Source organism: Methanospirillum hungatei, from assembly GCF_019263745.1.
Taxonomy (GTDB): domain Archaea; phylum Halobacteriota; class Methanomicrobia; order Methanomicrobiales; family Methanospirillaceae; genus Methanospirillum; species Methanospirillum purgamenti.
Genome location: NZ_CP077107.1, coordinates 979,313 through 1,036,983, shown reverse-complemented (window position 1 = coordinate 1,036,983; position 57,671 = coordinate 979,313). Strand labels below are relative to the sequence as shown.

At 41.4% G+C, this 57,671-nt stretch carries 54 protein-coding genes (2 of these 54 running past the window's edge); 23 read left to right on the top strand and 31 right to left on the bottom strand.

Annotated features, from left to right (window positions below):
• Window positions 1-13, top strand: partial view of an ABC transporter permease gene (locus KSK55_RS04845; protein ID WP_218608407.1) — the end only. It extends 635 nt beyond the left edge of the window; only the last 13 of its 648 coding nucleotides appear in the window; its start codon lies off the left edge, out of view; the stop codon is at window positions 11-13.
• Window positions 10-606 carry an ABC transporter permease gene (locus tag KSK55_RS04840; protein ID WP_218608406.1) on the top strand — a complete coding sequence of 199 codons (597 nt, stop codon included), beginning with the start codon at window positions 10-12 and terminating at the stop codon, window positions 604-606. Before KSK55_RS04845 ends, KSK55_RS04840 begins: the two co-directional genes overlap by 4 nt.
• An 85-nt stretch (window positions 607-691) precedes the next feature.
• Here KSK55_RS04840 and KSK55_RS04835 read toward each other — a convergent pair whose 3' ends face one another.
• Complete coding sequence (locus tag KSK55_RS04835; RefSeq protein WP_218608405.1) at window positions 692-2,797, bottom strand: methyl-accepting chemotaxis protein; 2,106 nt, start codon at window positions 2,795-2,797, stop codon at window positions 692-694.
• A 137-nt stretch (window positions 2,798-2,934) separates the two neighbouring features.
• Here KSK55_RS04835 and KSK55_RS04830 point away from each other — a divergent pair, with 137 nt between their 5' ends.
• From KSK55_RS04830 to KSK55_RS04815, 4 genes are all read left to right on the top strand, one after another.
• Complete coding sequence (locus KSK55_RS04830; protein ID WP_218608404.1) at window positions 2,935-5,652, top strand: cation-translocating P-type ATPase; 2,718 nt, start codon at window positions 2,935-2,937, stop codon at window positions 5,650-5,652.
• A 131-nt stretch (window positions 5,653-5,783) separates the two neighbouring features.
• Complete coding sequence (locus KSK55_RS04825) at window positions 5,784-6,023, top strand: hypothetical protein (protein ID WP_218608403.1); 240 nt, start codon at window positions 5,784-5,786, stop codon at window positions 6,021-6,023.
• The gene (locus tag KSK55_RS04820) at window positions 6,023-6,430 is read left to right on the top strand and encodes a type II toxin-antitoxin system VapC family toxin (RefSeq protein WP_218608402.1); all 408 of its coding nucleotides are present in this window, start codon (window positions 6,023-6,025) and stop codon (window positions 6,428-6,430) included. Before KSK55_RS04825 ends, KSK55_RS04820 begins: the two co-directional genes overlap by 1 nt.
• A gap of 57 nt (window positions 6,431-6,487) precedes the next feature.
• Window positions 6,488-7,399, top strand: coding sequence for a DMT family transporter (locus KSK55_RS04815; RefSeq protein ID WP_218608401.1), 912 nt, complete (start codon window positions 6,488-6,490; stop codon window positions 7,397-7,399).
• Here the strand turns inward: KSK55_RS04815 and KSK55_RS04810 are convergent.
• Window positions 7,385-8,041 carry a helix-turn-helix domain-containing protein gene (locus KSK55_RS04810; protein ID WP_218608400.1) on the bottom strand — a complete coding sequence of 219 codons (657 nt, stop codon included), beginning with the start codon at window positions 8,039-8,041 and terminating at the stop codon, window positions 7,385-7,387. The genes KSK55_RS04815 and KSK55_RS04810 overlap by 15 nt on opposite strands.
• 161 nt (window positions 8,042-8,202) lie before the next feature.
• Here KSK55_RS04810 and KSK55_RS04805 point away from each other — a divergent pair, with 161 nt between their 5' ends.
• From KSK55_RS04805 to KSK55_RS04795, 3 genes are read left to right on the top strand one after another with little or no spacing between them, the layout of a single operon-like run.
• Window positions 8,203-9,432 (top strand): COG1361 S-layer family protein, encoded by a 1,230-nt coding sequence (locus KSK55_RS04805; protein WP_218608399.1) that lies wholly within the window; start codon window positions 8,203-8,205, stop codon window positions 9,430-9,432.
• Window positions 9,433-10,638, top strand: a complete 1,206-nt coding sequence (locus KSK55_RS04800) for an ABC transporter permease (RefSeq protein WP_218608398.1) — start codon at window positions 9,433-9,435, stop codon at window positions 10,636-10,638.
• Between the two features lies 1 nt (window position 10,639).
• Window positions 10,640-11,317 (top strand): ABC transporter ATP-binding protein, encoded by a 678-nt coding sequence (locus KSK55_RS04795; RefSeq protein ID WP_250545164.1) that lies wholly within the window; start codon window positions 10,640-10,642, stop codon window positions 11,315-11,317.
• Window positions 11,318-11,416: 99 nt separating this feature from the next.
• Here KSK55_RS04795 and KSK55_RS04790 read toward each other — a convergent pair whose 3' ends face one another.
• On the bottom strand, window positions 11,417-11,698 hold the full coding sequence (locus KSK55_RS04790; RefSeq protein ID WP_256664180.1) for a DUF2098 domain-containing protein: 282 nt from the start codon (window positions 11,696-11,698) through the stop codon (window positions 11,417-11,419).
• Between the two features lie 167 nt (window positions 11,699-11,865).
• On the opposite strand from KSK55_RS04790, the gene KSK55_RS04785 reads away from it, so the two are divergent.
• Window positions 11,866-12,351, top strand: coding sequence for an SRPBCC domain-containing protein (locus KSK55_RS04785; RefSeq protein WP_218608396.1), 486 nt, complete (start codon window positions 11,866-11,868; stop codon window positions 12,349-12,351).
• Between the two features lie 61 nt (window positions 12,352-12,412).
• Here KSK55_RS04785 and KSK55_RS04780 read toward each other — a convergent pair whose 3' ends face one another.
• From KSK55_RS04780 to KSK55_RS04765, 4 genes are read right to left on the bottom strand one after another with little or no spacing between them, the layout of a single operon-like run.
• Window positions 12,413-14,143, bottom strand: coding sequence for an ABC transporter ATP-binding protein (locus KSK55_RS04780; RefSeq protein WP_218608395.1), 1,731 nt, complete (start codon window positions 14,141-14,143; stop codon window positions 12,413-12,415).
• Window positions 14,140-15,975: an ABC transporter ATP-binding protein/permease gene (locus tag KSK55_RS04775; RefSeq protein ID WP_218608394.1), complete on the bottom strand. Its 1,836-nt coding sequence runs from the start codon at window positions 15,973-15,975 to the stop codon at window positions 14,140-14,142. The genes KSK55_RS04780 and KSK55_RS04775 overlap by 4 nt, the downstream gene beginning before the upstream one ends.
• Window positions 15,976-16,800 (bottom strand): ABC transporter ATP-binding protein, encoded by an 825-nt coding sequence (locus tag KSK55_RS04770; protein ID WP_218608393.1) that lies wholly within the window; start codon window positions 16,798-16,800, stop codon window positions 15,976-15,978.
• Window positions 16,794-17,882 carry a FecCD family ABC transporter permease gene (locus KSK55_RS04765; RefSeq protein WP_218608392.1) on the bottom strand — a complete coding sequence of 363 codons (1,089 nt, stop codon included), beginning with the start codon at window positions 17,880-17,882 and terminating at the stop codon, window positions 16,794-16,796. Before KSK55_RS04765 ends, KSK55_RS04770 begins: the two co-directional genes overlap by 7 nt.
• 152 nt (window positions 17,883-18,034) lie before the next feature.
• On the opposite strand from KSK55_RS04765, the gene KSK55_RS04760 reads away from it, so the two are divergent.
• The 3 genes from KSK55_RS04760 (at window position 18,035) to KSK55_RS04750 (ending at window position 21,806) form a co-directional block, all read left to right on the top strand.
• Window positions 18,035-19,318, top strand: a complete 1,284-nt coding sequence (locus KSK55_RS04760) for an ABC transporter substrate-binding protein (RefSeq protein WP_218608391.1) — start codon at window positions 18,035-18,037, stop codon at window positions 19,316-19,318.
• 37 nt (window positions 19,319-19,355) lie between these two features.
• Complete coding sequence (locus tag KSK55_RS04755) at window positions 19,356-20,549, top strand: MFS transporter (protein ID WP_218608390.1); 1,194 nt, start codon at window positions 19,356-19,358, stop codon at window positions 20,547-20,549.
• Window positions 20,550-20,675: 126 nt separating this feature from the next.
• The gene (locus KSK55_RS04750; RefSeq protein ID WP_218608389.1) at window positions 20,676-21,806 is read left to right on the top strand and encodes a PKD domain-containing protein; all 1,131 of its coding nucleotides are present in this window, start codon (window positions 20,676-20,678) and stop codon (window positions 21,804-21,806) included.
• A 203-nt stretch (window positions 21,807-22,009) separates the two neighbouring features.
• On the opposite strand, the gene KSK55_RS04745 is transcribed toward KSK55_RS04750, so the two are convergent.
• Window positions 22,010-22,765, bottom strand: coding sequence for a class I SAM-dependent methyltransferase (locus KSK55_RS04745; RefSeq protein WP_218608388.1), 756 nt, complete (start codon window positions 22,763-22,765; stop codon window positions 22,010-22,012).
• A gap of 148 nt (window positions 22,766-22,913) precedes the next feature.
• Here KSK55_RS04745 and KSK55_RS04740 point away from each other — a divergent pair, with 148 nt between their 5' ends.
• From KSK55_RS04740 to KSK55_RS04725, 4 genes are read left to right on the top strand one after another with little or no spacing between them, the layout of a single operon-like run.
• Window positions 22,914-24,743 (top strand): ABC transporter ATP-binding protein/permease, encoded by a 1,830-nt coding sequence (locus tag KSK55_RS04740; protein ID WP_218608387.1) that lies wholly within the window; start codon window positions 22,914-22,916, stop codon window positions 24,741-24,743.
• Complete coding sequence (locus KSK55_RS04735) at window positions 24,740-26,479, top strand: ABC transporter ATP-binding protein (protein ID WP_256664179.1); 1,740 nt, start codon at window positions 24,740-24,742, stop codon at window positions 26,477-26,479. Before KSK55_RS04740 ends, KSK55_RS04735 begins: the two co-directional genes overlap by 4 nt.
• A gap of 40 nt (window positions 26,480-26,519) precedes the next feature.
• Window positions 26,520-26,840 carry a nucleotidyltransferase domain-containing protein gene (locus tag KSK55_RS04730; RefSeq protein ID WP_218608386.1) on the top strand — a complete coding sequence of 107 codons (321 nt, stop codon included), beginning with the start codon at window positions 26,520-26,522 and terminating at the stop codon, window positions 26,838-26,840.
• Window positions 26,818-27,210 carry a HEPN domain-containing protein gene (locus KSK55_RS04725; protein WP_218608385.1) on the top strand — a complete coding sequence of 131 codons (393 nt, stop codon included), beginning with the start codon at window positions 26,818-26,820 and terminating at the stop codon, window positions 27,208-27,210. Before KSK55_RS04730 ends, KSK55_RS04725 begins: the two co-directional genes overlap by 23 nt.
• A gap of 231 nt (window positions 27,211-27,441) precedes the next feature.
• Here the strand turns inward: KSK55_RS04725 and KSK55_RS04720 are convergent, their stop codons facing one another.
• From KSK55_RS04720 to KSK55_RS04690, 7 genes are all read right to left on the bottom strand, one after another.
• A complete protein-coding gene (locus KSK55_RS04720) occupies window positions 27,442-28,248 on the bottom strand; it encodes a class I SAM-dependent methyltransferase (RefSeq protein ID WP_218608384.1) in 807 nt (268 codons plus the stop codon).
• Between the two features lie 9 nt (window positions 28,249-28,257).
• Window positions 28,258-29,085 (bottom strand): class I SAM-dependent methyltransferase, encoded by an 828-nt coding sequence (locus KSK55_RS04715; protein ID WP_256664178.1) that lies wholly within the window; start codon window positions 29,083-29,085, stop codon window positions 28,258-28,260.
• Window positions 29,082-29,888, bottom strand: coding sequence for a class I SAM-dependent methyltransferase (locus KSK55_RS04710; RefSeq protein WP_218608383.1), 807 nt, complete (start codon window positions 29,886-29,888; stop codon window positions 29,082-29,084). The genes KSK55_RS04715 and KSK55_RS04710 overlap by 4 nt, the downstream gene beginning before the upstream one ends.
• Window positions 29,885-30,688, bottom strand: coding sequence for an ABC transporter ATP-binding protein (locus KSK55_RS04705; protein ID WP_218608382.1), 804 nt, complete (start codon window positions 30,686-30,688; stop codon window positions 29,885-29,887). Before KSK55_RS04705 ends, KSK55_RS04710 begins: the two co-directional genes overlap by 4 nt.
• A complete protein-coding gene (locus KSK55_RS04700; protein ID WP_218608381.1) occupies window positions 30,685-31,743 on the bottom strand; it encodes a FecCD family ABC transporter permease in 1,059 nt (352 codons plus the stop codon). The genes KSK55_RS04705 and KSK55_RS04700 overlap by 4 nt, the downstream gene beginning before the upstream one ends.
• Window positions 31,736-32,866 carry an ABC transporter substrate-binding protein gene (locus KSK55_RS04695; protein ID WP_218608380.1) on the bottom strand — a complete coding sequence of 377 codons (1,131 nt, stop codon included), beginning with the start codon at window positions 32,864-32,866 and terminating at the stop codon, window positions 31,736-31,738. The genes KSK55_RS04700 and KSK55_RS04695 overlap by 8 nt, the downstream gene beginning before the upstream one ends.
• Before the next feature lie 92 nt (window positions 32,867-32,958).
• Entirely contained in the window at window positions 32,959-34,086 is a 1,128-nt protein-coding gene (locus KSK55_RS04690) for an ABC transporter substrate-binding protein (RefSeq protein WP_218608379.1), read from the bottom strand.
• A 71-nt stretch (window positions 34,087-34,157) separates the two neighbouring features.
• Between KSK55_RS04690 and KSK55_RS04685 the strand changes: the two genes are divergently transcribed.
• Window positions 34,158-34,928: a class I SAM-dependent methyltransferase gene (locus KSK55_RS04685; protein WP_218608378.1), complete on the top strand. Its 771-nt coding sequence runs from the start codon at window positions 34,158-34,160 to the stop codon at window positions 34,926-34,928.
• A 47-nt stretch (window positions 34,929-34,975) separates the two neighbouring features.
• Here KSK55_RS04685 and KSK55_RS04680 read toward each other — a convergent pair whose 3' ends face one another.
• Window positions 34,976-36,220, bottom strand: coding sequence for an ABC transporter substrate-binding protein (locus tag KSK55_RS04680; protein ID WP_218608377.1), 1,245 nt, complete (start codon window positions 36,218-36,220; stop codon window positions 34,976-34,978).
• A 107-nt stretch (window positions 36,221-36,327) separates the two neighbouring features.
• On the opposite strand from KSK55_RS04680, the gene KSK55_RS04675 reads away from it, so the two are divergent.
• The 4 genes from KSK55_RS04675 (at window position 36,328) to nikR (ending at window position 40,747) form a co-directional block, all read left to right on the top strand.
• Window positions 36,328-37,428: a FecCD family ABC transporter permease gene (locus tag KSK55_RS04675; RefSeq protein WP_218608376.1), complete on the top strand. Its 1,101-nt coding sequence runs from the start codon at window positions 36,328-36,330 to the stop codon at window positions 37,426-37,428.
• A 244-nt stretch (window positions 37,429-37,672) separates the two neighbouring features.
• Complete coding sequence (locus tag KSK55_RS04670) at window positions 37,673-38,878, top strand: ABC transporter substrate-binding protein (RefSeq protein ID WP_218608375.1); 1,206 nt, start codon at window positions 37,673-37,675, stop codon at window positions 38,876-38,878.
• Window positions 38,879-38,938: 60 nt separating this feature from the next.
• Complete coding sequence (locus KSK55_RS04665) at window positions 38,939-39,700, top strand: class I SAM-dependent methyltransferase (RefSeq protein WP_218608374.1); 762 nt, start codon at window positions 38,939-38,941, stop codon at window positions 39,698-39,700.
• A 591-nt stretch (window positions 39,701-40,291) separates the two neighbouring features.
• Window positions 40,292-40,747 carry a nickel-responsive transcriptional regulator NikR gene (nikR, locus tag KSK55_RS04660; protein ID WP_214419025.1) on the top strand — a complete coding sequence of 152 codons (456 nt, stop codon included), beginning with the start codon at window positions 40,292-40,294 and terminating at the stop codon, window positions 40,745-40,747.
• A 46-nt stretch (window positions 40,748-40,793) separates the two neighbouring features.
• Here the strand turns inward: nikR and KSK55_RS04655 are convergent, their stop codons facing one another.
• From KSK55_RS04655 to KSK55_RS04635, 5 genes are read right to left on the bottom strand one after another with little or no spacing between them, the layout of a single operon-like run.
• Complete coding sequence (locus KSK55_RS04655; RefSeq protein WP_218608874.1) at window positions 40,794-41,672, bottom strand: ABC transporter permease; 879 nt, start codon at window positions 41,670-41,672, stop codon at window positions 40,794-40,796.
• A complete protein-coding gene (locus KSK55_RS04650) occupies window positions 41,662-42,606 on the bottom strand; it encodes an ABC transporter permease (protein ID WP_218608373.1) in 945 nt (314 codons plus the stop codon). The genes KSK55_RS04655 and KSK55_RS04650 overlap by 11 nt, the downstream gene beginning before the upstream one ends.
• Before the next feature lie 28 nt (window positions 42,607-42,634).
• Window positions 42,635-44,164 (bottom strand): ABC transporter substrate-binding protein, encoded by a 1,530-nt coding sequence (locus KSK55_RS04645; RefSeq protein ID WP_218608372.1) that lies wholly within the window; start codon window positions 44,162-44,164, stop codon window positions 42,635-42,637.
• A gap of 57 nt (window positions 44,165-44,221) precedes the next feature.
• The gene (locus KSK55_RS04640; RefSeq protein ID WP_218608371.1) at window positions 44,222-45,142 is read right to left on the bottom strand and encodes an ATP-binding cassette domain-containing protein; all 921 of its coding nucleotides are present in this window, start codon (window positions 45,140-45,142) and stop codon (window positions 44,222-44,224) included.
• Window positions 45,099-46,052, bottom strand: coding sequence for an ABC transporter ATP-binding protein (locus tag KSK55_RS04635; protein WP_218608370.1), 954 nt, complete (start codon window positions 46,050-46,052; stop codon window positions 45,099-45,101). The genes KSK55_RS04640 and KSK55_RS04635 overlap by 44 nt, the downstream gene beginning before the upstream one ends.
• A gap of 453 nt (window positions 46,053-46,505) precedes the next feature.
• Between KSK55_RS04635 and KSK55_RS04630 the strand changes: the two genes are divergently transcribed.
• On the top strand, window positions 46,506-47,708 hold the full coding sequence (locus tag KSK55_RS04630; protein WP_218608369.1) for an MFS transporter: 1,203 nt from the start codon (window positions 46,506-46,508) through the stop codon (window positions 47,706-47,708).
• A gap of 111 nt (window positions 47,709-47,819) precedes the next feature.
• Here the strand turns inward: KSK55_RS04630 and KSK55_RS04625 are convergent, their stop codons facing one another.
• The 10 genes from KSK55_RS04625 to KSK55_RS04580 all read right to left on the bottom strand — a co-directional run.
• Window positions 47,820-48,638 (bottom strand): ABC transporter ATP-binding protein, encoded by an 819-nt coding sequence (locus KSK55_RS04625; protein WP_218608368.1) that lies wholly within the window; start codon window positions 48,636-48,638, stop codon window positions 47,820-47,822.
• Window positions 48,638-49,756, bottom strand: a complete 1,119-nt coding sequence (locus tag KSK55_RS04620) for a FecCD family ABC transporter permease (protein WP_214419018.1) — start codon at window positions 49,754-49,756, stop codon at window positions 48,638-48,640. The genes KSK55_RS04625 and KSK55_RS04620 overlap by 1 nt, the downstream gene beginning before the upstream one ends.
• On the bottom strand, window positions 49,753-50,568 hold the full coding sequence (locus KSK55_RS04615; RefSeq protein ID WP_218608367.1) for a class I SAM-dependent methyltransferase: 816 nt from the start codon (window positions 50,566-50,568) through the stop codon (window positions 49,753-49,755). Before KSK55_RS04615 ends, KSK55_RS04620 begins: the two co-directional genes overlap by 4 nt.
• Window positions 50,565-51,665: an ABC transporter substrate-binding protein gene (locus tag KSK55_RS04610; protein ID WP_218608366.1), complete on the bottom strand. Its 1,101-nt coding sequence runs from the start codon at window positions 51,663-51,665 to the stop codon at window positions 50,565-50,567. The genes KSK55_RS04615 and KSK55_RS04610 overlap by 4 nt, the downstream gene beginning before the upstream one ends.
• Window positions 51,666-51,942: 277 nt before the next feature.
• Window positions 51,943-53,151, bottom strand: coding sequence for a C1 family peptidase (locus KSK55_RS04605; RefSeq protein WP_218608365.1), 1,209 nt, complete (start codon window positions 53,149-53,151; stop codon window positions 51,943-51,945).
• A gap of 98 nt (window positions 53,152-53,249) precedes the next feature.
• On the bottom strand, window positions 53,250-54,005 hold the full coding sequence (locus KSK55_RS04600) for an ABC transporter permease (RefSeq protein WP_218608364.1): 756 nt from the start codon (window positions 54,003-54,005) through the stop codon (window positions 53,250-53,252).
• Window positions 54,002-54,991 carry an ATP-binding cassette domain-containing protein gene (locus KSK55_RS04595; RefSeq protein ID WP_218608363.1) on the bottom strand — a complete coding sequence of 330 codons (990 nt, stop codon included), beginning with the start codon at window positions 54,989-54,991 and terminating at the stop codon, window positions 54,002-54,004. Before KSK55_RS04595 ends, KSK55_RS04600 begins: the two co-directional genes overlap by 4 nt.
• Before the next feature lie 254 nt (window positions 54,992-55,245).
• Window positions 55,246-55,467 carry a hypothetical protein gene (locus tag KSK55_RS04590; RefSeq protein WP_218608362.1) on the bottom strand — a complete coding sequence of 74 codons (222 nt, stop codon included), beginning with the start codon at window positions 55,465-55,467 and terminating at the stop codon, window positions 55,246-55,248.
• Window positions 55,464-56,219, bottom strand: a complete 756-nt coding sequence (locus KSK55_RS04585; RefSeq protein WP_218608361.1) for an aminoglycoside phosphotransferase family protein — start codon at window positions 56,217-56,219, stop codon at window positions 55,464-55,466. The genes KSK55_RS04590 and KSK55_RS04585 overlap by 4 nt, the downstream gene beginning before the upstream one ends.
• Window positions 56,220-56,488: 269 nt before the next feature.
• Window positions 56,489-57,671, bottom strand: the 3' portion of a protein-coding gene (locus KSK55_RS04580) for an ATP-binding protein (RefSeq protein WP_218608360.1). The gene runs 242 nt beyond the window's last position; the window shows 1,183 of its 1,425 coding nt (coding positions 243-1,425); its start codon lies beyond the right edge, outside the window — the gene reads right to left on this strand; it ends in the stop codon at window positions 56,489-56,491.

Here is a 57,671-nt window from a genome sequence, read left to right as displayed (position 1 = left end):
AGACCAGTCATGATACCGCTGGAGCTTGCAATCTGGCAGCATCTTGTCCTGGTATACTCCGGATTTTTTATTTCTGCCGGAATTGGAATAATCGGAGGTGTTCTCACCGTCAGATGGCATATCCTGAAAACTCTTCTCCTTTCAGGCTCCAGCCTGCTCCAATCCATACCAGCCTTCACCATCGTTGCTCTTGTCGTACCATTTCTTGGAATAGGGTTTGTCCCGGCAGTTGTCGTGGTAATAGTAACCACACTTCTTCCAGTTCTTCGAAATACCAGTATTGGTCTCTCTACTATCAGTCCGGTCTATATTGATGCATCAGAGGGTATGGGTTTTACATTTTTCCAGACGATGAGATATACCCGGTTTCCTCTTGCGATTCGACCAATATTTGCAGGATTGCGTCTTTCGTCAATTGTTGCAAATTCTGTAGCCATTGTGACGGTGTTCATCGGAAGCGGAGGGCTTGGAGCTGTTGTTCTTGAAGGACTGGTCAGATATCATACTACAAGCATTCTTATCGGAATTATCCCTGCCATGATTATTGCACTCGGGGCAGACATTCTTCTAAGCAAGGCTGAAGAACGTCTTGCACCAAAGATCTGATTATCCCTTTTCATAATCTAAAAAAAGATAATCATGAAAAATATCCAAAAAGGGATAAAATATGGTGTGGATTTGAAAAAAAGAGTTAGGTGCTAAATCTGCCCATGGATTGTGATATCCGATCTACAGAAGCGGTTGCATCAGTAATCACCCGGGTGATCTGGTCAAGAGCTGCAGATGCTTCTTCTGTTGCAGCGGATGAATCAACTGCTTCCTTTGCCGCCTGTTCGATGAGACTGCCCAGTTCATGAACACTTGCACTAATCTCCTCAACAGAGGCAGCCTGTTCCTGACTTGCTCCGGCAACTTCACCAACCCGGATAGAAACATTGGCAATTGCTTCTGCAATCTTGTTAAAGACTGAAAGCGTCTCTCTGACTGCAGTATTCCCTTCTTCAACATCATTCAGGGAATTCTTCATGGATTCTGTAACTGCCTTGGATTTTTTCTGCAGGTCTGTGATTAAATTGGCAATCTTTTCAGCAGATTGTTGTGATTCAAGAGCCAGGGCTTTTACTTCGTCAGCAACCACTGCAAAGCCAAGTCCGGCATCTCCTGCACGGGCAGCTTCAATGGCAGCGTTTAAGGCAAGGAGGTTTGTCTGGTCGGCAATAGAACTTATAACATTCACAATGGTTCCGATATCCTCCATCTGTTTGCCTATCTCTCCTATTACCTGATCGGTCTCATTAAAGGAGGTTGAAATCTTCTGCATCCCCTTATCGGTTCTCTGAACCAGTGAAGAACCCTGTTTGGAAAGATCGTCTGTCTCCTGGGTAAGGTTTGCGACTTCATTTGCCTGCCCTGCAACAGCTGCAACCGTAACGGAAAGGTCATTCATCGCCTGTAATACCTGACCGACTCCTGCTCCGCTCTTTTCTGACAGATCACTGACCACCCCGGCATTGTGTGCAAGGTTCTGGGCTCCGGCAGTCACTTCTTCAACACTGGCACTGGTCTCCTCCATACCAGCGAGAAGAGAGTCAACTTCCTTTTTCACCTGTCCAACTGCAAGACCTGTTTCTACTCCTATTTTATTGAGCGAATCCCGGAATGGTATGAAATCTCCCTTCACTACAACCTTCGGACTAAATCGTGCAGAAAAGTCTCCAAGAGCATACGCTCCGGCAAGATTCATAGCCTCATTCACAGGACCGATGATATTTTCAAGAGTTGCATTGATTCCTGCGATGATTTCCCTGTACCCGCCCTTGAACTTTTCAGCATTTCCACGAATATTGAGATCTCCCTCCGCTGCTGCATCGGCAAGGACTTTTGTCTCTTCAATGAGGTCATTGAGGGTATCAACCGTTTCTTTGAGGGCCGGTCCAATCTCATCTCTATCATCCATAATGGGTACAGATGCTACTTTTTCTCCTGCAGCAATCTTTTTCATGATGCCGATGACCTCATGCTGCAGGTTATTTGCAAATGTATCCATTGTTCCGGCAAGGATTCCGATTTCATCTTTCCGGTGCATAGAAAGTCGTGTACCAAGGTGACCATGAGTCATCTCATCTAACATCTCCACGGTTTTACCAAGAGGCCCAGTGATGCTTTTCGTAAGAGCATATGCAAACCCGATTCCTATAATGGCACCAATGAGAGTGACAATGATCATGGTGGTCTTGGCAGCATTCGCGTTATTATCGTTGTCAGTTTTTATCTGCTCAGCTACCTTCATGTTCGTTTCCATGAGGGTTGAGAGAGCAGTTATGCATTGTGTCCGGTAATTTGCCAGAGGTGTTCCGGCAGCAAGATGGGCAATTCCTTCTTCAACTTTGTTTTGTTTAATGAGATCAATGAGTATTTCAGATTCTGATTTATATCCTACAAATGCGGTTTTAAATGATTCTAAAACCTTTCTCTCTTCAGGATCCAGGTTTAATTTATCAATGCTCTCAATTTTTTCATCTATTCCCATTAAAACGGCTTCAGCAGATGCAAGACTTACATCTCTCTCTGTAGGGACCAGCATTGCTTTATACACATCCCCTCTAAATTGTGTAAATGCTTCAACCACAGTTCCCATTTGTTGAATGGGTATCAACCTGTCATTATACATCCCCTCACTTTTCACCGCCAGATCACTAATGAATACAAACCCGGTTCCGGCGATTATGAGCATAATTATGATAGTAAGGAGAAACCCACCAATCAATTTTTTACCTATTTTTACATTTTCCAGCATAATCCTCACCTGATGTTGTTCACTTGAGCACACTTGTTTATATAACATATGGTGGCCTAAATGAGCGATTATTGGGCGATAAAAAAATTGGACGATATAAGGAAGTGCTTTAATAATTGAGAGATAGATGGTGAGTTATGGTCCCGGATTCATCATCCCATTGCAGGAAGGGAATCTCCTGGCAGTCCCTTTCTGAACCGGTGGTACGAGAAAAACTTGCTACCGGCCCAAATGGCCTGAGTTCCAAGGAAGCTGTAACACGAATTCAGGAGTTTGGAAAGAATGAACTGCCTGAAGCAAAGAAGGTCTCTGTATTTACAATATTTTTGAGTCAATTCAAGAGCCCGCTTATCTATGTCTTAATAGCTGCTGCTCTCTTATCCTGGTTTTTGGATCACCTGACCGATACTGCATTTATTACGGTTGTAATTCTTATTAATGCAATTATCGGGACGATACAGGAATGGAAAGCAGAACAGAGTGCAAAAGCTCTCCAGCAGCTCTTCCGGATTACTGCAGTAGTTACTCGTGACGGCCAGGAAGTTAGGATTCCAGCCGAAGAACTCGTCCCCGGAGATTATGTCTTTCTTGAGGCCGGGACAAGGGTACCAGCCGACCTTCGAATAACACAGGTTGCAGATTGTTCAATTGATGAATCTGTCCTGACCGGAGAATCGGTCCCGGTGACCAAACAGGTTACTGTGCTCCCTGAAGAAATTCCAATCAGTGATCAGGAGAACATGGCCTTTGCCGGAACGACGGTTGTCCGTGGTATCTGCCGGGGGTATATTGTTAATACCGGGATTTGTACCGAAGTAGGGAAAATTGCTGTAGCTGTTGCGGATACCACGCTGTCAAAACCACCCCTGATCATCAGAATGGAAAAATTCTCCCAGCATATTGCAGTTGCTGTTCTGATTGCAACAGCGATTCTGGGTGTAATAGCCGTTTACCAGGGTATGGGAATTATTGATGTTTTCTTCTTTGCTGTTGCTCTTGCAGTGTCAGCAATTCCCGAAGGTTTGCCGGTTGCTTTGACTGTTGTACTCTCCATCGCCGCTCATCGGATGGCAGGACGGAATGTGATTGTCAGAAAAATGACCGCTGTTGAAAGTCTGGGTTCCTGTACTCTTATTGCCAGTGATAAAACCGGAACCCTGACCATGAATGAGCAGACGGCTCATATCGTCCTGCTTCCAGAACGTGAATCCTACGAGGTTACCGGCACCGGATATACCGGAGAGGGAACAATCCAGACCACCTCCGGAGAAATATTACCTGAATCAGCACGTTCTCAGGTACAACGGCTTTGTCACATTGCAACACTCTGTAGCGAAGCCCATCTTGACAAAAATCAGAACGGATGGCATCACTCCGGTGATCCCATTGATGTGGCATTTCTCGCACTTGCTAGAAAATCAGGCCTGGATACTACTCTCATTCAAAAATCTGTTGAAAGACCGTTATTTATTCCCTTTGAAGCTGAGCGACGGTACTCGGCAGCCGGATTTATTGACTCTGAAGGGGAACGGTTTGGTATAAAGGGTGCAGCAGAAGCAGTTTTACCCTATTGTACCCGAATGCGGACACCAACAGGAGATGTGGATGTTGATCAGGTACGTTTCCTTGCAAAAGCAGAGGAACTGGCAGAAAACGGGTATCGTGTTCTTGCAGTAGCTGAAGCGGTATCTCCGGGAATTCCTAATGATCCAATAAAATCAGGCCTTCCTTCACTGGTTCTCCTCGGGTATATCGGATTTATTGATCCGGTAAGACCTGATGCACGGTCATCTGTTGAATCATGTCAAAAAGCCGGGGTTACTGTTGTAATGGTTACTGGAGATCATCCGGCTACCGCTCTTGCCATTGCAAAAACCCTTGGTATCGCCCATACCCAGGATCAGGTTCTTACTGGAATGGAGATAGATGCTCTCGGGTCTGTTGAAATTCCTAAGTTCTTCGATCTTGTCCAGAAAGCACGGGTTTTTGCCCGGGTCACACCGGTCCAGAAACTTTCCATTGTTGATGCTCTTATCAGGATGGGTCATTTTGTTGCGGTAACCGGAGACGGGGTGAATGATGCTCCTGCCCTTCGACGAGCTCATATCGGGGTTGCGATGGGTTCAGGGACAGATATTGCCAAGGATAACGCCTCGATGATCATTACCGATGACCGGTTCTCTTCCATTGTTGCTGGTATCGAAGAAGGGAGATATGCCTATGATAATATCAGAAAAGTAACCTATCTGCTTGTCTCAACCGGAGCAGCAGAGGTGATACTCTTTACCTGCTCACTCATCGCTCATCTGCCTCTGCCACTTCTTGCTGTTCAGTTGCTCTGGTTAAACCTGGTAACCAATGGAATTCAGCATGTAGGTCTAGCCTTTGAACCAGGGGAGAAGGGAGCCATGAACCGTCCGCCCCGTCCTCCATCTCAGGGGATATTTAACCGTCTGATGATCAGTCAGATCCTGGTATCATCGGTAATCATGGGAATAATTGGATTTATTGCCTGGTATTACATGATCTCAACTGGTGTAGAAGAGAATACTGCCCGAAATCTTGCAGTTCTTCTCTTTGTCCTGCTTGAAAATGTACATGTGTTTAATTGCCGGTCTGAATTTGTCTCTGCATTCCGGATGCCCTTATCGAGAAATCTCTTCCTGGTTGGTTCGGTAATTGCAGCACAGGCGATTCACCAGATTGCTATGCATATCCCCGTCTTACAGGATGTACTGGGACTCGAGCCGGTTACACTGACACAGTGGGGAGTTCTCTTTGCTGCAGCATGTATAATTGTCGTAATAATGGAGATCTTTAAGGTTGTTTGGCCCAAAGTAGCGAAAACTGAATAATATCATATTTTCTTTCTTTCAAAAATTTCGGTTTTATGTATCAGTAATTATTCTTTTTTGCCAGTATGAAAAAGAATCTAATAATCTCCTCACCAATTACATACATAGCGAAAAATCAATAAGGACGTGTTATGTCAACAATTATTGAAGTAACAGAAGATATTTCTCTTCCTTTAAAAGAATTAAAGGAAATTCTGGATATTAAACCTCATGATTCATTTAAACTAGAAATTATAAATGATTCTACCATTCAACTCAAACGGGTATCACAAGAGGATTCACTCATTGATCTCATCGATCACCCTGCTATACTAGGCCGGCCTGTTACATCGCAAGAACTCAGAAAAATCGATGATGAGATTTGGGGATAATGAATTACTTCATTGATTCGAATATTCTGATTTTCGCAAATCTTGGTGATACACCAGAATACCCTATAGTCAGGGATTTAATTCATGATTACATCCAGAAAAATCATCAGTTTTTTATTGATTCTATCATTGTATCTGAAGTTCATTATAAATTACGAAAATTACTCGGTTCTGATGAATCTGTGTTAAGAATGAATAAGATCCTTAATTCATCATATATCACTTACGTACCAATCGATTATTCAACAATAATTCGCGCAATAGATCTTTCAAATCGGTTGAATGTAATGACAAATGACGCGATTATTGGACAACATGCATTAGATACCAAATCTGATGGCATTCTAACAGATAACTTTAAAGATTTTAAAAAAATTCCTGAATTGAAGGTAATTTCGATTCGTTAAAAAATTATTTCTCTTAAATTCACATGCTTTCAAAATTACCTCTTTCTTTTGTCCTCTATGAATATTATTCGTAACCCGGGGCCGGTGTATGGTCAGTTATTGGTTGTTATCGGAGCCGCACTTATTAGTTTATCCCCGGTTTTTGTCGTTCTTTCAGGAGTAAGTGCGAGTGCATCTGCATTTTACCGGATGGCATTATCTCTTCCGCCCCTTCTTCTGCTTCTCATGTATACCAGGGGAAGGATATGGCTTGGACTCCGAAACTGTGGAATTGCTCTGCTTGCCAGTATATTCTACAGCCTTGATCTGAGCTTCTGGCACCAGAGTATTCTTCTCATCGGTCCTGGCCTTGCAACGATCCTGGGAAATTTTCAGGTATTTGTTCTGGCAGCGTTTAGTGTGCTGGTTCTTCACACCAGAGTCACACTCCGGCTGATTCTTGCGATCCCTGTCTCTATCATAGGTCTGTACCTTATCTGCGGGGTGCAATGGAGTACTGCTGCTGATGGATTTCAATTAGGAGTCCTGCTTGCCCTTACCACTGCATTCTGGTATGGTGGCTATGTATTATTACTCCGGCTATTACAGACCTCATTTGACTTGGAAGGAAAAATTGCAAATCTTTGCATGATTTCAATTCTTACAACCATCATTACCGGACTTGTGGTCATCGGATCAGGAGATAGTTTTGATGTCCCCGGAGTTGATTCATGGTTGTATCTCATCGGTTATGCCGTAATTTGTCAGGTTATTGCATGGGTGCTCATATCGGCAGGGCTTCCGTACACCGTCCCGATTAAAGTCGGATTGATATTACTTCTCCAACCTGCCGGAGCGTTCATCTGGGATATTCTCATCTTCAGGCTCCCATTTACCAGTGTTACTCTTCTCGGGGTGGTGCTTACCCTTGGAGCAATATATCTTGGTTCAACAAGCACCAGTCCGGATGAAAAATCAGTATCCGGCTAATACTGAATTCATAACCTGATTTTCTGCTTTTCTGAGGTGTTCACCGACAGTAGCTTTTGAAAGCCCGGATAGTTCAGAGAGATCGTCCAATGTAATTTTCCGGGGATTGTGATAATATCCTGCTTTTTTCGCGAGGACCAGTATTTCCTGTTGTTTCTTTGTTAATGACTGGATCAGGTCATATGGACCAAATGTCGCTTTTTCATATGCGATATCCTCTATCGGCCCAAGGATTAACTTTATTAGACGAAGCATGTATTTGAGTTCTTTTTCTTCACCAATGATACTGTACGTAATTTTATCCTTATACAGGATAGTAGGTGTTGACCAGATAACATCTCTCGCAAATAATTTACTGATATGCATAATGGAAGGAGGTGCAGTTCCTTTGAATAATAGTATAGATTCATCACCGGTTTCCTGAAATATTGCAATAATCTCTCCCCCTTTTGGAAATTCGATATCTTTTACTGAAAATCCAGGATTACATGTGATTTTTGCAATACCCAGTTTTGTCCCTTCTTTAAAATCCAATCGGATCATCCGAAGCAGCTCTATCGACTTTACTGCCTCAAAAAACCGTGCAGTATAAAATGTCCGGAATAAATCTGAAATCTGGCATGTTATGGTCATTTTTCTCATGGCATAACCCACACTCTATATATTCTCAATGCTGTTTACTCAATATAATACCCATACATGTATGGCACAAACAGGTTTTGATTATAAAGCATACTTACATGTATCCTGTCACCAATAGTTCACATGCTGCGGGATAGAACTACACATATAGAAGGACAATTATGAAAAAACATGTCTACACTCTTATCTTCATCTTGTGCATCCTGATATCCGGCGGATCAGTACAGGCAGCATATTCTCACATTGCAGTGACCGATTACCAGATAACACCATCAGTTCTTATGCCTGAAGAAAAAGGAATTGTGACCGTTACTCTGTCAAATACAAAAACCTCTGGAGATACCATCCCTGCATCGCTTGAGACTGGTACGAATGACGAGATCTCTGAATCAACAGGAGTTTTTCCTTCACCGGTCATTGACAGCGTATTCCTGAATGGGAAAAAGGATATAGATGTTTTCGCCGGGAACGGGCAGTTTGAAGGGCAGATTGGACCAGGTCAGTCTGTTCAGATCTCTTTTGTTATCAAGGCTCCGCCTGCAAATGGAATTTACTTTGCTGAACTTCTTATCAGGCTTCGCAACCAGGAGAGTATCAAATACCCGATTGCGGTAAATGTGAATACTCCGATCTCTGCCGTACGACAGCCAGCCCTCATACTCTCGCAGTCGTCATCTGGCCCGATACGCCCGGGAGAATCATTTCCTGTCAGGATATCTTTGACAAACCGCGGTGTCAGTCAGGCAAAAGACATCACCGTTCGGGTAAAAGAGACTGGAACATCCATAGCTCCACTCCAGACAAATGCATTTCATATTGAAAAACTGAAACAGGGTGAGGAGTCATCTGGAGAAATCACCTTTAACACTGATACAAATGTCAATCCTGGAATTCACAAGATCCCGATTGAGATACTCTATACAACTCCTGACAAAGGCGAAATAGGCACATCAGAGACCCTCTCTCTTGATATCAGAGGTGAAGCCGATGTATCACTCATGTCTATCGAGACAGATCCTTCCCGCATTATGAAAAATACTCCTTTTGATCTGGTAATCCGGCTTGATAATTCAGGAACTGGTGATGCAGAAGCAGTCAGGGCTTGGATCACGCTTCCATTTTTGGGAAATAAAGAGGCATTTATTGGAAGAATCGAACCTCATAACGATGCACCGGCAGTATTTATCCTGGATTCAGGGGAATCAGGTGAATATCCATATACGCTGCATGTCTCTTACAAAGATGACTGGGGTGAACATGAACGAACGGAAAATCTCACGCTCACTGTTCAAAGTCCTCCGGATAATACATCTTCAATAATCTTAGGAATCCTGCTCCTGATAGGTGGATTTCTCGGATACCGGATGTGGACACGGAGAGGGGACGTGTGAATGCTTACCGACGTAAAAATCTCATTTTTTCTCGCAACCCGGATACTGAAACGGTCAAGTAAGGCTGGAACACTCCTCACCATCTTCATCATTGCCCTGGTCTTCACCAATATGATATTCCTCTCCTCTGTGATTGGAGGATCAATCGAACTGATGAACCAGCAGACTGTGGATTACTATATCTCCAATATCATCATCAAACCAAAGGATGATAACCGGTTTATCGATAACAGTTTAGGGCTTGTATCAAAGGTGAACCGTATTCCCGGAGTATACCATGCTTCTGCCAGGTATGAAATGGGAGCCTCGCTCGTTCATAAATCAAATGAGATTGCTCTTCCTGTTAGTGTTTTTAATCCAGATGATGAACGGATGGTGACGAAAATCCATGAGATGATGAAAGAGGGTCAGTTCCTGACAAGAGAAGACCGGGGGCAGATCTTAATCGGGAATTATGTTGCCGGAAATAAGGATGAGAGTAAGGATTTTTTTGAGTCTTTAGGAGGGGTAAAGACCGGAGATTCTATCAAAGTCAATTATGTGAACGGGGTAAGCAGAGATTACCGGATAAAGGGAATATTTCAGACAAAATCCTATCAGACAGATTACATGGTCTTTGTCTCTTGGAATGAGATTGAAGATGTCCTTGGATATCCTCTTGACAAATCGGTTGAGATCCTGGTCAAAACTGAACCTGGAACACGTGAAGATCGTGTGAAAAAAACCATGATGTCATTCGGAATCAAAGAGGATGTTAAGACATGGAAAGAACAGGCTGGAGGTCTTTTTGATGAGTCTATTGAGAGTTTTCAGATAATCAATAATATTACTCTGTTAGTCAGTCTTATTATTGCAATTGTTGTTTTGTTCATCGTGATAATGATTAAAACCCTGCATAACCGGAGAGAGATTGGGGTTTTAAAGGCAATCGGAATTGATGAGGATATTATTATTCAAAGTTATGTGCTTCAAACACTCATTATTGGTATTATCGGAATAGTAATTGGATTTTGTATCATACAGACCCTGATTCTTTATTTTTCAGTATACCCGATAGAATTTCCTGATGGAAATGTTTCTCTTTATGTAGAGTCAGGAATTATGATTGAAAGTGCCATATTACTCCTGATTGCATCTGTAATTGCAGGTTATTTCCCTGCGATGAGGATTGCGAAGGAAGACATCCTGACGGCTATGAGGGGCTGAAATGATGAATGTTATCTCAGTTCGGGATTTATTCCGGGTTTATCGCCTTGGCACGGTCGATGTTCATGCACTGAATGGTCTTTCAATTGACATCGAGAAAGGGGAATTTGTCGGGATCATGGGGCCATCTGGGAGTGGAAAATCAACGCTTCTGTATCAGATCAGTCTGCTTGATAGACCATCATCCGGGTTTATCTCGGTCCAGGGAACAGATGTTGGAAGATTATCTGACCGGCAGCGGACAAAGTTCAGACTGAAACATTTTGGATATGTGTTTCAGGATTATGCTCTTGTGCCCGAGCTGACAACTGAAGAGAATGTTTCACTCCTCCCAATGGCACTTGGAAAATCTGATGAAGAATGCCATGAAATGAGTGTTGATATCCTGGATGTTGTGGGTCTGAAAGAAAGATTGTCTCATTTACCACGGGAGTTATCTGGTGGGGAGCAGCAGCGGGTTGCTATTGCCAGGGCCATGGTAAATCAACCGGATATAATCTTTGCTGATGAACCATGTGCAAATCTGGATAGTGTCAACTCCAAACGAATTCTTGATCTTTTCAAACAACTAAACCAGGAAAACGGACAGACCATTGTGATGATATCACATGAAGATGAAGATATTGAGTATTTTGACCGGGTGATTCAGATATTTGACGGGAAGAATGTTGAGAACTAGGGGTATTCATTCCTGCCATGTATGTTGTTTCCATATGCGGATATATGGATAAATTCTCAATAATATTGAATAATTCCTGCGAAAAATAAAAATGGAGGGTTATCCCCCTCCATGACATGCTCCGTCCTGTTGAAATGCCGCATCATTGAATGCTGATTCACCGAGATCTTCCCGTTCATACACTATCTTTTTGATCTCTTTATCCTTGCTGTCAATGGTGGCTTGCTCTTCGAAAGATGCTGGAATTAACTGGTCAATTCGGTACAACAGGTGGGTGCTGTCAAGTTCTACAAAGGTCTGCCCATGCTGCTCCTGGAACCTGACGACTGTTCCAAAGGTTCCGGTTTTGGGGTATTTCGCATAGGATCCGATATCGATCACAGGTACCACCAAACCCTTATTTTGTGTACAAATACTTAATGCTAATTCTTACACATTCCATATCTACCAAACGATGATTGATTTTTGGACATGAATTGGAGATTCGTTATCTGGGAAATATTTGTGAATGATAATCATCTTTTACCCGGAAAACATATGACGTTATCATGGAGAGAGAGCATGGTTCAACTCATTATACAAAGTCTGGAAGATCTGGTGAATTGTTCAGCCAGATAACAATTCATGCCTCTCCTGAAGATATCTGGGCCGTTCTGACTGATTTTGACAAATATCCTCAATGGAATCCGTTTATCAAAAAAATCCAGGGAGAAATATGTGAAGGTTCAAATCTTAAAATCTCCTTGCAGCCACCAGGAAGTTTTGGAATGAATATAAAACCGGTCCTTCTCAAGGTGAATCCGTTTAATGAAATGAGATGGCTTGGTCACCTCCTATTTCCGGGGCTTCTTGATGGAGAGCATGTCTTAGAGATCAGGGCCAAAGGTGATGGCACCTGTCTTTTTATTCAAAAAGAGTTTTTTTCTGGTTTAATTCTTCCTCTTATGGAAAAAATTATGATGAAAAGCACTGGTGAGGGGTTTTTTCAAATGAATGAAGCACTCAGGGACAGGGTAGAATATTCTTTTCATTAATCGGTGGGGATATCATGTGTGATATGAGGTTGTCACCATGAGGAACCCACATGGAATGATATTATATCTCCTGGGCTTTTATAAGAGATGAATAGACACCATTCAACCTGACCAATTCATCATGGTTTCCTCGTTCAACAATCGTTCCTTCCCGGAGTACCAGGATCTGGTCTGCATGTTTTATCGTTGAAAGACGGTGAGCAATAATCAGCACCGTCCGTCCGGAACTGAGATCTTTTAGTGCTTCACGTATCTCAAGTTCAGTACAGGTATCAAGAGCTGATGTAGCCTCATCAAGAATGAGAATCGGGGCATTTTTAAGTACAGCACGTGCTATTGCAATTCTCTGTCTCTCCCCACCAGAGAGCCGGACGCCTCTCTCTCCGACAAGAGTCTGGTAACCTTTTGGTAGGGCAGATATAAAAGAATGAATCCGGGCAACCTGAGCTGCTTCTATAACATCTTCATCGGTTGCATCTGCTCTTCCTAGCCTGATATTTTCCATGATTGAGGTATTAAGAAGAAAAATATCCTGAGTTACTATCGCTATGGTATCGCGAAGGAGAGAAAGCTGAAGCGAACTGATTTCATGACCACCAATCATGATTCTTCCGGAGACTGGATCCCAAAATCGCATGATCAGGTGAGATATGGTAGTTTTTCCAGCTCCCGTCATTCCTACAATTGCAACTGTTTTCCCGGCAGGAACACGAAAAGAAATATCCTGAAGAACCAATGATTCCTGTGGATTATACCGAAAACTGACGTTTTCCACTAAAAGAGATGGTTCAAGAGATACTGGATGAACAGGTTTGTCGGGTTCCTGGACAGACGGGGTAAGATCCATCAGTTCATACAATCGCTTCGCCCCGGCAAACGTGAGGCTGAATTGCTTTGAAATCTCGACGATATTAGCCATTGATGCAAATCCTGCCGAAGTGAAGAGGATGATAATCGGCAGGTTCAGGGGATCTATCTCTCCTCTTGTAGCAAGGATGGAGGATATTGTCAACATAACAATAACACCTCCAGAGAGAATCAGGATAAAGGATGCAGTAATAATTGAATTTTTCCGGACATAGATGCCGTATTCATCCTGATATTGATCACTCATGGACATTACCTGTTTAAACCGTGATTCTGAACGGGAAAAAGCAAGTATCTCCCGGATACCCTGAACACTATCAATAAGAAATGAATTGATTCCTCCGATAAGTTCCCTGAGCTGGTTCCCCCGTTCATCGTTGAGTGAAAGAGCAAGTTTTGGAAGAAAAGCAATGCATAGAGTAAGGAGAGCATATACTCCTGCAACTTCTGGATGGATGAAAAATAGGGAAATAAATACGATAACTGGTATGACAATAGCCGTGACCAGGGGCGCTATGGTGTGAGCAAAGAAGAGTTCCAAAGTCTCAACATTATTTCCTGCGATAGAAACAATATCTCCGGTTCTTTTTTGCATAAGAATTGCGGGAGCCAGAGGTTCAATAGTCCTATAAAACTGATCCCGAAGATCTGCCAGGAGCCGGTATGCTCCCACATGACAGAGATATGGGCTTAAATATCCGGAAATTCCCCGTAATATGGCAAGACAAAGGATGAATAATCCTACTGGAATTAACAAAGATGCTGGTTCTCCAGCCCGAGCCATCCGGAGAAGATCTACTCCAAGAAGACCAATACCCAGGGTAAAAACATACTTACCAATCTCTGCAAGAATCCCAGTAGAAAGAATAGGGATCTGTGGCCCTAATACACTAAAAAGGCGGATATAAGGTGAGTTCTTTTTCATAGAATACCCCCGGAAGAACCTGTATACTCTTTTCCACCTGCAAGTTCCTGAGCATGAACAAGAGAGGCGAATCTTCCGTTCATACTCATCAGTTCTTCATGGGTTCCGGATTCAACGATATATCCTTCTTCCATAACCAGTATCTGCGAGGCATCACGAATTGTCGAAAGCCGGTGTGCAATCACCAGAACCGTCCGCCCCTTCAGAAGTGTTTTCAGAGCCAGTCTGATATGACGCTCACTTTCTGCATCAACACTTGCAGTAGGTTCGTCAAGAATGAGGATGGGAGCATCTTTTAAGATTGCTCGTGCAATAGCGATACGCTGTCGTTCTCCACCTGACAGTCGAAGACCTCGCTCACCGGTCATCGTATCTGTTCCATTAGGGAGAGAGAGGATGAATTTATCAAGACATGAGATAGAAAGAGCCTCCATTATCTCTTCTTCAGATGCATCAGGTCTCCCAAAGAGGAGGTTATTCCGGATGGTATCATAGAAAAGGTACGTATCCTGGGAAACTAGAGATAATTGCTGCCTCAAAAGATCAAGAGGAATATCCCTGATTGGAAGGCCACACACCTTTATATTGCCGTTATCTGGATCATAATACCGAAAGAGCAGATCAACCACTGTACTCTTTCCAACTCCGGAAGCTCCAACGAGTGCTACCATTTCACCTTCATTTACAAAAAAGGAGCAGTCATTCAGAACCGGACGATCCGGTTCATATGAAAAAGAAACATGGGAAAATTGGATTGTCTGTTTCAATGGGGGAGTTATTGTATATGGTTTTTTTCCATCGGTGATGGTAGGTTCTAATTCAATAAGATGTAAAATAGCATTTATTGTGGTTTTTGCATTGATACTGTTATGATAGTACTGACCAAGATGAATGACATGCTCATAAAAAACAGGCCCGAGTAAAAGAACTAGCATCACCTGTCCGGTAGACATGACTCCAACACTCATCTGGATACAGACATACAGTAATGCTGATCCATATCCAAGATAAGGAACCATTTCAGCAGCAAAACTTACTAAAAGTCCAATTCGAAGCCTCCGAATCCAGGTAAGACTGAGTCTGTCAGCCCGTATCCGAATCTCCCCGGCACGTGCTTTATGCTGATTAAAGAGTTTTAAGGTAGGAAGTCCCTGCAGGCTTTCAGAATAATATGCACTCAGGTTTTTGTATTCCCTCCAAACATCTCCTCTCCCGATTCTTCTCTTCCGGTTAGAGATCATGATCATGACGGGAACGAGGGGAACAAAAATCAGGAGAATCAGGGCAGTGATAGGATCTACAAACACAGAAAATCCGACAAAAAGTGTTGCCGGAACGATCATGCACAGGAGGATGTAGGGTATGTAGTATGCCACGTACTGCTCAAGTTGCTCTGTCCCGTCTACAAAAGTTGCAGCAATCGAGCCTGAATCATTCCTATCGGTATATCCGGGTCCGAGCTGGAGGAGATGTTCATACATCCGTGATCGTATCGCCCGTTTCATCACTCCGGCAGTTGTATGTGCAGATCGCTCTCGAAAGACCTCTGCTGCGATCCGTATGGTTAGTATCCCGATCATTCCCGTAAGAACAGGAAACATGACTATGAGATCTTTTCCGTCAATCAGGCCGGAAATAAATGTACTCACTAAAAAGAGAAGCAGGATAGATGCCAATGAACTCAAAAGAGCAGCAAAAAATGTCCTGGTTACATGACGACCTAGTCCGGGGATCAGACGAACAAGTCTGAGGTCAATACAAAGGGAGATGAGACGGTGAAAAAAAGATCCATCATAGCCGGATGTATATTCCGGTGATTCTTCATGTGCCATTCAGGCAGGTATCTCCTTAAAACCAGTTTCCATAAGTGCTGGAATAAAGGTTTCATTTTTTACCGGACTTACCGGCACAACGTGAGGTTTACCTAATACTGTCAGAACCACTGACTTTACTCCATATACCTCTTCAATCATATCAGGAGTATAGAGGTCATCTGGTTTTCCTGCAGAAAAAATCTTGCCATTTCTTAATATGACCATTGAATCTGTATATCGGGCACCCAGGTTCAGATCATGAAGGGCAATAATTGCCGACATATGTCGTTCTTTCACCAGGTTATTTACGATATCCAGCACTTCCAGCTGATGCCTGATATCGAGGGCTGAAGTCGGTTCATCTAAAAGCAGCACCTGAGGTTCCTGACAGATTGCCCGAGCGAGGAGAACCATCTGTTTTTGGCCGCCGGACAAACTTGCGAAATCCCGCATTGCCAGATCCCCAATATTGAGCCGGTCCAGAGTGTCAGCAACCTTATCAATGTCTTCATCGCGAATTCGCCAGGCTGAATGGGGACGTCTTCCCATAAGTACTGTTTCAAAGACTGTTGAATCCATGGCACTTGTCCCATGCTGAGGCACAAGGCCGATATTTTTTGCGAGATCAACCTGGTCCATTTTCAGGACATCTTTACCATTGAGCAAGATTGAACCCTTTGGTTTTAAGATGGTGTCAATACATTTTATCAGAGTGCTTTTACCGGAACCGTTCGGACCGATAAGCCCGGTCATCTCTCCAGGTCCGATACAAAACGTTACATCATGCAGGATATCTGCTCCCGGATAACTGAAACATACTCTTTCAATTTCTACATTTACCATAATTCTTTCCTCTTTTTCATAAACAGGTACATAAAGAACGGAACTCCGACAAAAGCAGTCATAATTCCTACCGGGAGAATCATTGGTGCAAGAACTGTCCGTGCAATAGTATCAGCTCCCAATAGGAGTATTCCGCCAACCAGTGCAGATCCCGGGATGACATACCGGTTGTCTCCTCCAATTATCATCCTGGTAATATGAGGAGAAACAAGTCCTACAAATCCAATAATTCCACAAAATGCGGTTACCGATGCAGTCAGGAGAGCTCCGAAAACGAGAGTTCTCATTCTGACTCGTTCAACATTAATCCCCAGGCTATGAGCAGTCTCGTCACCGGCCCCGATTATGGTGATGTCAGAAGCCCTGTAAATCAGGTAGGGGATGGAAAGGGCTGCAATTATAAAAACGATAAAGACAGTTTCCCAGCTTGCTACAGAGACACTTCCCATCATCCAGAATACAACTGCTTGTACCTGTTCTGCTGTTCCGAGGTACTGAGTAAAGGATGTGACTGCATCAAGGAGGAACATGATGGCAATACCTGCAAGAATAATTGCTTCCGGAGTCATTCCTTTACTTTTTGCAATTGAGTAAATGACCATGGTCGCAACAAATGCACTCAAAAAAGCGTTCAGAACCACACTGTAAGATCCAAAGATTCGAAAGCCTCCAATAATCGCCAGAGATGCGCCCATTGCCGCAGCTGATGAAATACCGAGCGTAAATGGTTCAGCAAGAGGGTTTCGTAAAACCCCCTGCATAATAGCCCCGGCAACACCAAGGCTTGCACCTGACACAATAGCCATGGCAATACGGGGGAGGCGAATTTCCCAGATGATGGTACTTGCTACTGATTCAGATAGTCCCATTCCTGGAAAAATCCCTGCCAGGATGGTGGTATACACATCGGTCAGGGTCAGATCATATGAACCAAAAGTGGCGGCAATACCGATCAATAATAAAATACCAACACAAACGGTGAATAAAAACAGAATCTTTCTCGAATGATAATGATGAAACGATTCCCGAATCCCCTGAATTGAAGAATTATGAGCAATTGTTTCTGAATTATGTTGACTCATGACTACTCGATGCCTCAGGATGTTCTTCTATTCCTGGTGATCTTGATAACTAAGAATGGGTGGGATATGTTATTACTATTTTGAAATTATTGACACTCAGTATGTATCTTTTAAATCTCATTCTAACTTATACTGTCTAGATAGAAATGTGTATGAAAAAAGATATTTTTTTGAGCGGCATTATCATAACGCTACTCACTCTTAGTTGTTTTTGTGGTTTTGTATCAGCGTCAGGAATGGAATATACCCTCTTCATATTTGGTAATGCGAATAGTGACATGAATTTAGATCAGCAGGATATTGACCTTATAAATGAGATTGCGGCAGGGAAAACAGATACAACCCATCTTGTAGATGCGAATCAGGATGGAAAAGTTGATAGTGCTGATGCAGATCAGGTCAAAAAGATCATGGATGGCAGCGCCACAGAGATATGGGTTCAGGATTCATATGAACAACCAGTGAAAGTAAAAACTCCGGTTAACCGTATTGTTTCCCTTGATCGGATGATTGCCGAAAACGCCCAGACAATTGGGATAGGCAAGAAGATTGTTGGTATCGATGAGAATACAGTAACCCGTGGGGTAATTCTGCCGGAGATTAGCAAAATGACCAATGTCGGTTCTGCAGATGAACCAGATATTGAACAAATTATTGGATTAAAACCGGATCTTGTGGCCCACAATCAATACTTTGATGAAGCGCTCATGAGTAAACTGAGAACCGCGGGTCTTACTCCTTTGAGTATGATTTATCATGGAGATATCCAGAACAGCCTTGGGTATTCAAAGCTTCTTGGATACCTCGCAGGATCTCCGCAAAGTGCGAATGAATATGTTGACTGGATGGGTGGGACACTTGGTAGTATCCATGATAAACTATCCGGATTATCGGAAGAAGAGAAAACAAAGGTCATCTATCTATATCCACGGAAGGGGACCGCTCTTGGAAGTGGTGGAAATGATTGTCCGACCATCAAGACTCTTCAGTTCCTTGGTGCTAATACCATGACCACAGATACCAAGGATACGGCAGGTAAAGTAATGGATACCGCGTCTTACTTTGAAATTGATCCGGAAGTTGTGATTGCAAAGAACCCGGAAGCAATTGTGATGGAAGATTTTGATGAAGCTCTTGGATATGGTTTCACAGATAAGGCAGCAGCACAGATGGTTCTTGACCGGGTGAAATCGAGACCAGGCTTTGATAAGATAGATGCGGTAAAGAACGACAAGGTCTATCTGCTTGATGTAAATATTGTTTCTCACAGCAATTGTCTAGGGGCTTTGTATATGGCTAAAGCTCTGTATCCTGACCAACTCAGCGATGTTGATCCATATACGATCCATCAGGAATATGTTGACAAATTCCTGAAAGTTCCAGGTCTTGACGTAAAGAAGGATGGGATTTTTATCTATCCTGATTTATCTAATTGATGAACAAATTTCCACTCTTTTTTTATAGTTGAAACTCATGGACAAAGAAATTAAAGATAAAATTTATTCTTCAATTGGTGGTCATTTTTTAGTTGATCTCTACTCTCCCATACTCCCCATTATTCTGCCGACACTTATCATTAACATGAACCTCTCTTTTTTTCTTGCAGGCCTAATAGTAACTGCATTTAATGTAACATCTTCTGTTGTTCAACCTTTTGCCGGTTTATATAGTGACAGGACTGGAAAAAAAGCACGTATCTGGATTTGTGTATTATTCTCCAGTGTAGGTATTTCTCTTGCCGTTCTGACTCACAATTATCTTCTCATGCTTGTCCTGGTTTCCTGTGCAGCACTTGGTAGTGCATTATTTCATCCCGCGGCAATGGAAACAGTATTCAGGCTGAGCCCTCCGGAAAAACGTGGAGTTTTTAATTCGATTTTTACCACGAGCGGAAGTGTCAGTTACTCAATAGGACCACTTATTGCAGGCATCATGATAACATTCTATGGATTATCAAGTATTGCCTGGCTCGCAATTCCCGGGATTATCGGGGCATTCTGGATTTACTTAGTTGATAAAAGATTTCGTTCTTCTCATGCTGCTTTGTATGAGAGAAAAAAACCAGTTCAACAGGTAGATCGGGAAAAATACTGGTGGGTACCGGCAGGACTTGTGGTCTCACTCTGTTCTCTTCGAGCCTGGACTTATGTAGGAATCATAACGTATCTGCCTGCTCTCCTGATTCTTGGCCAGCAGGGAATGGATACTATCACCACATCGCTTATTGTGACGATTATGCTCTTTATCGGCGTGAGTGGTCAGATTACAGGAGGGTATCTTTCTGATCGGTTTGGCAGGAAAAACATGCTGGTATTTGGATTTGCATCTGCGGTTCCATTTTTCTGTCTCATATTTCTGACACAGGGATGGCTTATGTATGTCGGGATTTTCATGTACTCATTTTTTGCATGTTTCTGTTATGTCACATCAGTTACCATGATGCAGGAACTTCTCCCCGGAAGTGTTGGTTTTGCATCCGGACTTACACTTGGGCTTTGTGTCGGAGTCGGAGGAATAGGTGCTGCAATAATCGGATGGGCTGCTGATGCTATGGGTTCGCTCCCGGATGCTATGTTTCTGATGGTTATTCCAACGATAATATGTCCGATTCTTGCAGTTTTCATTAAGTATCCGGGAAATGAAAGAATCCGGAAGAATGAATCATAATATACTAAAAATCCTATTTTTTGAACCTAAAAATAACTGTTTCTCTTTTCATTGGTAGAATTTTTTTGAGCACTAGCTTTATATATTAATAACTTCATTTTCAGGTATCAATATGAGGTGAGAGCAGTGAACAGATGGTTATTCATCCTGATTTGCAGCATAATGGTAATTATCTCAGCAAATGTCGTTTATGCAGCAGATGCTAATTTTGCCTACTCAGGAGTTGCCACGTATGATGAACAGCCGGCTACTCTGAATCTTGCGATAACCGGAACCGCTGTGACCGGAACGTTATCAAAACCCGGTGTTTGTGAGAGTAACATCCGGCTTACCAGTACTACCCTTACTCTTAACGGAGTACTTGCCGGGGGGTCATGGGAAGGGTCAGGAACAATTTCCGGAACCTGGACCGGAGGTGATTCTGTATGTGGTACACAGCTTACCATTGCAGACGGGTATCCCCAACAGGGAACATTTACTATCTCCTATGATGGAAGTACGGTACAACTCCTTCGAACCGGAGCAGCACCACTTCCTTCAGGCTGGACATACGATTTTGGACCGACCGGACAGGTATATACTCCCCCGGCAGCATTTCCAGTACCAATTCTTGATTATACCACTACATCTTTAGTTGATGATAATTATCTCAATTCAGATAGGAAGTCAGCCTTTTCAATAACTGATAACAACGTATATACCTGGACCGAATTAGGACCGGTTTATGGTGGTGAGCAGGTACAGATTATCTGGAAAGATCCTAGTGGAAAAGAGTATTACACATCAAATTATGTCATTTCAGATCCGTCAGAACAGAATTTGGAATTTTGGGAGACATACACACTCTATTCATATATTAACATCGCCGGATGGGATCCAGCCCAGAATCCAGGTACCTGGACATCCAATATATACATAAATGGAAAGTTTTTGTATTCCCAACCGTTTACGATATCTGCACCTTCAAGCGGAGGTGGGATTCTGACCGGGCTCTCTTATCTTCCATCATCACCAGTTACCGGACAGGATGTTACCTTTACGGTAAACACAAATAATCCTCCGGCAAATCCCTCTTATTCCTGGGACATGGGAGAAGCCTTCTTTGATGGACAACCGGTAGCATGGACCGGAGAGCCGACCTTTACATATAATTATTATAATCCGGATAGATACACCGTTACGGTCCAATTGAGGGATAAAGATAATTATACTACCATTCTGGACGAAAAGTCCTGGGATGTAGTAGTAAGCGAATAATTATTTTATCCATTCTATTTTATTTAAATTGATTCCGTTTTTTTCCATTTCAATCCGATATATTTTTTATTCTTTCTGATTGTCTCTATAATGAAATAACACCAGCTTGATAGCAGGAAATCTTCAGTATCTGGTACTGATGGCATTGTTATTAATGCACAAAAAACCTGGAAAATACTCTGTAATATCCAAACGAATTATTATTATTTTTCAGTTCCGTCTGGTTTTACTCCGGTAACAATGAACGTATCTCCCCAGTGACCCTGCCTGAGATAATCACTCAGTGTATAGACTTTTTTATTCAAGTCAAGCGATGATTCTACATTAATAAGTCCTGCGTTCCGAAAAAGAGTACAGTCATCTTCCGGACGTTTTGCATGAGTTGACCATAATCCATCAACGAAGGTATTATCCATATCCCGTTTCCACATATTCCTTCGTTCGGAAAGAAGCGTGTAAAATCGTGAGCCATGTTTCCATGCCTTCTGGACACAAGTCTTTTCACCACTATACCAGTTTCCGTCAAAAATTAAAAGGCGTCCTCCTGGTTTTAAGACCCGGGTCCATTCAGAGAGTGCTGCTTTTGGATTTGGAACAGTCCAGAGTACCCAGCGGTTTACCACGGCGTCGAACGAATTATCCTCAAAAGGGAGATTTTCAGCATCTCCTACTTTAAAATCCACCGTCACATTACATTCTTTTGCATTTTCTCTGGCACAATGAAGCATCTGTTCTGACAAATCAACAGCGGAAACAAAATGACCCATTTCAGCGAGGAGTATAGACATAGAACCTGGACCGGTCCCGACATCCAATACTTTCAGAGGTTTTTCATTGAGGTACTCTGAAAATACTGATTTCCACCCGGAATTTTCCTTATGTGAGTGCAATAACCGCTGTACACCTTTGTTATATCCGTTTGCACCGGAATTCCAATACTGTATGATGCAGTCTTTCATGATAGATCTCATTTAGTATTACAAGTATGAAAATCATATGATTAAATACTATACTCATCTAACAATTTTATAAATTTCATTATCATTGTGAAATTTTTACATTCAAAAACTGGTTATCATCAAAATTACCACATACAGGATTTCATTCATGGTTGAATTACTAAAAGAAGATAATATTTCATTAATCTCATGGCTTACCACTGCCCTTTTTGACCAGAGGATTTTCAATCTTGCTGAAGGGATGAGCAGAAGTATGGCAGTAACTACCTGTGCCGGACTCATCAGTTCTGGAACAAATATTGGCATGCTTTTTCTGGTAAGTCTGCTCATTGCAGGAGTAATTAATGGAAATACATTTTCCAGTCTTGCCCCTGTTATTGGTGGAATGGTCCTCCTTTTCATGATACGTGGCGGAGCAGAAGCCCTTCGGGATATTTCTGCCCAACGTACATCAGATTTGATGAAACTCTCGGTTCGAAAAAGAGTCTATGAACATCTTCTCAGGCTCGGACCAGCATACACTGAGCATAAAAGTTCAGGTTCTGTCGCTGCAACCATTGCAGATGGCGTCGACACACTTGAGCAGTATGTCGGATTTTTCATCCCTTGCCTGGTTCTTTGTTTTGTTGTGCCTTCGGTTCTTTTCGTGGCTTTTACCATCCTGCTGGATCTCCCGGTAGCTCTTATTCTGCTTGTATTTGTTCCGCTGGTCCCATTTTCTGTAGCCCTTTCATACAAACTCTCATGGAACGAGAAACTTGATATCTGGCGAGATTATCATGATTTAAGTTCATATTATACAGAAAGTCTACAGGGTCTTACTACCCTGAAAATGTTTGGTATGAGTGCTCACCGTGCAGGATTATTACATAAAAAAGCAGAAAAACTCAAAGAAACCTATATCAAAGCCTTGAAAATTTTTTTCGGGGTACATTATGTTTGTGATGTTGTTCCGTACCTTGGGTATGGGCTTGCTCTTTTGTATGCCTGTATTCAGTATTCATATGGAAAATTTGGCATTGAAGGAGTAATGACCGTTCTCCTTGTCGGTCCTATCTTTTATGAGCATGTGATTGCACTCAGCCAACATTTCCATAACAGCCTGTATGGAAAACGGGCTTTAGATACCCTGGAGAAAATCATGCAGGAAAAACCAATGGTATCGGCTCCGGATATCCCGGTTTCTGTTCATCGGACCCCACCTCCTGGCGTCAGATTTAATGACGTTTCGTTCTCATATGAAACCGGACGAGAGGTTTTAAAAAATCTGACTTTTGAAGTGAAATCCGGTGAAACCGTGGCTCTTGTCGGAGCATCAGGTGTCGGGAAAAGTACGGTTATTGATCTTCTCTACCGGTTTCATGATCCACAGAAAGGGACTATCTACCTTGAAGAGACTCCGATTCATTCTTTTCCGCTTGATCAACTCAGGGAGCAGTTTTCCCTGGTTTCACAGGAGACATACCTCTTTTACGATACTATCCGGAATAATCTCCTTATTGGAAATCCTGCTTCCAAAGAAACAGAAATTATTGCCGCTGCAACTGCAGCCAATATTCATGAATGGATAACCGGACTGCCGGAAGGATATGATACGATTACCGGTGAGCGGGGAACCCGGCTTTCAGGCGGTGAAAAGCAACGGATTGCAATAGCCAGGGCAATTCTGAAGAATTCCTCGGTTCTTCTCCTTGATGAACCCACTTCAAGTATTGATGCAGGGAGTGAGAAACTTATCCAGGCTGCCCTGAATGAACTCTGTAAAGACAGGACCGTTCTTGTTATTGCTCATCGTTTGTCGACCATAAGAAGGGCACACCGGATCATGGTGATGGATGAAGGACGAATTGTTGAGACAGGAACTCATGAAGAGCTCCTAAAAACAGGGGGTCATTATGCCAGACTGGTACAGGCACAGGTACGAATGCTCGGGACGACTCCCACTGAGTGTAGTCACATTTCAGGAGATGCAGTATGACTGATATGGCACCATTCCAACAACTATTGCGCCTTACTGGTCTGGTAAAATCACATATATGGCTTCTTGCAGCCGGTATGATTTGTGATGCGACAAAACAATTGGTAACTGTCGGAATTGGCCTTCTTGGAGTTTTATTAATTTATACCGCAAAAGAACAAAGCAATCCATCTGCTCTGCTTCTGATAGGAACAGCAATTCTTATTTTTGCTCTTGCACGGGGTGTATGTGGGTATTTCGGACCATACTTAAACCACATTGCTGCATTTCATGTTCTCTCAGATCTCAGGAACCAATTTTACCGCAAAGTTGACCCCCTCGCTCCAGCGATTTTCATCTCCCGAAGAACTGGTGATCTTGTTTCTGTTGCAATAAATAATATCGAAATTTTAGAGCTTTTCTTTGCTCATACCCTTACACAGATTTTAGTAGCGATTCTGGTGCCATTAATTATACTCTGTGGTCTTGCATACATCCACTCGCTTCTTGCAGTAATTCTTCTCGTGTTCCTTATTCTGACAGCTTTAATTCCCACTCTTGCTATCAGAATGAATGAAAAGAAAGGAGATCATCTCAGGCAGTACCTTGCGAATATGGGAAGTTTTCTGATTGATAGTGTACAGGGTATCTGGGAGATTCTTGCATTTGGAAGAGGAAAAGACAGGCTTGACGCAATTATCTGTATGGTCCTTGAATATCGAAAGGAGCAAAGGGCGTATGTCCGTGTAAATGCCTGTGCATCTGCTTCGTATGCTGTTCTTGTATCTGGTGGTATTGTAATTGTTCTCGTGGTATCAACTATCCTAGCTCAAATGGGTGAGATTAATTCCTTCTATCTTCCAATTACTGTAATTTTATCCGCCGGTGCATTCACAGCAATGAGGGAAGTTGTCGATGTTTCAAAACAACTCAGCATGACAATTGCCGGGGCAAAACGATTTTTCACTGTTATGGATGATACTCCCGTGGTTAGTGAGAATGGGACTCCATCGGTTACGATTTCAACTGCTCCAACCCTTGAGGTCTCGGATATCTGGTTTAGGTATGGGGAAACGGACCCCTATGTACTGAAAGGAGTTTCATTCTCGATCCCTTCAGGTACGACGGCTGCAATTGTTGGAATGACAGGAGCGGGAAAGACAACTCTGACCCATCTTCTCATGCGGTTTTGGGATCCAGAAAATGGGATTGTCAGGCTTGATGGGCATGATATCCGGGATCTCCGTCTTTCAGATCTGCGGAAAACCATTTCCATTGTTACCCAGGATATCTTTCTGTTCAATACATCTATCCGGGAAAATATCCGGGTGGGAAAAGCTGATGCAACCGATCAGGAGGTAGAGCAGGCAGCAAAGTTTGCCAGGATTCATGATTTCATACGAGGACTTCCGGAGGGGTACGAAACGCTTGTAGGCGAGCGGGGTATTCGCCTTTCCGGCGGAGAACGTCAGAGAGTAGCAATTGCACGGGCAATTCTCAAAAATGCTCCGGTCCTTATCATGGATGAAGCGACCAGTAACCTCGATACCGGGACAGAACTGATGATCCGGGACACCATTCAGGAATTGATGAAAGGGAGAACTGTGTTTATGATAGCACATCGGCTCAGCACGGTGGTTCATGCAGATAAGATCCTAGTACTCAATCAGGGAGAGATAATTGAGCAGGGGACACACCGGGAACTGATGGCCCTGGATGGGATGTACGCTTCGCTCATTGCCGCACAGGAGATCTAAGTCAACAACTAAATTACCCTTACAATCATATTACATATGAATGAGTTCTCCGGTTGATTCAATCATAGCAGTTATTGTTCGTGCTCTAAATCCGGAAAAGATCATCCTTTTTGGATCCAGAGTTACAGATGATGCCAGAGAAGACAGTGATTATGATATATGTGTTCTAAAATCCGGAATTTCTCATCGCAGAAGATGTGCAATGAAATTATATGAGGCCCTTACTCATGTGGGTGTTCCGGTTGATATAATTGTAGAAACCCCGGAAGGATTTGAAGAACTGAAACAGAACCCATACCTTGTTTATTCTGAGATTGAGAAGACCGGGAAAGTTATCTATGAGAGAAGTACTACTGGCTGAATCATGGATAAAACGGGCAATAAGTTCTCTCGCTCATGCAAAAGGCATTGATAGTGATGATCTTGTCTATTATGAAGATCTCTGTTTTGATTGTCAACAAGCGGCAGAAAAGGCAATAAAGGGAGTTATGATTCTGAAAAGGATATCTCCTCCCCGTTCTCATAATATTGGTTATCTTCTGGATGGTCTTGTCTCCTCCGGTGTAGATGTCCCTGATGAGTTGTTTGTTTCAGCCCGACTCACAGATTACGCAGTAACCACCCGGTATCCGGGTACCTATGAACCCGTCAATAGAGAAGAGTATCTTGAGGCGTATCATCTTGCAGATTCTGTTGTGAATTGGGCAAAGGGTATGTTAAACAGCAAATAATGGTGAAGATTCGGAAAAATTTTTTTTATTGCCCATTTCAAAGAGTTTAATGTCGATAATAATGAATAATGATGGATTCGTATGTATCCAGGAGGGGGACTTCGTTCCCCATCTCGAACCCTCCCTCCTTTATGGGCAGGCTCGTGGGATGGGATTATTTTCTTCAGGTTACCCACACAAAACACCGAGGAGGCAAAATCTGTAATTTATCAGATCTCAAATTTTTCTATCTCACTCTGTTTTCTTCCCGGAAATACAATGCCAGTCGCCATATTTTCTCCTTCCGATCTTATATCTCCAAGGTTTATCGAGTTTTTCATGCTGCATTACGGTCAATGGTTTGACCATCTTTACTAAAATTTCCCGGAGATCAGCATTCTTGAATAATAATACCTGTTTATCAAAACAATCAGGAGTCCGGTAAGAAAGGGGCAGAGAATCAGTAATCTCCTGTTTATATGAGTAACTATCAGGCTTTCGCCCGTCCTGAATGGATATTAACTTTTTGGAAATAAATTGTCTGAATTTATTCATCATGGTGATGTTGCCATAATCATGAGTTTTAACATCAAAAGCAAGGATTTTTCCTCCGGGTTTAATCACCCGTTTCCACTCGTTGATAGCAATTTCAGGTTGCAGAAGAGTCCAGAGTACCCATCTGCTGGTTATCATATCAAAATTATTGTCCGGAAATGGTAATGCTTCAGCATCTCCCACATGAAGATCCAGGGTAAGACCCCTCTCCCCTGCTTTTCTTTCACAAACTGAAAGCATTCCCGGAGAAAGATCAATACCTGTTACATCATGACCTAATTTAGAAAGAATTAGTGAGATAGAACCGGTTCCTGTCCCTACATCCAGAATTTTAAGTGGTTTGTTCCCAATTTCTGTATGGAGAAACTCCTCCCACAACTCCTCTTCTTTTTTTGTAAGGCCATGCTCCGGATAATTATCATAAAATGAACAATCTTTTGTCCAGTATTCTTCGATCTCCTGTTTGTAATTCCGGATAACTTGGTCCTGTGAAATATTTTCCATGATATCACTTTACATATCCCTGGCTTTCCACCAGATTACAGCCGTCTTAAATCGCATTACATACTGACCATTTTCAAGATGGTTCATCACATGATCTCTGATTATCTCCTCTTTATCCGGATTCATGTCAGTGAAAAGATTGTAAAATACCTGGTGCATTTTCATGATATTCTCCGGAGATCTCCTGCTTTCATGCTCAATTATCCTGACCTCCGGGTGGATGCCTTCTTCATAGAGAATATCATAAGTCAGCGGATACTCCGGAAATGTAGGTCGTGGTTTATCTCCTAATAATGCATTCCATAGTTCATCCCCGGTATGAGTTTTCGAATCAATTCCGGCACAAAGACAGCAGTATCCTGATGAGACTTTTTCCATTCGTCTTATTTGTTCCACAATGTCTCGGAACATCCAGATAACCGTGGAAGAAATCGTCAGATTATATGATTTGGACAGTCCGTCAACATCCACTTCCTGCCAGATTGAAGAGAGGATATCAAAATTTGAAAGTCCGGCCTCTTTTGCATTTTCGCGAATTCTCTCTTTCATCCCATCAGCAGGCTCAACTGCCGTTACGTGCGAAATTTTGTCTGCAAATGGAATGACAAAAGTTCCGGGACCGGACCCGACTTCTATCATCCGGGTCTTGGGAGATACAACGCCATTTTTAAACAGGATTTCATGAACACTTCTTCCATACCGGTAATTATCAGTTTTTCTGGATTCAGAATAATCATCTGATCGTTTTGACCAGTCATCAACCATGTAATCCCGGTTCATCATGGAGAGACGGGCATCATACATCTCCTCCCATTTCAAAACAGCAGATCGGTTCATGAAACCCTCCACCAGAGAACACCCATTTTTCCTTCCCGCTCATACATGCCATTTTTTACATTCATCATAAGATGTTCTTCGATAAGATTCAGATCTTGTATTTCAGGCTCACGGTATTTTTTCAGACCAAGAATTAACATGGATCGTGCGGAACCTATTGTTCTTCGCATTTTAACCGGAAGAATACTCGACTCTGGAAAAATCCCTCTATTTTCCAGAATTCTCTTTACCAGGATAAATCGGTCTTCATCATCCTGGGGCATGCCAAGTTTTTCAATGAGTTGTGAAGAATCATCCGGAGTATGTACACCATGGGAAAGAACACAATATCCTCTGCTCACCTGCTGCATTCGTTCTATCTGGGTAAATAGGTCTGGAAAATGCCATACTGAATGACAACAGATTGTCATGTCAATTTTTTTCTCAAGGTCTCCAGTATTTACTTCCTGCCAGATGTGTGGAATCACTGATATATTTAATAGTGATTTTAATGCTGCCTGCTTGAGCAGTTGGTTTGCCATCTCATCTGCAGGTTCGACAGCGGTTATTGCCCGGACCTCTTCAGCAAAAGGTATGGAAATAGCACCTGGCCCGGAACCAATATCCATTATATGCATATCCTGATTTATTAGTCCCTCTTTTTTGAAGAGTTCGAGAATTTTTCTTCCATGATCAAAATCACTATTCACAATAAAATCAGCATAATCTTCTGCACGACTGTTCCAGTATTCCGGGCTGCATCGTTTACTTTCATTCGTACACAGTTCAGCCCAATCCTGTTCATAATCTGTTAAAAAATTCATGTGTTTTCACGTCGGTTTATTTTTCTTTCTCTACCCTTTACCGAGCATTTTGGACATACATGGATGTATCCATCCGGATCAGAGGAAACATCTGCATGCACTCCGTATACGGATTCAATCATTTCACAGTTGAGCACCTCATCCGGAGGTCCACTGGAACAGACCATCCCGGAGTTTAATACAACAATATTATCTGCATACCGTGCTGCCAGATTCAAATCATGGAGGGCAACAAGTGTAGTAATGTTCCGCTCATCAGAAATCTCCTCAATCAGATCAAATAGTTCAAGTTGATGCTGAAGATCCAATGAATTAGTTGGCTCATCCATGAGCAGGATATCAGGTTCTTTAACTATTGCCTGAGCAATAGATACCATCTGTCGTTGCCCGCCTGAAAGTTGATTCAGAGATCTTTTTGCCAGAGTTTCAATACCCAAATCAGTCAAAGTTTTGTATGCAATTTCGAGGTCTTCATGATAAGCCTTCCATCGAAGTGTGTGAAGACGACCCAAAAGAACAGCTTCAAGGACAGATATTACCGCTTTTGAAGGTGCATCTTGTGGTAGGTAACTGATAGAAGTGGCAATAATCTCTTCATTCATCAAAGATACGTCTGTATCATCTAGAAATACCCTGCCTGAAGGTTTTTGAATACCTGCAATGCAACTCATAAGAGTTGATTTTCCTGCTCCATTAGGCCCAATGACTGCAGTTATTTTTTCGTTTACAGAAAATGAAACATCCTTTAAAACTGGTGTTCCATTATATGCAAAATTCAGATCTAAAACTTCCAGTTTCACCAGAATTCACTCCTTCTTCGTAATATTAAGTACAGGAAAAAGGGAACTCCAATACAGGAGGTAGCAATACCAATCGGGAATATTGCCCCAGGAATTACTAGTTTACTCACGATTGAAGAAGCTGATAATAGAAGTGCCCCGGAAAGAAGAGATGCAGGAAGATAGTATCTCTGATCTTCTCCAACAAGCATTCGTGAAATATGAGGAGCAACTAATCCAATAAATCCGATAATTCCGACAAAACATACTGCAATTGATGTTAGAAATGATACAAGGATGAGGGTTTTTATCCGGAGTTTTTCCACATGAATGCCAAGGCTTTTAGCTTTTGTGTCTCCAAGACGAATTGCAGTTAATTTCCATGCATCTTTCAAAAAGAAGGGAAGGACAATGAGTATGACTATTCCAACAATTGCAGCTTTCGACCATGTAGCTTTTGCCATACTGCCAAATAACCAAAACACTACTGCCTGAAGATCCTCCTGTGATGAGACATATTCAAGCATTGTCGTCAACGCATTGAATAAAAATAATAGAGCAATCCCAGCAAGAACTAGTGTTTCTGTTGTCCCTTTTTTTCTCCATGCTATCAGATATATTGAAACACAACAAACCATGGAAAAAAAGAACGCATTTATTGGAACTAAAAATTCAATTCCAAGGGGCAAAACACCTACACCCAAAACAATCGCAAGAGCTGCTCCAAATCCTGCTGCAGCTGATACTCCGAGTGTATAGGGACTTGCAAGTGGATTGTCAAGTATTGTTTGCATTTGAGCTCCTGCAACTCCAAGTGCTGCTCCTACAAATACTGCCATAATGGCCATCGGAAGTCTGATTACCCAAACAATGAAATAATTGGTATCCTTTTCAGGAGATATCAATGCAGTAATGATCTCTGGCACTGTCAGCCAGGCTGGTCCACTTAAGACATCAATCAGAAAAGAAATTATAACCGCAAAAATAAGAGCAAGAATAATTAAAAATTTGTGAGCAGTAATCTCATTATAGAGCCATACTGCTTCACTGGAAACCGGTTTTTTAATTTCATTCATTTATCTGCCCGGCATCTATCATCCATTTACCTGTCAGTTTCACTGGCATATAAATATCATAGAATTTTTTGAGATTTGCTTCAGGGTCAATGTCAGCAAATAGATCCGGATATAGAGACTTTGCTATAAACTGAAATGCAGCGAAGTCGAATATCTCTCTGCTCATACCATGATTGATACCATACACCCGGTTATTTTTCATTGCACTCATGGTGTCCCATCCTTCTCTGCTCAAAAATGGTTTCAGAGTCCCTTTTGCTGTTTCTTCATCAGCTAAAAATCCTAACCTGAATGAATCAGGATTTTTTGGCCAGTAAGATCCGGTGAAAATAATTACTTCAGGATCCTTTTTCAGAATTGCCTCTTCATTCATTATTCCATAGGTTTCAACAGCACCTTCACCGATATTATCTCCGTTACACTTTTTGATGAGTGCTCCCCACATGTAATTGCCATATGAGTTCCCTAATTCGTCAGCTCCGGAATTTGCACATTCAACATAGACACGGGGTTTTTCGCCGGAATAATTCTCAAGACGAGAAGTAACGATTTCCATCTGATTTTTGTAAAAGTTATAGAGATCAGCCGCTTTTTCCTCTTCTCCAATTAACTGGCCGGCAAGTTCTATACTCTTTTTATGGTTCTCCAGTGTTTCTTCATGGTAATCCATGACAACTACAGGAATTCCGGCCTCTTCGAATTTATTATAGAGTTCTACTGCTCCGTTGTAATCATTTTTTGGAACAATCACAACATCAGGATTGAGTGAAATTACTGTTTCAAGATTTAAATCAGCCGTGTGAGAGCCTGTTTTCTGTATTTTTTCAAGTTCAGGAATAGCATTTACATAGGTTTGCCAGACATCATTTCGATTATCCTCAAGAGTGCTATCCATCGCAACAATCTTATTGAGAACTTCAGTTCCTCCAAGGGCCAGAAGAGTGAAGAACGGGCCACCACCACCACTTCCCTGGATAACTATTGAGTCTACAGGGGTTTTTACTGTAATTTCCCTACCCAGAACATCTGTGAGGATTGTTTCTGTTTTTTCAGCGATTACTGGAGTAAATAGAACTCCTACTAGTAACAATAATAATAATAAAATTATTACTTTTTTTAACATCAATATATTTTGTATAATTATAGTAATAAAAAATTTATGATTTTAATATTTAAGAATATGATATTAAAAAATTTAAAAAAGAGTAGAAAAAATTAATTTTCTGAAGGTTCAACAAACCATTTCCCATATAATTTGACTGGCATATACTTATCATAGAAATCCCGAAGGTTTGCTTCCGGATCAACATCAGAAAATACATCAGGATACAGAGCTTTTGCAGCCATCTGGAAACCGGCAAAATCAGTTATGTCTCTACCAATTCCAATGTTTGCTCCATAGACACGATTATTCTTAATCGCATCAAGGTTTTCCCACCCTTCACGATGTTTAAAAGGTTCAAGTGTTTCTTTTGCGGTCTTTTCATCAGAAAGGAATCCAAGTCGTAATGAATCAGGTTTATTTGCCCAGTATGATCCGGTAAAAAGAATTACTTCCGGATTACTTTTCAGAAGATATTCTTCACTCATTACTGCAGTTTTTTCAATAACCCCATCAGCAATGACATCTCCACGCATCTGGTTAAGCATAGATCCCCACATATATGCACTACTATGGGACGTGCTCATCTCATTTGGATCCATTGCATTCTCATGATAAACACGGGGCTCTGGAGTAGTAATTTTATCCAATTTTGAGGTTACTTTTTCCTGTTGAGCCTTATAGTAATCAAAAACCTCAACTGCCTTTTCTTCTTTCCCAAGAAGCTGACCCATCAATTCGATGCTTTTTTTATGATTTTCAAGTTTTTCTTCGTGGAAATCAATGGTTATAACCGGAATTCCGGCATCTTCAATTTTCTTATAGATATCAATGCCTTCATTATAGCAGTCCTTTGGTGCAACCACAACAGAAGGGTGAAGTGCAATCAAAGTTTCCGGATTAAGGTCTTTTCCACTTTCAATGTTAGGTAGTGATGTAAGTTCTGGAACTGCTGTTGAAAATGCTTCCCAGATATCATATCGGTTTTCTTTCAGGTTCTCTCTGTCGATTGCAGCAATTTTTGAGGCTGCATCTTTCCCTTCGATAGCAAAAAGTGTAAAAAACGGACCGCCTGAAGCACTCCACTGCAGCGCCATATTATCTACAGGGACATCAACCTTGACTTCACGACCCAGAATATCTGTAAGCGATACTTCAGTTTTTTCTGCTAATACTGGAGAAAAAACCAGAATTAAACAGAATAAACAGGAACAAAGTAGCAGTGACATCTTACGATGCATATATTTAGTTTACTTAGTGTGATAAAAAAATTATTATTAAATATATAGTGGATAATTTGTAAAATATTATTATGGTGCCAATTGTAGAAGAAATAAAATTAAAACAAGAAGTTAAGGATTACTGGGATTATAACAGCAGACTCTATGAACAGTGTAAACTTGGTTCTGATGATGAATGTGCGCAATGGAAGTCAGATTTCCGGGAAATGTTGGGATACGAAAAGATGCAGATTCTTGATATTGGAACCGGAACAGGTTTTATTGGTATCCTTCTTGCAGAAATGGGGCATGATGTGACTGGTCTAGATTTCAGTCAGAAGATGATGGATTTTGCACGGGAGAAAGTTGCCAGGAAAAATATCAATTATGAATTTGTCACTGGAGATGCAGAAAACCCGGAATTTGGAGATAATACTTTTGATGTCTCAGTTTGCAGATATCTTCTCTGGACTCTTCCAAATCCTGAAAAAGCGATATCTGAATGGGTGAGAATTACAAAACCGGGGGGGAAAATCTGTATAATTGATGGAAACTGGGAAAATACAGGATTAAAAAGGAAAATCGGTGGGAGAATGTTAAAAATATACAGGTTCGCCTGCCTGAATGCCAGTTTTAATGGAAAATCATATTCTAAGGAACTGAATAATGCACTCCCAAATCATTCGGGCGTAAGTAAAGAGAATCTCACTACATATCTCACGAAATGTGGCCTGGAAAATATTCGGATAAAGGATCTTAATCATATCAGAGATATTCAGTCAAAAAATCTTCCTTGGTTCCTCAAATTCTCATTTCACCATGACACATATGCAGTATATGGTACGGTGAAAAAACAAAACTAAAATTTACATTCAAGAATTAGTATAATCTAACTAACACCAAAGAAAAATTAATTTTTAGGATACTGGAACACTCCATGATTATCCAGATCATAGTTAATATGCTGCCAGTTCGTCAGATACTCATTCTGTAATTGTTTAACATCCATATCGGCAAAGAGCTCCGGATATAACATTTTTGCCAGTTTTACAAGTCCGATGTGATACCCGGGACCAAGTAGATCAATATACGTTGTTACCCAGACCTGGTTGTTTTTTACTGCATCCATTGAACTAAACCCAGGTTTTGCGATGATTTCGTCATATCTCTTTTTCAGGGTATTGATATCATCTGTTTCATACCCACCTTCCCATGAAAGGCCAATGATAACATCCGGGTTTTCCTTTACAACCCATTCAGCATCAACCTCCGGAAGCTGAGTACCGGTATCTTTTGAAATGTCTTTCGCGATATTTATTCCACCAACAAATTCAATAGCTTCTGAATACCCGCTTCCTTTTGCAACCGTCGTATCACCAGGCCGATCCATAAAGACCCGTTTTCGTTTTTCTTCAGGAATAGTGGCAACACGGGATTTAATCTCGTTTAGTATTTTTTCCTGGTATGTGATGTAACGGTTGGCATTTTCCGTCTCATCAAGAATATATCCTAATGTCATCAAAGACGGAACTGCCGTATGTGACTCCCACATCCGGAGCATCACATAGTCTATTCCATTATTTGTTATCTTTTCCTTAAATTCCGGACCAATATTGGACAATTTTGGGACAATTACTGCTTCAGGACCTATATCAAGCACCGCTTCAACATTCATATCCTTCCTATTCCCAATTGATGGAAGTTTGCTAAACTCGGGAAAATATGTCGGAAGAGCAACGATCATATTATCGGTTCCAATAATTTTATCCTGTGCCCCTAAAATTCTGATAATTTCTCCTGCATTATCATAGACAACGATGGCCGTATTCAAAGGGTGACGGACTTTAGACACCTCTTCATTCGCATCAAGATAATAGATTTCTGTTGCAGTCCGGTCTAGTATCTTTTCAATTTGTGTAATGTCCTCCTGATCTATCGAACCATCGTTGTTAGCATCAGCAAGTTTTGTTTTCTCTTTTGAACCCGAGATTAAATCCTGGATGAAAGCAATATCCTGATCATCTACATATTGGTCCATATTTGCATTACCCATGATCTGCACAACAATTGGTTCACCAATGATGACCTCTTCTCCGGATGTACAACAAATAACAGCCGAAATCATTAGCAATAACAAGAGAATCTTTGTTTTCATGAACACACCATTTCAGCAGAAATATATCTGCAAAGGTAGTTTAGTATATAATAATAAATAATTTTATAATTGTGTTAATAAAGTCGATAAAATAAAAATTCGTAACCATGAAATCAATAGCTCATCTACACAAAACAGATAAAACAAATTCTCCTGTTGCATCTGATATCAGGAATCAATTTCTACAAAAATTAGTAAAACGCAGTTATTTTATTTTAGGTTCTCTCTTTATCATCATCTTCCTGGTTGGATATGCCGCAGTGCTTGGATCAGCAAATTTATCGATATTGGAGGTTTATCAGACAATTTTTGCAAAATTTGTTCCGGGATTTGAATCCACAAGTTCTCTGTATAATGCCATTATTTGGGAAATCAGACTCCCACGTATTGTAATGGCAATTATGGCCGGAGCAGCTCTTGCCCTTACTGGAGCAGTGATGCAGGGAGTGCTTCAGAATCCTCTCGCTGAACCTTTCACACTTGGTATTTCTTCAGCTGCAGCAAGCGGGGCAGCAATTGCAATTGTCACCGGAGCAGGAATTATTGGTGGACATTACCTGATTATCGGGAATGCATTTGTTTTTGCAATGGGTGCCACAATTGTGGTATATCTACTCGCTCAATACCGGGGAATGACACCGGAATCGATGATTCTAGCCGGAATAGCCATCATGTTTTTTCTGAACGCAATTACATCAATTGTTCAGTATATTGGAACTCCGGACCAGGTTGAAGCAGTTGTATTCTGGATGATGGGAAATTTAGGAAAATCAACCTGGACGACGATAGCTTCGACATCAATCCTGTTTATGGTCGTAGTGCCGATTCTCATCTACAAGGCAAATGACATCAATATCATCGGATCAGGAGATGAGACGGCAAAGAGTCTTGGGATCAATGTTGAACGTTCAAGAATCATCTGCATGATTTTATCAGGTCTTATTACCGCAGGATATACTGCATTTATCGGAATAATCGGTTTTGTAGGGCTTATTGCTCCGCATGTCACACGGATGATCATCGGAGGAGATAATCGGTATGTGATACCCGGCTCAGCTCTTGTTGGATCAATTATCCTGCTCGGTGCTGATACTCTTGGAAGGACAATTGTTTCTCCGGTAATTCTTCCTGTCGGAGTTATGACTGCAGTTCTTGGTGTCCCGTTTTTCCTCTTTCTTTTCTTAAAAGGCAAAAAGAAGATGTGGTAATTCAGAATAACTCTCTGTGTCTGTCTTTTTTTATTCCGTGTAGTAAAAATTACCATTATTATGAAGGTATAAATTTCATAATATTGTCACATTAATTTTTTAATTGTATATCATTTTCACACAAATAACAAATTTTTTATGATCATCTGTCTTCTTCATTACTGAAAAGATATTGTGATCTTTTCGTGGTATATTCATGAAATCTCTCATATGGTTATTCTGTTGTTTCGTCAGTATAATTGGAATGGGGTCTGTTTTTGCAGATGATGTTCAGATAGGTGAACCGTTTACTGTTCAAATTATGGGTAATGCTAATCTGGACCAGGTTGTTGATCAGCAGGATATTGTATTCATCCAGGAGATTATTGGAGGAACAAAAGAAAAAACAAAACTTGCTGATGCAAATAATGATGGTATTATTGATCAGGCGGATATTGAACAGATTAACAAGATTATTTCCGGAACAGAGGATACTATCTTCTATGTCAATTTAAATGATGAAGTTGAATCCGTGAAACACCCGCTCAATAACATCATTGTCGTCTATGATAACACCGCTGAAATCATCCGGATTCTCGGAGCCCAGGATAAAGTCGTTGGTGTTGACAGCATGATCCTTGAAAAATCCAAGTACTTCCCTGAATTGAGTCAGTTACCCTCAATCGGGGAACGAAAAGATTGCAATGTGGAAAAAATCCTGGAACTCGATCCGGATGCTGTATTTATTCATGCAAAAAGTGAAAGTGGCTGCCCTGATCTTGAAGAAAAATTAAAAGATAAGGGGATTGATGTAGTTCGTCTTGGTACCTGGGAATCACACACGGCTGTCCCCTCATTAATGCTCATGGCATATATGCTTGACAAAGTAGACCGGGCAAAGCAATACGTCACGTACCAGGAAAAATACCTGAACACGATAAAAGAAAGGGTTGCCCAGATTCCTGAAGAAAAACGACTTCGTGTGTTCATAGATCGTCCTGGTGATACCACAACGTCGAAAGGAAGCGGATATTCTGAATCAGTGGAGTTTGCAGGTGGCAAAAACATTGCAAAAAATCTGGCAGGTGGATTTCAGAGTGTTCTTCCAGCAGTTGATAGCGAATGGGTTGTAAAAGAAAACCCTGAGGTCATTATCGGATTATCCTGGGACGGAGGCCATGAAACTGATGATATCGATGTTCTGAAGAAACGGTATGATGAAGTTGTTGCAAAGCCTGGATTCAGCTCAATTGATGCTGTGAAAAACAATCGGGTATACATTACTCCATATATCAATGTTCTTGGTCCAGGATACCATATCGGACTTGTTCAATTTGCAAAGTGGTTATATCCGGAGCAATTTGGGGATCTGGATGTGAAGATTGTACAGGATGAATATATGACAAACTGGCAGAATCTCTACTTTGATCTGAATAATCATGGAGTGTTTGGATATCCGGTTTCCACGTAATATTTTTGAAAATGAGAAAAAACCAGAAAACAGATCGATCAAGATGATAGAGGGTATAATATGGACAATTGTGCACAAATTCAGGATCAGGTAAAGAATAACATTCGAATGTATTGGAATGAACGGAGCAAAACATTTGACCAGGACGTTGGTCATGGTGCTGATGAGTATGAATGCCGGTTATGGAAAAAACACCTTTCTGATATCATTGGGGAGAAACCAAAAAATATTTTGGATGTCGGCACCGGAACCGGCATGATAGCAATTAACCTTGCAGAACTTGGACACACCGTAACCGGAATTGACCTGTGTGAGGAGATGCTTGAATTAGCGAAAGAAAAAGCAAAAACAAGAGATCTTCCAATCAGGTTTCTTCAGGGAGATGCAGAAAATCCTGAATTTTCAGACCAGATGTTTGATGTGGTAATCTGTCGTCATCTTCTCTGGACTCTTCCCCATCCAGACAAAGCTATCCTGGAATGGTCAAGGGTTTGTCGGCCGGGTGGTATAATTATTGCAATCGATGGTCATCTGACCCCGAGGAATTGTTTTGGTCATAGTGATGATATGGATGAATCATCTATGGATGAACGGCAAAAACTTTGGAAACAGATGTATTCTCCGGAAATTACAAAACATTTGCCCTTTGGAAAAGATCTCACCATGGATTTCCTGGCATCATTTTTTACCACCAATGGATTATCCGAAGTTATGCACCGTTATATCCCTGATATCTCTGAATACCAGAAACAGGTTCTCCGCGATAAAAAAGAGAATGGTGAACATTGCGAAGTGAATATTATCTGGGGAACGGTAAGGTAATGAATCTTAACTATTTGGATAATGTCAGGATAAATATCATTTAGTAATATTTTTGTATGCGTAAGTAAAACAAGTATGTGTGAGAGTAGTCTCAAATTGATATTACATCTCACATGTTGAGTAGGTTTTCAATGTAGCAGATAAGGGGGAAATCAGCCAAGATAACGAGGATAAATGAAGCACTGTTACACTCCGAATCCTAATTGTCCCCCTATCATCATGAGCGTCCAAAGTTAGGAGAGAAAAACAAAGAAGCATGGATAGAGATTTTGAAAATATTCAAAATTATCTTCCAGATGGATGAGAGAGACTCCAAAATATGGGAGAGGTTAATGATTATAGGTCCTCTTCGTCATATAATCCACTTGTACACACATTTGGGAGAATATTATCTCCCAATTCTTCATGAAACATGTTACATCCTTCGTATACTTCTCTCATTCGGGTGATTTCATTTTCTTTTATTTTCTCAAAATAGAAATATTATAAATTTTGTCTTCATCGATAATTTTTTCCAGTAAATTCTCGCAAATTTTTTTTTTCATATCAAATATGATAAGTAATTAATATTTTAACTTAAATTATACTATTATGTCTCAAATGTATGCAGATACCGATCTTGATGATCTCCAGGAAAACGACCTATCACGTATTGGTGTGTCACTTCCATCAAATTTATTAAACGAATTTGACAAAATTCTGAATACTCGTGGGTATTCATCTCGTTCAGAAGGAATCAGGGATGCTATCCGAACATACATACGATATCACAAATGGATGGCTGAAGTTACCGGTATGCGTCAGGGTGTTATTACCCTGGTCTATGATCACCATCAACGAGGCCTTGTAGCGGCGATTACTGATATTGAACATGAATTTATGGGATTGATCCAGGCATCTCTTCATTCACATGTATCACATACACGGTGTGTGGAAGTCCTGTTGGTGAAAGGAGAGGCACAGGATGTAAAAACAGTTGCTGAAAGATTAATGGCACAAAAAGGTGTTGAGACCGTAAAATTGACAACTATTCCTCTAGAGGGGTAAATAATCAGTTCTCATATTTGATAGTAAAAAAGAATCAAAAAATATTTCACAATATTACCGAATCAGATTTCGGATCCATTACCTCCCGGATTTCACTTCCAATCAGATTTGTTGCAAGGACAAAGATCATGACCATCACTCCTGCAGACAATGCGATGAGAGGAGCTTTTGACAGAAGTGGAAGTCCCTGGTTCATGATAGTCCCCCATTCCGGAGTAGGCGGCTGGATACCAAGGCCTAAAAAACCAAGACCTGCAATAGAAATGATTTTCCCCCCTAATCCGAGGGTTGCAATCTCCATAATCGGTGCCAGGGAGTTTGGAAGAATATGCCTGTACAAAATATGGGTATTACTTGCACCAAGAGCCCTGGATCCCTCAACAAATCCTCTGTTTTTTATGGTCAGAGTAGTTGCCCTTACAACACGGGCATATTTTGCCCATCCCGGAATAGTCAGTGCAAGAATAATCGAAAAAACACTCGGTCCCATAATCCCAACAAGTGCAAGCGTTATTACCATGCTGGGAAAGGCGAGCATGAGATCAGTAAACCGCATTAATATTCCATCAAGTCTTCGATAATAACCTGAATAAAGACCCATTAATACACCAATTGCAACAACAATGACCGTTGATACAAGAGCAATTGAAAGAGAAGTCTGGGATCCATAGATAACCCGGCTTAAGACGCACCTTCCAAATTGATCAGTCCCGAGAGGATATTCCGGACATGGTTCCATAAACCGGTCCTTCAAAGATTGCTTATTGGGATCGTGAGGAGCAATAACCGGAGCAGTTAGTGCAATAAGGCACATGAGGATAAGGATAACAAATCCTGCAACTAACAGAGGTTTTTTCCTGATTTTTACAGTATATTCCTGTATCCATTCAAAGAAAGGATGGACTATACTGATATTATAATGCATTATCTTCACGAACCCTCGGATCCAGGAAATAATACGAAAAGTCTATGCACAAATTGATGATAACAAAAATCAAGGCAAAAACAAGAACACACCCCTGCATCACCATAATATCCCGGGTAGATGCAGCATCTACAAACAGCCTTCCAAGACCGGGAAGAGCAAATAGTGATTCAATGATCATAGCACCTCCAAACAGCCACCCATACTGGGTTCCCATATAGGTAATGACCGGGATAATTGCATTCTTTATCGCATGTCTTCGGATGATAACCGGTTTTGAAAGTCCTTTTGCAACAGCGGTTCTGATATATTCCTCTTCCAGGACTTCTGCCATACTTGTCCTCATAAGTCTGAGAGTAATAGCAAACAGTGATGCAGATAATGCAAAAGCCGGGATGATCAGATACTCAGGCCCTTTATATCCGGCAACCGGGAGGATATGCAGGTAAATTGAGAAGAACAAAATGCCGATAATCCCCAGGAAAAAATCCGGAATAGAAAGGCCAAGGATTGATATCCCTCGTGACAGGTGATCAATTACTCCATTCTGTTTGATGCCTGCGAGAATTCCTATAGGAACTGCAATCAGGCATGAAAAAGCCATTGCTATGGTTGAGAGTAAAAATGTAACTGGAAACGCTCGTGATATCTCTTCTACCGTTGACCTTCGTGTTTGGTATGAATATCCTAAATCACCTGATAATGCCCGTGATAACCAACTCGTATACTGGATATACCAGGGCTTGTCAAGATTCATTTCAGCCTGAAGTTCCCTGACTGCTTCATCCGGAGGTTTATCAGTATTCATAATTGCACGAAGCGTAATTTCTGCAGGATCACCCGGAGAGAGATACATCAGGATGAATGCAATGAATGTAATCCCCAGAAGAACCGGTATCGTCTGGAGAAGCCTGATGAAAATATATGTTCGCATAATGCAACCAGAAAAACAGAAAAAATGGTTACCCGAGGGTAACATCTTCCAGATGATATGACATTTCGGTTGGATGCATCCGGTATCCACTTACCTTGTCTGATGTGATATCCTGGTTAACATAATAGTTCAGGTACGATACTGGAGCTTCGTCAACAACTATCTGCTGGACTTCATCATAGAGTTTTTTTCGCTCAGCCATATCATTCGTCTTCCGTGCCTGGTCAATGAGTTCATCAACCCGGGCATTGGACCACTTATATCCACCATATTCGTTATCCTTCCGTGATGAGTGATAATCGGTCATCATCACTTCATCTGGATCCGGAACAAAGAGAAGTCCTCTTCCCATCAGGTACATGTCGTAATCACCTTTTTCTCGCAGAGCGGTTGATGAATCATTGTCCACCACGACAATCTCAACTTCAATACCGATATCCTTCAGCTGATCCTGGATAACCTCTGCAGTCGGTGGTAGTTCAGCACGTTCCGGATATGTGACGAGGGTGATTGAAAACTTCTCGCGGTTTTTATCAAGGATGCCATCACCGTCGGAATCTTTCCATCCTGCTTGTTCTAGCATACTTTTTGCCTTTTCCGGATCATAAGAAAATGGCTGAATATTACTGTTTGCCCAGTAAAAATCTGGAGGGAACATACCTGCTGCAGGTGACCCTACTCCTTCCATGACATAATCCACAATTGCCTGTCGGTCAATGGCATAATTTATTGCCTGTCTGACTGTCTGGTCTGCAAATGGGCCTGACTCACAATTATAAAGAATTTCACGGGTACGAGCAATGGGCTGTGATTTAACGGTAAATCCAGATTTAGATTTAAATGATTCAGTAACATCGGCAGGCATAATCTGGACAATATCTGCATCACCACTTTCGAGCAGCAATGACCGGGTTGCCGCTTCAGGGACGGTCATATACACGACCTGATCAACAGATGGCTTTTTCCCCCAGTAATCTGGATTTGATGCGGTTATCATCTCTTCTTTTGGCGAGAAAGAGACAAACTTGAATGGTCCTGTACTTACCGGGCTTGTGATATCGCCCTGGGCAAGACATGCTTCGGAGAGTATTGCACTTTCACCTTTCGCCATATAAGCGGGAAGTGCTGGAAATGCTGAATTTAACGAAATTTCAAGGGTTTTATCATTTAATGCAGTGATGTCCTTGATCGGCACTTTTGCAAATGTCTTGGACTTTTTCAAGGAATCTTCCAAAGATTTCTCCGCTGTGTGAGCATTTACAAATGAACCATCATGAAATTTAACCCCCTCACGAATGATAAATGTCCATGTTAACTGATCCCCGGAAACCTGCCAGTTTGAAGCAAGTCCTGGAATAAGTCCAACAGACTGGTCCACATCTACCAATGTTTCTGTAACTCCAAGACGCTGGAGTGAATACCCAGAAACATGAGGATCTACCGCTGGATCCCAGGGTCCTGCAACTGTCAGTACGTTCTCCGCTGTTCCAATGGTACTGATCAGACAGAGAGACAATACAACCATGAAAAATAAGAATGACTTACCTATTTTCCCCATAAAACTGAGTATGTAACAAGCCATACATAATAATATTTATTTGATTTTAGTAATACTTCATGTCAATTTTTCTGGAAAGTGGCATCTGATTTTTCGGTTCTCCCATGAAACCAGTGGCGGCTGTGTTCTGCATCGTTCTTCTGAAACCGGACAATCAGCATAAAATGGGCATCCCGTAGCAGCTTTCGGATTGGTCTGATGTCTTGGAGATGCACATCCACATAATGACCGGGTGTATGGATGCAAGGGTTTGGTCATGATATGTTCTCCTTCTTCAACGATCTGCCCCTGATACATCACCCCAATCCGGTCACCAATAAGAGATGCTATCCGGATGTCATGAGTTATAAAAAGTAATGCAACATGTGTTCTTTTCTGAATGCTTTGAAGAAGATGGATAATGGATGCCTGCACTGATACATCAAGCATGGATGTAGGCTCATCACAGACGATGAATTCAGGTTTTAAAGCAAGTGTTCTTGCTATAACTGCCCGCTGAAGTTCCCCTCCGGATAATTGATGAGGATACCTGTTTGCATACTCATGATTGAGTCCGGTCATATCCAGAAGTTCTGTTAATCGTTCTTTTTTTGTTCCATGTAACTCAAGATCATCATGAATTCTGAATGGTTCAAGAACAGAATAACTCACTTTCCACCGGGGATTAAGAGCATCTTCAGGGTGCTGAGGGATAATCTGCATCTTCTTTCGAAATAAACCCAATTCCTGTTTTTGTTTTGGGTCCACCTGTGTCCCTTTATAATAAAGATGCCCGCTGGTGAGATGAATGAGCATAATGAGAAGTTTTCCCAGCGTTGTTTTACCGCTTCCACTTTCACCTACAAGTACATAGGTTTCCCCTTTTTGGATGGAAAAATCCACATCCCGAACAGCATATGTACTTTGGCGGGTGAATATGCCTGATTCATATGTTTTACAAAGGCTGGTCCCGGTTATGATAGTTGAAGCATCTGACATAATCTTTATTCATTGAGAAGAAGGGGACAGGATTTTTACATTCTTTTTTTGAATCAGAACAGCGGTCTTTGAATCTGCATCCGGTATGAACGATATGCATGGGCGGTGCATTTCCAGGAATCGGACAAAGACCATTTTGAGGGAGAGATTGTAACAGACCGTGGGAGTAGGGATGCCGTGGATGGGTGAAGAATATTTCTTTGCTTGTAATCTCTACAATTTGTCCACAATATAATACTGCTACCCGGTCAGCTAGTTCTCGTGCAAAATCAAGGTCATGGGTGATTAAAATCTGGGTTATCCCCCGGTTTTTCATTTCCAGAAACAAATCAGTTATTCCAGATTTATTCAGGAGATCGACTCCTTTCGTGGGTTCATCAGCGATGATAACATCCGGATTAACACTGGTTCCCATTGCTACCATGGCTCTCTGGAGCATACCGCCACTATATGAAACCGGGTATGCATCTGCCCATTGATCTGCAGGAAGAACTTTGAATCGTTCAAGTAAGGAAATAGCCTGCCTTTTTGCTTCAGACCAGCTACTATCAGTGTGGATTATCATGGACTCTGCAATTTGTTTCCACATTTTCATGGATGGATTAAACCCCATCTTCGGATTTTGTGGAACCCAGCCGATGAGTCCGCCCCGAATTGATTCAAGTTCAGAATCGCTTGCCATGAGGAGATTTTTTTCACTGTAATTAATTATACCCTGAATCTCTGCAGATTCTGGAAGGATTGACAGTATTGCCTGTCCGAGTACGGACTTCCCACTTCCACTCTCTCCGATTATGGCGAGTGTTTCACCCTTGAAAATTGACAGGGTGAGGTCTTCTATTGCAGTAAGACAGTATTCATCACCGTGAAATGAGATCGTAAGGTTTGAGATCTCAATTATCGGTAGCATATTTCATTATGGGTGTTATTTATTTAAAAAATGTATTATTTATTAAAATGTAAATTTTTTGAAATTTTATTAATAATATTGAATTAAGATTATAGTCAGGTAAGATATTTTTAAAAATAAAATTTTTAAAGATGTAACCAAAAGATTTTTTTATTGATTTTATGATATTGCCTTATTTTTCTAGGATTCAAGAGTGACTATGGGTAAGATATAGAATCTATGATGAATCATCCAGCTAAAAACATAAAATAATTTAATTTTATCATAATTTATGTGCATATTATGTTGAACAAACTAACGTGCATTCGGGTATTCTGTACTGTGCTACTTCTGCTATGCATAATCTCAGCTCTCAAAAGAAGTCTTATCCGATGCCAGAATAATTTTTGATACCAAGATAAAGAAACTTATTTTCGGTGATAGTTTATATGAATATTTATTACATAGTATACTATGAGTCTTACCGATAGGGCATACATCATCCAGCTTTCAGTAATTGGATTTCTCGCAATATTCTCCACTACTATATCTAAAAACCCTGTTCTTCCTCTGTATGCATCTTCTCTTGGAGCAAATGACGCTCTTATCGGACTGATCTCTGCAATATCACCCCTTGCCGGAATTTTGCTCAGTTTCCCGGTAGGTGTCATTTCAGATCGTCTGGGGAGGAGACGTATGCTCCTTTTCGCCGGAGGTGTATTCCTGACTGCTCCACTTTTGTATCTTTTCATAGCAGATCCTCTCATGCTCATCCCGGTCCGGTTCTTTCATGGGATGGCTACTGCGATTCTCGGGCCGGTGATATCTGCAATCATAGCCGAACGGTTTTCTGTCACGAAAGGTGAACGAATCGGTCAGTATTCATCTGCTACACTCTATGGCCGGACCTTAGCTCCTCTGGTCGGTGGCCTGCTCATCTCATTTTTTGCAATAACACCAGGTATTTTCAGGTACCAGAGTGTGTATCTGGCAGCATTCATCGCCGGACTTATTGTCTGTCTGCTCATATTCAGAATTCCCGGAGATAAGAAAGGGATTGATGTTGCACTGACCTTTGGCGTGTTTGTGAAAAGTCTTCAGATATTCTGGGCCGACTCCCGGCTCCGGGCAACAGCCTATGTTGACATGGGAACGTATTTTGTTTTCGGAGCATTCGAGACGTTTTTTCCGGTTTACTTAGTCAGTCAGGGATTTGAGGCATATCTCATTGGGATCTTCTTCGCCGTGCAAGTTCTCTCGATTGCTCTTACAAAACCGTTTTTCGGAAAAATGGCAGATAAAAAAGATCCCCGGTACCAGATAATGGCAGGTCTCATGCTTTTGGGTGTATCAGTTTTTCTCATACCATTCTGTTCGACAATTATCCTTCTCTTCATCCTCACTCTTGCATCCGGACTCGGAATGTCACTTTCAACTGTTGCAACGACAAAATATATCGCCGATATTGCTCGGAAAGAAGAAATGGGTGCCTCTATGGGTGCATTGTCTTCAATAATGGATATCGGGCATTCATCCGGTCCATTTGTGACCGGAGTGATAATTACTGCATCCGGGTATGGCATGGGTTTTTTATCCGGTCTTCTCCTTGCACTAGTGATTACAATCTACTTTGGGATGATGACCGTTACGAGAAAAAAAGTGCCAAAAGTGGGATAAAAAAGCGTACGTTTATCCTGAAGGCAAGATATCCTTTTTTTTTGATTGAATATCTCTTTTCATTAGGCCGGTTGATACACGAATCAATATAAATAAAAGAATTTCTCTGAATCAGGTAGCATGACAAAAAATAGGAGTGTTTCTCGTCCCATTCCCCTGAATTTGTTGATACGGTATTATCACTGGCACCCCATCATGACAATGGACATCAGCTTTTACCCCGTACACTTCAGCAATGTTCTCAGAAGTGAGAACATCACAAGGTTTTCCTGCTGCATGAATACTTCCCTTTTTCATAAGAATTATCAGGTCGGAAAACCGTGAAGCCATATTGAGATCGTGAACTGCCATGAGCGTTGTGATTTCTTGTTCCGCTACAAGATCTGAAACAATTCTCATAACATCCAGTTGATGCCAGATGTCAAGATTGGATGTTGGTTCATCAAGGAGCATCAGGTCCGTCTCCTGCACAAGGGCCCGGGCAATGAGGACTTTTTGTTGTTGTCCACCGGACAATTCGTTAAAAGAATGAAGTGCAATATCTTCAAGGCCCAGCAGGGAAATAACATCCCAGACTCGTTCTTCATCTTCACCAGAACTTGCCCAACCAAGGTGAGGTCTTCGACCCATGAGGATCATATCAAAAACTGAATGTGGAAAGATCCGAACCGAACTTTGCGGGACATATGATATCTTTTTTGCAAGATCCCTCCGGTTAAATGATGAAACTGTTATACCATCAACAGTAATATCCCCTTTTTTCGGGTTTAAGATACGGTCTACACACTTGATAAATGTAGATTTTCCTGATCCATTCGGTCCCAGAATTGAGACCAGGTTTCCCTTTGGAATTTCCATGCACATCCCGGAAAAAACCGGTGTAGACTGATAGGCAAATTCCAGGTTTTGAACCGAGAGTTTAATGTTCATTACCAGAACTCCTTTCTTTTTCCTTTTAATACCAGGTACAGGAAGAACGGTACGCCAAGTAGAGCAGTCATTATTCCTGTTGGAATGATAGTAGGTCCGATGATATTCATTGCGACAGCGTCTGCACAGATAAGAAGACAGGCACCCAATATACCAGAAGCTGGAATCAAAATACGATGATCCGTCCCGATAAGCATCCTGGCCATGTGAGGAGCAACTAGACCGATAAATCCGATGGTCCCAGTAAAACAGACGATTGTAGCAACGAGAACAGATGAAATCATCATGGTAACCATTCTCACACGGTTGGCATTCACGCCAAGACTGAGCGCTGAGTCATCTCCGATTGTCATCAGGTTCAAATCCCTGGCCTTTGATAGAAGGATGGGAGTACATATGACAAATATCGCAACAAACAGGCCAAATTTACTCCAGGAAAAGGCAGAAAGATCTCCCATCCCCCAGAGTGACATAAGCCGGAGTTGTTCATCATTGGCAAAGTAAGCCATAAGCTGAGAAAGTGATGAAAATAGGTAATTCACCGCAATTCCTGCGAGAATAAGGGTTTCTGAAGTTGCCCCCTTTAATGCTGCCAGAGATACAATAAAAAGAGAACAAAGCATGGCAAATAAAAAAGCGTTTGCAATCAGGAGATATTCTCCACCAATAATTGCCACCCCAAATACTGCTGCAATGGCAACACCAAAATGTGCTCCAGAAGAAATTCCAAGGGTAAATGGACTTGCAAGAGGATTTTTCAGAACCGCTTGCATAACACAGCCACAGATGCCAAATCCGAATCCTGCAAAAATGCCACCTATGATTCGTGGAAACCGGATATTCCAGACAACCTGCTCAAATACTGTGTCCATGTTGAAAAATCCGGGTAAATACCGTGCAAGAAGTGTTTCATAGACCTGGGGAATAGTAATCCCAAGTGGACCCAGAGTAATAATATAGGCAACAGCAAAAATGATGAGGAGAACTATTCCAGTGAGAAAAGCAATTTTTCTCCCTAATAATCTTCGGTACTCTTTTTTAACTTCAATGAGTTTTTGATTTCGTTTCTGCCGGTGATTCTTTGCTGCTTCAGAGACAGGTTCGTAAGGTGAACTCATTCGGCACGATTCTCCTTCTCCCACCATATTCTGGCACGCCATCCGTTTCGTTGCATGACCGGGTGTCCATCAACAGTGCAGTTTAATTTTTCAGATAAAAATTCTCTCAGGATTGGTTTTTCTTCAGGGCTGATATCACCCCTTTCTTCCCACCAGGCGACTGCTTCATCCAGATTTTCATATCTGTGTACTGTCCGGGTGGGATGAACCTCAACATTTGCATAGATTCCCATGTCGTGCAGAACCTGTGCAATAAAGATGTAATCGGGTCCGAAATCCCTTTCCTCCTCTCTTCCAAGACGCTTTTTCAGTTCAGGATCCATAGGATGTCGCTGTGGACCTGCAAACCAGAGAATATGTACTGCTTTTCTGGCTGCTGCATCAAGTTTTTTAAGGCCATCTGCCAAATCCGGAAAACCGAGTGAGTTTGACGCAAAAACGACATCATGAACTGGAATGTCCTGACCTATCTTCACATCTTCCCACCGTTTCCTGACGAGGGTATAGTTGGAAAGACCTTCTTCTTCCATACTTTTCTCAAGGTAAGATGCCATTCCGGATGATGGCTCAAGAGCAGTAACATGGGCTGCGTATTTGGCCATCGGGACTGCAAATCTGCCTGTTCCGGCTCCCATATCCAATACTGTATCAGAATCGGTCAGGTTAAGAGAAGGGATTACTTTTTCTGCTTCATCGTTTCCGGACACTGCTTTAAAAAAAGAATGGGCCCGTTTGTCCCAATCCTGTCCTCCTGCTCGTCTTCTTTGATGCAGAATACGCCAGAGTTCATTATAATTGATAATAGGGTTCATGTGCTTTGGGTATTTGGAAATTGCAGATAATCCATGTACTCGGAGAATACACCATCTACACCGAGGAATTCCTTCATAATTGCATTACCCTCTGCTTCGAAGTTAATGTCTTTGAATTTTTCTGGATAGAGAAGTTTTCCAATATAGAACATGTTAATCAGGTTTCGGTCATGGGGGCTTCCCCGGCAGTTTGGATAGAAGGTATTGTAGACTTTTCCTTCCTTAACCGCTGTGATAGATTGAAGTTCTGGTGCATCCAGGATGAAATCTACTCCGGAATCTTCAGGTGAACTGCAGGCGACCAGAATTACGTCCGGATTCCAGGCAATAATCTGTTCAATTCCGACATTTACATTCCCATCTGCAGCATCTTTGGCAACGTTAAGGCCACCGGCAAGTGCAAGTGGGTCGTATTTATTATCAGTCCGGGTAAAGTCTCTCCCTTCCTTTGCGTCATAGAATCCTTTCATTGCCCCACGGGTTGCGAAATATACTTTTTTCTTCTCGTTTTCCGGGATAGTACTGGAGATGTCGGTGACTTTCTTTACTTCACTGTCAATGAATGAATTTAGGTCTTTGGCTTCTGCTTCTTTTCCAAGAACACTACCAACTGCGGTGATATGCTTCTTCATTCCCTGGATAGAATAATCCGGTGCTGCAACAAATACCGGGACACCAACATGTTCCTGGACCTCGTCTGCTTCTTTATCTGAAGACATCAGGATAATATCCGGTTTTAAAGATGCCATCTGCTCCTGGTTCATCGTATACCGCGTGTTGGTTACCGGAAGGTTATCAAGGCCACCCGGAGTAACCCCCTGCCAACAGGCTTCACAGAGTGTTTCATTATTTGAACCCATCGGACAGACACAGCCACCGGTTTCAACAGTACATTCATCTGATGCAACCAGTTTATCTCCATCACCAAGGGCGATTACAATTCGTGAGTTATCCGGATTATTTGTAATAATCCGTTCAATGGGTTTCTCAATGGTAATTGTTCGCCCTGCCAGGTCAGTAATGGTTCGCGGATATGATTCGTCCGCATATATCGGCTGAAACAATAATGCAATAACGAGAAATGCCAACAATGGCATTAAATATTATGAATTTAGTTTCATTATACACCAAATGAGTTATGTGATTCCGCTATTTTTTTAGAAATCACTATGTGCTATTTTGTTTCATATCATATAATTTATGCGAATTTATTTTTTTAACACACATAAGTATGTAAATATGAAAAAAAGTATGACGAGATTATAATGAATAAATTTTTTATAAAATATTTGTTGAAATGGTTAAATAATGTAAATACATAAGAATTGGCGATGAAAAATTGAACAATACCAGAAAAAAGATTGATATTAAGCCCTATGTGGAGATCTCCGGATACGTCACATTTAAGACATAGAATTCATAGGCATTGACACCATCAGGACACTGTAGGGAATAATCTAGGTCCATTGAAAGTTTAAATATACCTTCAGGGTGATTATATGGCCCTCCCCAGCTGTTCAATATTTGCCAGTACCGCATCTTGGGGTCTGTATCATTATATCCGAGAATCAGCATTACATGACCTCCATCATTATGAGTTGCACCAGGGGTAGAATCGGGAACAAAGATCTCTTCCGAGGTCTGGTTTTTCCAGTAATTCATCATTTTGCTCCAGTCGTCTGGTGTATAGACAATAAGTACTGCCTTCTCACTATGCAATGCAGCTTTAATTGAATTTATTGCGGTCTCATTTTTAATTACCCTTCCTTCATACTTGCTGTTGGTACTAATCATCTCGGCCGATATCTGTTCTATAGGGTAATAGGGAGTTGTTGATATATATGAGGCATGTATCGCGGTAGATTCGCCCTTATCGCAAATGCTTTTGCTATCAATAAATGATGCATTGGTATTGGTTACGGGAATTGCTTTTTTGGTAGTGTTATAAAAGTCTGCAAACCATATGGGCGAACCACCACAACAGGCCCAGATACCGGTTCCATTATGGTAAGAAGAGGTAAAATACTGGACTGATAGTTGTTCGGTCATGTTCTGGTGATAGGCCATATCAAGTTGCAGAGCTCCGGTATCTGCAAAAACCCAGCAATTTCCACAATGTTCATCAATTCCACCAGTCTGGTCCCATTCAGAAGGAGTGTAATTGAACATCTCAAGATGACTGAAAGATCCTGCGGGAATATTCATTAAATCTTCTGGAACCTCAAAACGCTTTTGATTTTTGTTTGCCTCCTGCATGGCAAGAACTCCTTCAGTTTCAAGGTTCATTACAGCAGCGCCATCATCATTTCCTGAATCATCGGAAATTAATGATGCCATGAATGAATTATTGTCTAACGAAGGGTATCTGCTAATATCCAAAGCTCTTCCGATGTCCTTTGGATCGACGGTTTGGAAAAAGGATAAGTTATCTTCGTCAATATCTCCTAGAATAAGGCAATCTATTGTGAAATTTTCTCCATTACAAACCTGACAGGATGCTGAATTTGAGAATGGAATAATCAAAAGAAGTAAAACTGTAAAGAGAAACCTTCTGGCACCATATATTCTGCTTTTATTTATCATAGTATTTTTTCATCCTCAAAGAATATTAAAAATATGAAATTTTATTCTCAATGGTGATCATATTTTTTTAAAAAAGAGAAATATTCAGCCATACTGATTCATTTTTTTATTGAAAAGAAGTGAGAGGTAAGAATCAGGGTTCCTGTAGCAAAACAGATTATTACCAGGATATCAGCAGGCAGCAGGAACTGACCCTCCCCCAGGATAATGTGACGCATAACATCAACCCCATAGGTTAACGGGTTACAATAACTGATTGTTTTCAGCCATCCGGGAGCATTGGTAAGTGGCCATAATGCCCCACTAAAAAAAAAGGTGGGCATGATGATAAATCCCATAATTCCCTGGAAACCTTCAGAACTCTGGATTGACGATGCAAAAGCAAGTCCAAACCCGTTATACCCGAGTGAGATCAAAAACATAACCGGAATTACGAGGATAATCTGAATAATTGACAGATGTATACCTACAATAAACGCGAGCAGGAGAATAAATACTCCCTCAATAATTGCGGTAGTTGCTCCTCCAAGGGCCTTTCCCAGTACTATCGAGATACGGGATATCGGAGCAACCATGATCTCTTTTAAAAATCCAAAATCCCTATCCCATATGATGGATATTCCTGATCTGATTGAGGTCATCAGAAGTGTCATCCCGATGATTCCCGGAAAAATAAATGCCGAATACCCATTACCCATAATACCCATCCGGACATTGATTCCCATTCCTCCACCAAATACAAAAAGCCAGAGAACCGGTGTAACCAGTGAACTTGCAATACTCACTCGTTCCCGGGAGAATTTTGTCATTTCACGAAGCCATATGGTGTATATGGCTTTGATCTCCTTGTTCATCGTCTCCTCCTCATTTTCCTGTATTGTGATGTGAAATTATCCTCCTCTTCTTTTCGAATCTCTTCACCTGTGTAGTATAAAAAGACGTCATGCATTGAGGGTTCATGAATACTGATATGTTCTATCTCAATACCAGATTCTCTGGCGATGTCAAAGATCTCCTGAACAATATTTCCATTATGAATGACCTGTACCTCAAGGAGTCCGGATTCTATCAGGACTTTGCAAATTCTGGGATTTCCTGATAGTAGTGATGCAAGAATCTCCGGAGAGTTCATTTTTATCCTTATTTTTTCGCCCTGTAAACCCTGTTTCAGGTTTCCGGGTGTATCCCGGACGATAACCTGCCCTTTATCAATAATTGCAACTTCATCACAGAGCAGATCTGCTTCATCCATGTAGTGGGTGGTAAGCAGGACTGTCAGATCTCCTTTCTTTTTTCGTGTTAATTCCTGAATATATGACCAGATATGTTCTCGGGTCTGAGGATCGAGGCCAATGGTAGGTTCATCAAGAAAAAGGATATGTGGATGATGAAGAAGTCCCCGTGCCATTTCAAGACGACGTATCATTCCTCCAGAATATGTCCTGACAAGGTCGTCTGCCCGTTCGGAGAGTTCAAGAAGAGAAAGGACTTCATCAATTCGCCCTTTAATTTTATCATCCGGTACATCATAGAGCATGGCATGAAATTTCAGATTTTCTCTGCCGGTAAGTCGGTCATCGATACTGATGCTCTGAAACACGATGCCTATACTTTGTCTGACTTTTTCTGATTCAGTGAGAATATCGAATCCATTGACCTTAGCAGTGCCGGATGTCGGATTTAATATGGTACAAAGCATCGAAAGAAGTGTACTTTTTCCGGCTCCGTTAGGTCCGAGAAGCCCGAAAATTGTACCCTTATGGATCGTTAAAGATAGAGAATTCACTGCAGTAAGGGATCCAAATTGTTTTGTCAGATTTTGTGTCTGAATAGCCACCATGATATCAAAGATTTACTGATTATTCATATTCAGTGATCATTAAATAAGGATCATGTTATGGATTTTCAGAAGAAAATTTCAAGAAAAACTGGTATTCAAAAAAAAGCCTGAAAATATGGAAAAATCAGGTTAAAATCTGAAACGTATTCAAAAAAATTGACAGAGGAAAACATTTCAATAAGTATTGATGTCAAACTGCTGGTATTACCAATTCAGGATCAAATCTTCTGTTGAAGAGAATGATGACAACTCCATCATTTTTCATGAATGACAGAATTATGGTACCATTGTGGGATCGCTGAAGTAAATCCTTGATGGTCATCGATAAGGGTTTTAATATACATAATTGCTTTTTTTAGTTCGTCCCTGAATTCTTTCTTACATGCCATTCGCGACGACCAGACTAGAGAAGGGACGATGCTCATTGCATTATAGAGAGCATATCTTTTCCAAAAATCCGGAGGGATATTTCTCATGAAATACCCATCAATCTGACCGCGTGAGAATGGGATACTAATTCTGCTGGAAAAATATGCCAGTTTGTAAAAATCGTGAATGGGGTCACCCAGTCATATCGGTTAAAATCTATAATACCGGTTAATTGTCCATTATTTATTATCAGATTCGCAGGATGATAGTCATCATGCTGAAATGTCTGCCTGACATCTTTCATCAGGTGAATGTTATCAGCAATATACGCATGAACTGGTTCCAAATCTAATTCTTGCGGGACCATATGCTCCCGGTTACATACCTCGCAGTATCGTTCGTGCTTCTGTTTTTTTCTGGCATACCATGAGGAAAGAGTGGCAGGAGCTGTAAGTTGGTGGATTTTTTTCAGTTCAATTCCTGCACGGTATCCGATTTCATATTGGGTATCTGAACTATACTTGTGTAATGATGCTTCTCCATCATCACCTTCCATATACTCGTGGATCATAATACAGAAATGAGCATCCTGAGAGATCCAACATGCCTGAGAACGGGGAACCAGAGATGAATATCTGGCGAGTCTGTTCATCAGGGTGAACATCTCTTTCCTTCCGGACAGTACTTCGGTATCATCAGTTTCTGTTATCCGAAGCAGAAATCTTTCTTCGGATTTTGTCGTAAGAAGATATTTCTTGTCGTCAGAGTATCCCTTACAAACCGGTTCGATATGTAGGATATCGATATTCTGCTCTATTTCTGAATATATGTCTGGTCTGATGGTCATCTCCGGCTTCATTATTTCTCTTTATTATTGGATCCTAAATGCTATTCGTGTATGGTTTATAAACTTGATTCCAATTCCACACGATCCGGTTCTTTCATAGGATTTTTATCAGGTCTTCTCCTTGCTCGAGTGATTACGATCTACTTTGGAATGATGACCGTTATGAGAAAAAATGTGTCAAAAGTGGTTTAAAAAAGTGTTATTCCCATTTTTGGTATAATTTTTTTCCATAGAGAAATTATTTGAGAGAAATCACCTTCTTTTCAATCCGCCTGTTCTATTCAGTGGTATCCTAAAATCCGGTCAATATCCGAAAGATCGTACACCTCATATCCAGATTTCCTGATATCACGTTTTCCTGCAATTTTTTTCCCAACCAGAGCATAGATGGTCTTTCTTTTCTCATTCTTCCATCTGACCATCTGACTTTTCTCCTCCAGTTTTTTGAGGATTACATGTGCCTCATTTTGGGAAAGATCAGTCCACTTACACTCAACACAAATCATCAGGTCTTCACTTTCTGAAATACCAACAAGGTCAATCTCCGTTTCATTATGCCACCACCTTCCAAGTTGGTTTATGGGGGTATCCGGAAAAAGAACTCTTTCCCTGATGAGATGTTCAGTCAGAAGTTCAAAGAGTGGTCCAGAAAATCCGGGGAAGTTATTCTTAATTCGCTTAAGAACCTGTGATGTCTGCCTTGCTTCTATTGCGGTCATCTCCGGATACACAAATCTGAACCAGAAAGAGAGATAGGGATCTGAAATCCGGTACCTCCGTTTTCTGGACCCCGGTGTAGCGGTAACTGGCAACTCCTCACGTACAATATGAAGTTTTAATAAAACTGATAGGTATTTCGAGACCATACTCCGATCAAGCCCGGATGCTTGAATGATCTCGCCAAGTGAGGTGTGACGCTCTGCAATTGCCTTAAGAATGGTCAGATAATTTGCTGGCTCTCTGAATTCATACTGAAGCAGCAATTCTGCTTCCATCGTGAGGTATGCACCTTTGGTGAGAAAAAGACTGGAAACATTTGACCAGAAATCCATGGTTGAATCAAACAGTTCAAGGTATGCAGGAATTCCTCCTGTTATAAACCATACCTGAGCGAGATCAACACCAGACCATGGAAGAAATTCCTTGAGATGCTCAAAAGATAATGGTTCCACCTGCCATTGTCCGGTTCTTCTCCCATACAGCGGGCTTTTGTAGCCAAGAACCTCCTGTTCCATAATACTGATACTGGAGCCGGAGAGAATGAGCATCACCGGACTATCCCGCATATGCAGATCCCAGATTCGCTGAAATTGGGATGGAATTGTTCGGTTTCTTTCGATAAGATATGGAAATTCGTCGAGTATTATAGGAATTTTCTTTTGTGTTTCGGCAATTTTCTGGAACTGATGATGTGATAGAAAACTGGTCCAGAGTGCTTCAAATGATGGATAAGATATGAGTGCA

Bases quoted from the DNA above. Each gene is read 5' to 3' on its own strand.
- KSK55_RS04805 (WP_218608399.1), top strand. From the start codon at position 8,203: ATGAAAAAACATGTCTACACTCTTATCTTCATCTTGTGCATCCTGATA.
- KSK55_RS04595 (WP_218608363.1), bottom strand. From the start codon at position 54,991: ATGGTGGCTATTCAGACACAAAATCTGACAAAACAATTTGGATCCCTT.
- KSK55_RS04755 (WP_218608390.1), top strand. From the start codon at position 19,356: ATGGACAAAGAAATTAAAGATAAAATTTATTCTTCAATTGGTGGTCAT.
- KSK55_RS04585 (WP_218608361.1), bottom strand. From the start codon at position 56,219: ATGAAGCCGGAGATGACCATCAGACCAGACATATATTCAGAAATAGAG.
- KSK55_RS04645 (WP_218608372.1), bottom strand. From the start codon at position 44,164: ATGGGGAAAATAGGTAAGTCATTCTTATTTTTCATGGTTGTATTGTCT.
- KSK55_RS04695 (WP_218608380.1), bottom strand. From the start codon at position 32,866: ATGTTAAAAAAAGTAATAATTTTATTATTATTATTGTTACTAGTAGGA.
- KSK55_RS04720 (WP_218608384.1), bottom strand. From the start codon at position 28,248: ATGGAAAATATTTCACAGGACCAAGTTATCCGGAATTACAAACAGGAG.
- KSK55_RS04740 (WP_218608387.1), top strand. From the start codon at position 22,914: ATGGTTGAATTACTAAAAGAAGATAATATTTCATTAATCTCATGGCTT.
- KSK55_RS04715 (WP_256664178.1), bottom strand. From the start codon at position 29,085: ATGAACCGATCTGCTGTTTTGAAATGGGAGGAGATGTATGATGCCCGT.
- KSK55_RS04670 (WP_218608375.1), top strand. From the start codon at position 37,673: ATGGGGTCTGTTTTTGCAGATGATGTTCAGATAGGTGAACCGTTTACT.
- KSK55_RS04610 (WP_218608366.1), bottom strand. From the start codon at position 51,665: ATGCCATTGTTGGCATTTCTCGTTATTGCATTATTGTTTCAGCCGATA.
- nikR (WP_214419025.1), top strand. From the start codon at position 40,292: ATGTCTCAAATGTATGCAGATACCGATCTTGATGATCTCCAGGAAAAC.
- KSK55_RS04760 (WP_218608391.1), top strand. From the start codon at position 18,035: ATGAAAAAAGATATTTTTTTGAGCGGCATTATCATAACGCTACTCACT.
- KSK55_RS04650 (WP_218608373.1), bottom strand. From the start codon at position 42,606: ATGCGAACATATATTTTCATCAGGCTTCTCCAGACGATACCGGTTCTT.
- KSK55_RS04685 (WP_218608378.1), top strand. From the start codon at position 34,158: ATGGTGCCAATTGTAGAAGAAATAAAATTAAAACAAGAAGTTAAGGAT.
- KSK55_RS04840 (WP_218608406.1), top strand. From the start codon at position 10: ATGATACCGCTGGAGCTTGCAATCTGGCAGCATCTTGTCCTGGTATAC.
- KSK55_RS04815 (WP_218608401.1), top strand. From the start codon at position 6,488: ATGAATATTATTCGTAACCCGGGGCCGGTGTATGGTCAGTTATTGGTT.
- KSK55_RS04665 (WP_218608374.1), top strand. From the start codon at position 38,939: ATGGACAATTGTGCACAAATTCAGGATCAGGTAAAGAATAACATTCGA.
- KSK55_RS04810 (WP_218608400.1), bottom strand. From the start codon at position 8,041: ATGAGAAAAATGACCATAACATGCCAGATTTCAGATTTATTCCGGACA.
- KSK55_RS04675 (WP_218608376.1), top strand. From the start codon at position 36,328: ATGAAATCAATAGCTCATCTACACAAAACAGATAAAACAAATTCTCCT.
- KSK55_RS04605 (WP_218608365.1), bottom strand. From the start codon at position 53,151: ATGATAAATAAAAGCAGAATATATGGTGCCAGAAGGTTTCTCTTTACA.
- KSK55_RS04820 (WP_218608402.1), top strand. From the start codon at position 6,023: ATGAATTACTTCATTGATTCGAATATTCTGATTTTCGCAAATCTTGGT.
- KSK55_RS04835 (WP_218608405.1), bottom strand. From the start codon at position 2,797: ATGCTGGAAAATGTAAAAATAGGTAAAAAATTGATTGGTGGGTTTCTC.
- KSK55_RS04620 (WP_214419018.1), bottom strand. From the start codon at position 49,756: ATGAGTTCACCTTACGAACCTGTCTCTGAAGCAGCAAAGAATCACCGG.
- KSK55_RS04590 (WP_218608362.1), bottom strand. From the start codon at position 55,467: ATGAGAAATATCCCTCCGGATTTTTGGAAAAGATATGCTCTCTATAAT.
- KSK55_RS04730 (WP_218608386.1), top strand. From the start codon at position 26,520: ATGAGTTCTCCGGTTGATTCAATCATAGCAGTTATTGTTCGTGCTCTA.
- KSK55_RS04830 (WP_218608404.1), top strand. From the start codon at position 2,935: ATGGTCCCGGATTCATCATCCCATTGCAGGAAGGGAATCTCCTGGCAG.
- KSK55_RS04800 (WP_218608398.1), top strand. From the start codon at position 9,433: ATGCTTACCGACGTAAAAATCTCATTTTTTCTCGCAACCCGGATACTG.
- KSK55_RS04725 (WP_218608385.1), top strand. From the start codon at position 26,818: ATGAGAGAAGTACTACTGGCTGAATCATGGATAAAACGGGCAATAAGT.
- KSK55_RS04635 (WP_218608370.1), bottom strand. From the start codon at position 46,052: ATGCTACCGATAATTGAGATCTCAAACCTTACGATCTCATTTCACGGT.
- KSK55_RS04765 (WP_218608392.1), bottom strand. From the start codon at position 17,882: ATGAGTCAACATAATTCAGAAACAATTGCTCATAATTCTTCAATTCAG.
- KSK55_RS04710 (WP_218608383.1), bottom strand. From the start codon at position 29,888: ATGAATTTTTTAACAGATTATGAACAGGATTGGGCTGAACTGTGTACG.
- KSK55_RS04785 (WP_218608396.1), top strand. From the start codon at position 11,866: ATGGAGAGAGAGCATGGTTCAACTCATTATACAAAGTCTGGAAGATCT.
- KSK55_RS04680 (WP_218608377.1), bottom strand. From the start codon at position 36,220: ATGAAAACAAAGATTCTCTTGTTATTGCTAATGATTTCGGCTGTTATT.
- KSK55_RS04825 (WP_218608403.1), top strand. From the start codon at position 5,784: ATGTCAACAATTATTGAAGTAACAGAAGATATTTCTCTTCCTTTAAAA.
- KSK55_RS04630 (WP_218608369.1), top strand. From the start codon at position 46,506: ATGAGTCTTACCGATAGGGCATACATCATCCAGCTTTCAGTAATTGGA.
- KSK55_RS04780 (WP_218608395.1), bottom strand. From the start codon at position 14,143: ATGAAAAAGAACTCACCTTATATCCGCCTTTTTAGTGTATTAGGGCCA.
- KSK55_RS04600 (WP_218608364.1), bottom strand. From the start codon at position 54,005: ATGAACAAGGAGATCAAAGCCATATACACCATATGGCTTCGTGAAATG.
- KSK55_RS04770 (WP_218608393.1), bottom strand. From the start codon at position 16,800: ATGGTAAATGTAGAAATTGAAAGAGTATGTTTCAGTTATCCGGGAGCA.
- KSK55_RS04775 (WP_218608394.1), bottom strand. From the start codon at position 15,975: ATGGCACATGAAGAATCACCGGAATATACATCCGGCTATGATGGATCT.
- KSK55_RS04640 (WP_218608371.1), bottom strand. From the start codon at position 45,142: ATGTCAGATGCTTCAACTATCATAACCGGGACCAGCCTTTGTAAAACA.
- KSK55_RS04615 (WP_218608367.1), bottom strand. From the start codon at position 50,568: ATGAACCCTATTATCAATTATAATGAACTCTGGCGTATTCTGCATCAA.
- KSK55_RS04700 (WP_218608381.1), bottom strand. From the start codon at position 31,743: ATGAATGAAATTAAAAAACCGGTTTCCAGTGAAGCAGTATGGCTCTAT.
- KSK55_RS04655 (WP_218608874.1), bottom strand. From the start codon at position 41,672: ATGCATTATAATATCAGTATAGTCCATCCTTTCTTTGAATGGATACAG.
- KSK55_RS04795 (WP_250545164.1), top strand. From the start codon at position 10,640: ATGATGAATGTTATCTCAGTTCGGGATTTATTCCGGGTTTATCGCCTT.
- KSK55_RS04745 (WP_218608388.1), bottom strand. From the start codon at position 22,765: ATGAAAGACTGCATCATACAGTATTGGAATTCCGGTGCAAACGGATAT.
- KSK55_RS04735 (WP_256664179.1), top strand. From the start codon at position 24,740: ATGACTGATATGGCACCATTCCAACAACTATTGCGCCTTACTGGTCTG.
- KSK55_RS04625 (WP_218608368.1), bottom strand. From the start codon at position 48,638: ATGAACATTAAACTCTCGGTTCAAAACCTGGAATTTGCCTATCAGTCT.
- KSK55_RS04690 (WP_218608379.1), bottom strand. From the start codon at position 34,086: ATGCATCGTAAGATGTCACTGCTACTTTGTTCCTGTTTATTCTGTTTA.